Annotated in this window: 58 protein-coding genes and 1 other RNA gene (2 of these 59 running past the window's edge); 43 read left to right on the top strand and 16 right to left on the bottom strand. The window is 51.4% G+C overall.

The annotated features are described in order from the left end of the window. From ACFVVF_RS07955 to ACFVVF_RS07945, 3 genes are all read left to right on the top strand, one after another. Positions 1-826: the end of an ABC transporter ATP-binding protein gene (locus ACFVVF_RS07955; RefSeq protein ID WP_387806946.1), read on the top strand. It extends 1,082 nt beyond the left edge of the window; the window shows 826 of its 1,908 coding nt (coding positions 1,083-1,908); its start codon lies off the left edge, out of view; its stop codon occupies positions 824-826. A 341-nt stretch (positions 827-1,167) separates the two neighbouring features. Further along, positions 1,168-1,560 carry a phage holin family protein gene (locus tag ACFVVF_RS07950; protein ID WP_387806943.1) on the top strand — a complete coding sequence of 131 codons (393 nt, stop codon included), beginning with the start codon at positions 1,168-1,170 and terminating at the stop codon, positions 1,558-1,560. Between the two features lie 189 nt (positions 1,561-1,749). Continuing rightward, entirely contained in the window at positions 1,750-2,139 is a 390-nt protein-coding gene (locus ACFVVF_RS07945) for a cupredoxin domain-containing protein (protein ID WP_188887375.1), read from the top strand. A gap of 49 nt (positions 2,140-2,188) precedes the next feature. Here ACFVVF_RS07945 and ACFVVF_RS07940 read toward each other — a convergent pair whose 3' ends face one another. After that, positions 2,189-2,452, bottom strand: coding sequence for a hypothetical protein (locus ACFVVF_RS07940; protein WP_387806941.1), 264 nt, complete (start codon positions 2,450-2,452; stop codon positions 2,189-2,191). Between the two features lie 127 nt (positions 2,453-2,579). Between ACFVVF_RS07940 and ACFVVF_RS07935 the strand changes: the two genes are divergently transcribed. The 10 genes from ACFVVF_RS07935 to ACFVVF_RS07890 all read left to right on the top strand — a co-directional run bounded on the left by ACFVVF_RS07935 (position 2,580) and on the right by ACFVVF_RS07890 (position 8,959). Beyond that, on the top strand, positions 2,580-2,867 hold the full coding sequence (locus ACFVVF_RS07935; protein ID WP_387806939.1) for a Dabb family protein: 288 nt from the start codon (positions 2,580-2,582) through the stop codon (positions 2,865-2,867). Between the two features lie 157 nt (positions 2,868-3,024). Beyond that, positions 3,025-3,450 carry a DUF86 domain-containing protein gene (locus ACFVVF_RS07930; RefSeq protein WP_387806937.1) on the top strand — a complete coding sequence of 142 codons (426 nt, stop codon included), beginning with the start codon at positions 3,025-3,027 and terminating at the stop codon, positions 3,448-3,450. Between the two features lie 166 nt (positions 3,451-3,616). Then, positions 3,617-4,108 (top strand): DUF948 domain-containing protein, encoded by a 492-nt coding sequence (locus tag ACFVVF_RS07925; protein ID WP_387806935.1) that lies wholly within the window; start codon positions 3,617-3,619, stop codon positions 4,106-4,108. Between the two features lies 1 nt (position 4,109). After that, entirely contained in the window at positions 4,110-4,514 is a 405-nt protein-coding gene (locus ACFVVF_RS07920) for a YtxH domain-containing protein (RefSeq protein ID WP_387806933.1), read from the top strand. Between the two features lie 206 nt (positions 4,515-4,720). Beyond that, on the top strand, positions 4,721-5,530 hold the full coding sequence (racE, locus tag ACFVVF_RS07915; protein ID WP_387808912.1) for a glutamate racemase: 810 nt from the start codon (positions 4,721-4,723) through the stop codon (positions 5,528-5,530). A gap of 80 nt (positions 5,531-5,610) precedes the next feature. Further along, positions 5,611-6,513 (top strand): M14 family metallopeptidase, encoded by a 903-nt coding sequence (locus ACFVVF_RS07910; protein ID WP_387806931.1) that lies wholly within the window; start codon positions 5,611-5,613, stop codon positions 6,511-6,513. A 75-nt stretch (positions 6,514-6,588) separates the two neighbouring features. Continuing rightward, positions 6,589-6,825 (top strand): hypothetical protein, encoded by a 237-nt coding sequence (locus tag ACFVVF_RS07905; RefSeq protein WP_387806930.1) that lies wholly within the window; start codon positions 6,589-6,591, stop codon positions 6,823-6,825. Positions 6,826-6,866: 41 nt separating this feature from the next. Further along, a complete protein-coding gene (locus ACFVVF_RS07900) occupies positions 6,867-7,169 on the top strand; it encodes a heme biosynthesis protein HemY (protein ID WP_042162896.1) in 303 nt (100 codons plus the stop codon). Between the two features lie 70 nt (positions 7,170-7,239). Continuing rightward, positions 7,240-7,461 (top strand): YuzB family protein, encoded by a 222-nt coding sequence (locus tag ACFVVF_RS07895; RefSeq protein WP_042162895.1) that lies wholly within the window; start codon positions 7,240-7,242, stop codon positions 7,459-7,461. A gap of 82 nt (positions 7,462-7,543) precedes the next feature. Beyond that, positions 7,544-8,959, top strand: a complete 1,416-nt coding sequence (locus ACFVVF_RS07890; RefSeq protein ID WP_387806928.1) for a PDZ domain-containing protein — start codon at positions 7,544-7,546, stop codon at positions 8,957-8,959. 82 nt (positions 8,960-9,041) lie between these two features. On the opposite strand, the gene ACFVVF_RS07885 is transcribed toward ACFVVF_RS07890, so the two are convergent. Further along, a complete protein-coding gene (locus tag ACFVVF_RS07885) occupies positions 9,042-11,081 on the bottom strand; it encodes an LTA synthase family protein (protein WP_387806926.1) in 2,040 nt (679 codons plus the stop codon). 33 nt (positions 11,082-11,114) lie between these two features. Further along, positions 11,115-12,254, bottom strand: a complete 1,140-nt coding sequence (locus tag ACFVVF_RS07880) for a THUMP domain-containing class I SAM-dependent RNA methyltransferase (protein WP_387806925.1) — start codon at positions 12,252-12,254, stop codon at positions 11,115-11,117. A gap of 120 nt (positions 12,255-12,374) precedes the next feature. Between ACFVVF_RS07880 and ACFVVF_RS07875 the strand changes: the two genes are divergently transcribed. Continuing rightward, positions 12,375-13,007 carry an O-methyltransferase gene (locus ACFVVF_RS07875; protein ID WP_387808909.1) on the top strand — a complete coding sequence of 211 codons (633 nt, stop codon included), beginning with the start codon at positions 12,375-12,377 and terminating at the stop codon, positions 13,005-13,007. A 342-nt stretch (positions 13,008-13,349) separates the two neighbouring features. Next, positions 13,350-15,077, top strand: a complete 1,728-nt coding sequence (gene abc-f, locus ACFVVF_RS07870) for a ribosomal protection-like ABC-F family protein (protein ID WP_387806923.1) — start codon at positions 13,350-13,352, stop codon at positions 15,075-15,077. Between the two features lie 94 nt (positions 15,078-15,171). On the opposite strand, the gene ACFVVF_RS07865 is transcribed toward abc-f, so the two are convergent. Further along, positions 15,172-16,377: an MFS transporter gene (locus tag ACFVVF_RS07865; RefSeq protein ID WP_387806921.1), complete on the bottom strand. Its 1,206-nt coding sequence runs from the start codon at positions 16,375-16,377 to the stop codon at positions 15,172-15,174. Positions 16,378-16,642: 265 nt separating this feature from the next. Here ACFVVF_RS07865 and ACFVVF_RS07860 point away from each other — a divergent pair, with 265 nt between their 5' ends. The 5 genes from ACFVVF_RS07860 to ACFVVF_RS07840 all read left to right on the top strand — a co-directional run bounded on the left by ACFVVF_RS07860 (position 16,643) and on the right by ACFVVF_RS07840 (position 22,508). Next, on the top strand, positions 16,643-18,310 hold the full coding sequence (locus ACFVVF_RS07860) for a GspE/PulE family protein (RefSeq protein ID WP_387806919.1): 1,668 nt from the start codon (positions 16,643-16,645) through the stop codon (positions 18,308-18,310). A 38-nt stretch (positions 18,311-18,348) separates the two neighbouring features. Further along, positions 18,349-19,386: a type IV pilus twitching motility protein PilT gene (locus tag ACFVVF_RS07855; protein ID WP_387806918.1), complete on the top strand. Its 1,038-nt coding sequence runs from the start codon at positions 18,349-18,351 to the stop codon at positions 19,384-19,386. An 18-nt stretch (positions 19,387-19,404) separates the two neighbouring features. Next, positions 19,405-20,616, top strand: coding sequence for a type II secretion system F family protein (locus tag ACFVVF_RS07850; RefSeq protein ID WP_387806917.1), 1,212 nt, complete (start codon positions 19,405-19,407; stop codon positions 20,614-20,616). Positions 20,617-20,676: 60 nt separating this feature from the next. Next, positions 20,677-21,024 (top strand): prepilin-type N-terminal cleavage/methylation domain-containing protein, encoded by a 348-nt coding sequence (locus ACFVVF_RS07845; RefSeq protein ID WP_387806915.1) that lies wholly within the window; start codon positions 20,677-20,679, stop codon positions 21,022-21,024. Positions 21,025-21,734: 710 nt separating this feature from the next. Continuing rightward, positions 21,735-22,508, top strand: a complete 774-nt coding sequence (locus ACFVVF_RS07840) for a prepilin peptidase (RefSeq protein ID WP_387806913.1) — start codon at positions 21,735-21,737, stop codon at positions 22,506-22,508. Here ACFVVF_RS07840 and ACFVVF_RS07835 read toward each other — a convergent pair. Both ACFVVF_RS07835 and ACFVVF_RS07830 read right to left on the bottom strand, forming a co-directional pair. After that, positions 22,505-23,002 carry a hypothetical protein gene (locus tag ACFVVF_RS07835; RefSeq protein ID WP_387806911.1) on the bottom strand — a complete coding sequence of 166 codons (498 nt, stop codon included), beginning with the start codon at positions 23,000-23,002 and terminating at the stop codon, positions 22,505-22,507. The two genes, ACFVVF_RS07840 and ACFVVF_RS07835, sit on opposite strands and share 4 nt — an antisense overlap. 24 nt (positions 23,003-23,026) lie before the next feature. Then, positions 23,027-23,518 carry a type IV pilus modification PilV family protein gene (locus ACFVVF_RS07830; protein WP_387806910.1) on the bottom strand — a complete coding sequence of 164 codons (492 nt, stop codon included), beginning with the start codon at positions 23,516-23,518 and terminating at the stop codon, positions 23,027-23,029. Between the two features lie 71 nt (positions 23,519-23,589). Between ACFVVF_RS07830 and ACFVVF_RS07825 the strand changes: the two genes are divergently transcribed. From ACFVVF_RS07825 to ACFVVF_RS07780, 10 genes are all read left to right on the top strand, one after another. Beyond that, entirely contained in the window at positions 23,590-25,221 is a 1,632-nt protein-coding gene (locus ACFVVF_RS07825; RefSeq protein WP_387806908.1) for a hypothetical protein, read from the top strand. 22 nt (positions 25,222-25,243) lie between these two features. Next, complete coding sequence (gene pilM, locus ACFVVF_RS07820) at positions 25,244-26,344, top strand: type IV pilus biogenesis protein PilM (protein ID WP_387806906.1); 1,101 nt, start codon at positions 25,244-25,246, stop codon at positions 26,342-26,344. Next, positions 26,341-26,919 carry a hypothetical protein gene (locus ACFVVF_RS07815; RefSeq protein ID WP_387806904.1) on the top strand — a complete coding sequence of 193 codons (579 nt, stop codon included), beginning with the start codon at positions 26,341-26,343 and terminating at the stop codon, positions 26,917-26,919. The genes pilM and ACFVVF_RS07815 overlap by 4 nt, the downstream gene beginning before the upstream one ends. Beyond that, entirely contained in the window at positions 26,919-27,710 is a 792-nt protein-coding gene (locus ACFVVF_RS07810) for a hypothetical protein (RefSeq protein WP_387806902.1), read from the top strand. Before ACFVVF_RS07815 ends, ACFVVF_RS07810 begins: the two co-directional genes overlap by 1 nt. A gap of 203 nt (positions 27,711-27,913) precedes the next feature. Continuing rightward, on the top strand, positions 27,914-28,984 hold the full coding sequence (hemE, locus tag ACFVVF_RS07805; protein ID WP_387806900.1) for a uroporphyrinogen decarboxylase: 1,071 nt from the start codon (positions 27,914-27,916) through the stop codon (positions 28,982-28,984). Then, on the top strand, positions 28,977-29,930 hold the full coding sequence (gene hemH / locus ACFVVF_RS07800; RefSeq protein WP_387806899.1) for a ferrochelatase: 954 nt from the start codon (positions 28,977-28,979) through the stop codon (positions 29,928-29,930). The genes hemE and hemH overlap by 8 nt, the downstream gene beginning before the upstream one ends. Before the next feature lie 68 nt (positions 29,931-29,998). Continuing rightward, positions 29,999-31,465 (top strand): protoporphyrinogen oxidase, encoded by a 1,467-nt coding sequence (gene hemG, locus ACFVVF_RS07795; RefSeq protein ID WP_387806898.1) that lies wholly within the window; start codon positions 29,999-30,001, stop codon positions 31,463-31,465. Between the two features lie 66 nt (positions 31,466-31,531). Next, complete coding sequence (locus tag ACFVVF_RS07790; RefSeq protein ID WP_387806896.1) at positions 31,532-32,926, top strand: CapA family protein; 1,395 nt, start codon at positions 31,532-31,534, stop codon at positions 32,924-32,926. Positions 32,927-32,953: 27 nt separating this feature from the next. Continuing rightward, positions 32,954-33,712 carry a glycerophosphodiester phosphodiesterase gene (locus ACFVVF_RS07785; protein ID WP_387806894.1) on the top strand — a complete coding sequence of 253 codons (759 nt, stop codon included), beginning with the start codon at positions 32,954-32,956 and terminating at the stop codon, positions 33,710-33,712. A 330-nt stretch (positions 33,713-34,042) separates the two neighbouring features. Further along, positions 34,043-34,903: a DUF92 domain-containing protein gene (locus ACFVVF_RS07780; RefSeq protein WP_387806892.1), complete on the top strand. Its 861-nt coding sequence runs from the start codon at positions 34,043-34,045 to the stop codon at positions 34,901-34,903. A 595-nt stretch (positions 34,904-35,498) separates the two neighbouring features. On the opposite strand, the gene pepF is transcribed toward ACFVVF_RS07780, so the two are convergent. From pepF to ACFVVF_RS07765, 3 genes are all read right to left on the bottom strand, one after another. Beyond that, on the bottom strand, positions 35,499-37,289 hold the full coding sequence (gene pepF / locus ACFVVF_RS07775; protein ID WP_387808905.1) for an oligoendopeptidase F: 1,791 nt from the start codon (positions 37,287-37,289) through the stop codon (positions 35,499-35,501). 195 nt (positions 37,290-37,484) lie between these two features. Next, complete coding sequence (locus tag ACFVVF_RS07770) at positions 37,485-37,667, bottom strand: hypothetical protein (RefSeq protein WP_042162866.1); 183 nt, start codon at positions 37,665-37,667, stop codon at positions 37,485-37,487. A gap of 113 nt (positions 37,668-37,780) precedes the next feature. Continuing rightward, the gene (locus ACFVVF_RS07765; RefSeq protein WP_387806891.1) at positions 37,781-38,014 is read right to left on the bottom strand and encodes a hypothetical protein; all 234 of its coding nucleotides are present in this window, start codon (positions 38,012-38,014) and stop codon (positions 37,781-37,783) included. Between the two features lie 198 nt (positions 38,015-38,212). On the opposite strand from ACFVVF_RS07765, the gene ACFVVF_RS07760 reads away from it, so the two are divergent. After that, the gene (locus tag ACFVVF_RS07760; RefSeq protein ID WP_387806889.1) at positions 38,213-38,920 is read left to right on the top strand and encodes a class I SAM-dependent methyltransferase; all 708 of its coding nucleotides are present in this window, start codon (positions 38,213-38,215) and stop codon (positions 38,918-38,920) included. A gap of 751 nt (positions 38,921-39,671) precedes the next feature. On the opposite strand, the gene ACFVVF_RS07755 is transcribed toward ACFVVF_RS07760, so the two are convergent. Further along, complete coding sequence (locus ACFVVF_RS07755; protein WP_387806887.1) at positions 39,672-40,877, bottom strand: MFS transporter; 1,206 nt, start codon at positions 40,875-40,877, stop codon at positions 39,672-39,674. Positions 40,878-40,994: 117 nt separating this feature from the next. On the opposite strand from ACFVVF_RS07755, the gene ACFVVF_RS07750 reads away from it, so the two are divergent. The 6 genes from ACFVVF_RS07750 to ACFVVF_RS07725 all read left to right on the top strand — a co-directional run bounded on the left by ACFVVF_RS07750 (position 40,995) and on the right by ACFVVF_RS07725 (position 47,135). Further along, positions 40,995-41,315 (top strand): hypothetical protein, encoded by a 321-nt coding sequence (locus tag ACFVVF_RS07750; protein ID WP_387806885.1) that lies wholly within the window; start codon positions 40,995-40,997, stop codon positions 41,313-41,315. Between the two features lie 19 nt (positions 41,316-41,334). Further along, complete coding sequence (locus ACFVVF_RS07745; RefSeq protein ID WP_387806884.1) at positions 41,335-42,417, top strand: tetraprenyl-beta-curcumene synthase family protein; 1,083 nt, start codon at positions 41,335-41,337, stop codon at positions 42,415-42,417. Positions 42,418-42,449: 32 nt separating this feature from the next. Beyond that, on the top strand, positions 42,450-43,418 hold the full coding sequence (pfkA, locus tag ACFVVF_RS07740; RefSeq protein ID WP_387806882.1) for a 6-phosphofructokinase: 969 nt from the start codon (positions 42,450-42,452) through the stop codon (positions 43,416-43,418). A 149-nt stretch (positions 43,419-43,567) separates the two neighbouring features. Next, complete coding sequence (locus tag ACFVVF_RS07735; protein WP_387806880.1) at positions 43,568-45,331, top strand: ABC transporter ATP-binding protein; 1,764 nt, start codon at positions 43,568-43,570, stop codon at positions 45,329-45,331. A 26-nt stretch (positions 45,332-45,357) separates the two neighbouring features. Then, a complete protein-coding gene (locus ACFVVF_RS07730; protein ID WP_387806878.1) occupies positions 45,358-46,035 on the top strand; it encodes a response regulator transcription factor in 678 nt (225 codons plus the stop codon). Continuing rightward, a complete protein-coding gene (locus tag ACFVVF_RS07725) occupies positions 46,032-47,135 on the top strand; it encodes a sensor histidine kinase (RefSeq protein WP_387806876.1) in 1,104 nt (367 codons plus the stop codon). Before ACFVVF_RS07730 ends, ACFVVF_RS07725 begins: the two co-directional genes overlap by 4 nt. 62 nt (positions 47,136-47,197) lie before the next feature. Here ACFVVF_RS07725 and ACFVVF_RS07720 read toward each other — a convergent pair whose 3' ends face one another. The 3 genes from ACFVVF_RS07720 to ACFVVF_RS07710 form a co-directional block, all read right to left on the bottom strand. After that, positions 47,198-48,385, bottom strand: a complete 1,188-nt coding sequence (locus ACFVVF_RS07720) for a putative glycoside hydrolase (RefSeq protein WP_387806875.1) — start codon at positions 48,383-48,385, stop codon at positions 47,198-47,200. A gap of 199 nt (positions 48,386-48,584) precedes the next feature. After that, the gene (locus ACFVVF_RS07715; protein ID WP_081735189.1) at positions 48,585-48,773 is read right to left on the bottom strand and encodes a hypothetical protein; all 189 of its coding nucleotides are present in this window, start codon (positions 48,771-48,773) and stop codon (positions 48,585-48,587) included. Positions 48,774-48,934: 161 nt separating this feature from the next. Then, entirely contained in the window at positions 48,935-49,732 is a 798-nt protein-coding gene (locus ACFVVF_RS07710; RefSeq protein WP_387808902.1) for a YitT family protein, read from the bottom strand. Positions 49,733-49,970: 238 nt separating this feature from the next. On the opposite strand from ACFVVF_RS07710, the gene cshA reads away from it, so the two are divergent. The 4 genes from cshA (at position 49,971) to ACFVVF_RS07690 (ending at position 53,370) form a co-directional block, all read left to right on the top strand. Continuing rightward, the gene (gene cshA, locus ACFVVF_RS07705) at positions 49,971-51,566 is read left to right on the top strand and encodes a degradosome RNA helicase CshA (protein WP_387806873.1); all 1,596 of its coding nucleotides are present in this window, start codon (positions 49,971-49,973) and stop codon (positions 51,564-51,566) included. 331 nt (positions 51,567-51,897) lie between these two features. After that, a complete protein-coding gene (locus ACFVVF_RS07700; RefSeq protein ID WP_387806871.1) occupies positions 51,898-52,680 on the top strand; it encodes a YesL family protein in 783 nt (260 codons plus the stop codon). Between the two features lie 48 nt (positions 52,681-52,728). Then, positions 52,729-52,911: non-coding RNA, 6S RNA (gene ssrS / locus ACFVVF_RS07695), on the top strand. A gap of 60 nt (positions 52,912-52,971) precedes the next feature. Next, positions 52,972-53,370 carry a DUF1499 domain-containing protein gene (locus tag ACFVVF_RS07690; protein ID WP_387806869.1) on the top strand — a complete coding sequence of 133 codons (399 nt, stop codon included), beginning with the start codon at positions 52,972-52,974 and terminating at the stop codon, positions 53,368-53,370. A gap of 91 nt (positions 53,371-53,461) precedes the next feature. On the opposite strand, the gene tpx is transcribed toward ACFVVF_RS07690, so the two are convergent. After that, on the bottom strand, positions 53,462-53,980 hold the full coding sequence (gene tpx, locus ACFVVF_RS07685) for a thiol peroxidase (RefSeq protein ID WP_387806867.1): 519 nt from the start codon (positions 53,978-53,980) through the stop codon (positions 53,462-53,464). 96 nt (positions 53,981-54,076) lie between these two features. On the opposite strand from tpx, the gene ACFVVF_RS07680 reads away from it, so the two are divergent. Beyond that, positions 54,077-54,724, top strand: coding sequence for a rhomboid family intramembrane serine protease (locus ACFVVF_RS07680; RefSeq protein ID WP_387806866.1), 648 nt, complete (start codon positions 54,077-54,079; stop codon positions 54,722-54,724). 39 nt (positions 54,725-54,763) lie between these two features. Further along, the gene (gltC, locus tag ACFVVF_RS07675; RefSeq protein ID WP_387806864.1) at positions 54,764-55,669 is read left to right on the top strand and encodes a glutamate biosynthesis transcriptional regulator GltC; all 906 of its coding nucleotides are present in this window, start codon (positions 54,764-54,766) and stop codon (positions 55,667-55,669) included. A gap of 48 nt (positions 55,670-55,717) precedes the next feature. Here the strand turns inward: gltC and ACFVVF_RS07670 are convergent, their stop codons facing one another. Both ACFVVF_RS07670 and ACFVVF_RS07665 read right to left on the bottom strand, forming a co-directional pair. After that, complete coding sequence (locus ACFVVF_RS07670; protein WP_387806862.1) at positions 55,718-56,404, bottom strand: zinc metallopeptidase; 687 nt, start codon at positions 56,402-56,404, stop codon at positions 55,718-55,720. 49 nt (positions 56,405-56,453) lie between these two features. Beyond that, positions 56,454-56,590, bottom strand: the 3' end of a protein-coding gene (locus tag ACFVVF_RS07665) for a MerR family transcriptional regulator (protein WP_387806860.1). Its footprint extends 304 nt past the window's final position; only the last 137 of its 441 coding nucleotides appear in the window; the start codon falls outside the window, past its right edge; the stop codon is at positions 56,454-56,456.

Genomic DNA, 56,590 nt, shown 5'->3' with positions numbered 1-56,590 from the left:
ATTTGAGCTGCTGGACGAGGAAGAACAGGAACCGGAAGCAAGTGATGCCAAATCGATTGCCTCTCCGAGGGGAGCAGTACGCTTTGACAACGTGAAATTTGGCTACAGTGCGGATACCGTATTGATCGACCATATGAATATTGATGTCAAGCCTGGACAGACCGTGGCAATCGTAGGGCCGACAGGTGCAGGGAAAACGACACTGATTAACTTGCTGATGCGTTTCTATGAGCTGCATGAAGGCCGCATCACGATTGATGGCGTTCCGATTGACGACATGAGAAGAAGCGGACTGCGCAGGATGTTCGGCATGGTGCTTCAAGATACATGGCTGTTCAATGGTACGATCCGCGATAATATCGCTTATGGGCGAGAGGGCGCTACTGAGGATGAAGTCGTCAATGCGGCGCGGGCAGCGCATGCCGACCATTTCATTCGGACGCTCCCTGACGGTTATGAGACGGTCCTCAATGAGGAAGCATCGAACATTTCGCAAGGCCAGAAGCAATTGCTGACGATCGCAAGGGCTATACTGGCTGACCCGTCTATTCTTATTCTGGACGAGGCGACAAGCAGCGTCGATACGCGGACTGAAGTCTATATCCAGAAAGCGATGAATGATCTGATGAAAGGGAGAACGAGCTTCGTTATCGCTCACCGGCTGTCGACGATCCGCGATGCCGATCTCATCCTCGTTATGAACAAAGGCAGCATTATCGAGCAGGGAACTCACGAGGAACTGCTTGCTGCGGGCGGCTTTTACGCCGATCTGTACAATAGCCAATTCACAGGGAAAGCTTCGGTTTCGGAGCCGACCGCCGGTTAGAGTTGGATTCCATAACAGCCGTCGCCGCTTGCGATCAAGCGGCGACGGCTGTTTTAATTTGCATGAAACCCTGCGAGACTAAGGCGGGCTAATTGAAGATTAAGCCGATTGAATCTATGAGCAGAAGCTAGATTTTGCGATGCATGACCCGAACAAAGCCGTCGTTAACATAAGGCACTGCCGTTATTTTTCTAGTGATACCAAGGGATTCAGGATGGCATGGAGCGGTACGGCATCTCGTCCAATTCTATCAATGATGTGTAAGCGCATAGTACAGCCTGCAGTGCCCGCGCATAGAATATAGAGAATGATTTAACTTCAAGAGAGCGGGGTGGCGGGTATTGCTGTGGGTTAGAGTTTGTTCCATAAGCGCCGTGTTCGGCTCCATCATTACTTTTGCATTTGGGGGATGGGTGGAGTCACTGACGGTATTGGTTGTGGCAATGGGCATTGATTATATTTCCGGCATATTGGCATCTATTAAAGAGGGCAAGGGACTAAATAGTTTATTCGGCGCATGGGGATTGGCGAAAAAAGGACTGATGCTGCTCGTTATCTTACTGGCACATCGTGTTGATATATTGCTTGATCTGAATAATGCAACGATGGGGGCGGCGACTTATTTTTATATTGCCAATGAACTAATATCCATTACCGAAAATTATGGCCGGCTTGGTTTGCCGCTGCCGGACCGGGTCCGAAAAATCATTGAAGTGCTCAAGGACAAAAACTGACGGCAATTTTGCTCACTAAGGTGTAAGGGGGTTGCGCCAATATTTACAAGCATCCATCCGTAATGTTCATTTTATTGTCATAATCAAGAAAAAACTTTTCCCTAATCTCAAGTTTAAGGTTGAGAACTTCGGACGATCTTATGTAATATAAGAAGTAAACACTACGTTCGAAAAGGGGAGCACGGAGTAATGCATAAGTGGATCATGTTCGTACTATTATCAGCAGCTTCTTTATTGGCAGTTTATTTGCTGACATTCGGTCTGCCCGAGAAGCCTAAGGATGAGTCGGCAGAACTTCCAGAGGGTACCGTACTCGTAAAAGTGCAAGCAAACAGCGATTTCACGTTCGACCAAGAAGAGTACAAAGTTAAAGTCGGCGACAAGGTCATTCTCAAGCTTCAAAACAAAAGCGGCATTCACGGCTTGAAAATTGATGAGCTGAACGTTGATCTCGAAGGCCAAGAGCTGGAGACGAATCTTGAATTCGACAAACCAGGCGAGTACATCATGCACTGCTCGGTTCCTTGCGGCACGGGCCACTTGGAAATGAAAACGAAGCTAATCGTCGAAGCAGCTTAATGACAGTCAAAAAAGAGGAGCCGTACAGGGCTCCTCTTTTGCGCATTATTCAGACCTTGCTTCGCCTGCCGCTTCTTCCGCGTCCGCGGGCGATGAGCGTGTCGGCGATAAAGCCGAGCAGAGCCCAAGTCAGTATTGTCAGGACGTACATCAGCATGACGCTTACATCATGTACATCCACAAAGAGGTCGACGAACCACGCCGGAACGCTGAACATGAAAAAAACGAAATTATGCGGGTCATAGCCGGTTGAATTATATAAGCAAAGGGCAAGTCCGACCACCGTGGCGGCAAACGTAACGGGATAGCGCATATCGAATCGTCCTCTCTAGCCTTGTCTGATTAGTTTGTTGCTTGTTGCTTGAATATAGCTGCTTGGGTTATTATGTGACAAAAGGATGCATGTCATTCGATTACATACGCGGGGAGAGAAAGAACGAATGCTGACACATATCGTATTTTTCAAATTAAAGGACGGAAGCCCGGAGAGCGTGGAGACAACGGCTGCTGTTCTGCGCAATATGGAAGGTAAAATTGAAGAGCTGAAATACATCGAAGTCGGCATCGACGTCTTGCATTCGGAGCGCTCTTACGATATTGCCCTCATTACGAAATTCGAATCACTGGACGGTCTGAATGCTTATCAGGTACATCCTGTGCATCAAAAAGTAATTGAACATATGACGCAAGTTCGTGAGGCATCCGTCAGCGTCGACTTTGTAAGCTAAGGAAAGCTAAGGAAGGGTTGGCAGTCACTATGGGTGAAGACGCATATCAATTAATGACTTATTTGTTTGTCATCATTGTTAGTGCCGTTATAATGGCGGCTTGGCTGAAACGGAAAGCGAAATCCAAAAAGCAAGACTGAAAGCGGGAGAAGCCTCTATGTACTATGTGAATCGTGAACAAATTGGAGTCCGGCTGCAGGCGATTCCCGCCATATCGGAGGCGCTTCGTTCACTGGCTGATCAGTGGAACGGCTCCCTCATCGAGGGGCTGGCACAGGAACGTGCGCTCCATCTGGCAATCGAGACGATTACAGATGTCGGAAGCTATTTGATCGATGGCTTTATTATGCGTGACGCAAGCAGCTATGAGGATATTATCGAAATTATCGGCGAAGAGGGCGCCTTTCCGAAGGAGCTGCAAGAGCCGTTTATCGAGCTTGTGAAATTGCGGAAGCCGCTCGTTCAAGACTACTATGACTGGCAGCGCGCCGAGCTTCATCCGCAGTCGCGGGTAATTGCGGAGCAGCTGCTCGTCTTCAAAACATCGGTTGAACAATATATTGAACGGGAATTAATTGGATAAGTCCAAGAAAGAGTCGATTGGGAAGCTGCTGCTGCAGCTTTCGCGCAATCGGCTCTTTTTTGTGTCAAGACGAGCCCATGCTGCTTATACTGTCATTACGATATGGGCATTCGCCCGATCCGGATTGCCGAATGCAGCTTGCTAGGAGCGGAGGAGGAGCAGCCATATGGACGTAATGGAATGGAGCGCCGCGATTGCGGCAGCCGCTTTTGTTATATTGGCGGGGGGATTGCTGCTTGGCATTAAAGCGGCGCTGGACCGGCTCAAAGCTGTTCAAGCATCAGCGGAGACGATGATGGCCCAGATGCAGGTAACCGCAGCAAGGTTAACTGCGCTTGCAGATCCTGCTGAGAAAACGATCCTTACCGCACAACAGCAGCTGCAATCGGTGAACCGTCTTTTCGAAGCCGCCGGACAAATCGGGGAATCGATCGAGCATACGACATCCGCCGTAAACCGGGTATCGACAGCGCTGTCGCAGTCTGCGATCCGGCATGCGGAACGGGCAGCGGAGCAGCGCCAGCTCGGCGAGGCGTTCGAATGGGCGGAGCTTGGTATGGCAGCTTGGCAGCTATGGCAAACTAACCGCAAGCGCCATAACGAAACCGGGTCCGATCATCAGGGCGAAGAGCGTCATAAGAATGAAGGGAGCGAATAATATGTCAAATCGCAAACAAACGAAAGGTTTTCTTCTGGGAGCACTGGCAGGCAGCGTTGTAGGTTCCATAACGGCACTGCTGCTGGCACCGAAAGCAGGCAAAGAGCTGCGCCAGGACATTTCCGCCGGAGCGCATAAAGTGCAAGAGGCAACGGTGCGGGTAGCTGGTCAAGTCGGTGATACGACCGGACGCATTGCACGTCAACTGGGCGACCAAGCGGTACACCTTGCAGACAGAGCGAAGCATGCCGCAGCTGTTGCAACGGGCACGGCGAAACGCCGTGTTGAAGAAGCGATTGAGCCGGAAGCCATTCTTTCCGCTATTGATGCCGGCGACGCTGAAGAAATTGACGAGAATGAGCAGGATGCATCGGCTGAGGATAAGCATCTGATTACCGTTAATTAAGCTCCGAATTCCATAGCTGCAGAAGGCTGATTCCTTACAGGAGTCAGCCTTTTCTGCTATTTGCAAGCCATTTGACCGCCGCAGAAGCCGTTCTAAACGGGCTGGCAATAATAAGGTACGTTTTCACCCTTGAATTCATATGCTATTGAAGTCGCAGGTCATATAGCCACTATAAACAGATCATGTAGAAGGAAAGCGGTGTGTTTGTGCAGCAACCGATTGCGATACTTGACTCAGGTGTAGGCGGCTTAACTGTCGCTAAAGAGGTTATGCGCCAGCTGCCGCACGAGAAAATCGTCTATTTCGGAGATACCGCGAGGGCACCTTACGGACCTCGTTCTCCCGAAGAGATAACGCGCTTCACGCGTGAGATCGTGGACTATTTGAATCAGTTCCGTCCAAAAATGATTATAATAGCATGCAACACAAGTACAGCATTTGCACTGGAGGATATACGCCGCAGGGTCGGTGTTCCGGTCGTTGGCGTCATTAAGCCGGGAGCAAGAGCGGCAATCGGGCGGACGACATCCGGCTGCGTAGGCGTCATCGGGACCGAAGGGACAATTCGGAGCGGAGCCTACGAGCAAGCGCTGAAGGAATTGTCGCCGCATATTCAGGTGATTAGCAAAGCTTGCCCGTTATTTGTTCCTCTTGTGGAAAAGGGGCATTTCCGCTCCTCCGAAGCGTACAAAACGATACGGGAGTCGATCGGACATTTGCGCAATTCTGCAATGGACAGCTTAATACTAGGCTGTACGCATTATCCTTTCCTCTCGGAAATGATTGAAGAGGTAATGGGCCCTGACATTAGCTTGATCAGCTCGGCAGACGAGACAGCCCGCGAGGCGCGGGTTATTCTCCAAGAAAACGGAGAGCTGGCGAGCGGCTATCAAATACCGGTGCACCAGTTTCTGTGCAGCGGTGAACCGGCCTTGTTCAGAGAGATTGCCCAGCAGTGGCTGGGACAGCAGCTGGAACTGGCTCCAATTGTATGGCTGGAACTGCAAATCGGCTGATTTCATGTTCCATGGTATGGCAGCCATCTCCCTCGAATAGCATGTAGAGATACCAGCTAAGAGGAATGCGAGGTGGCGGATTGAACGAAATCCATCGGAATCCATCGAATTACGGCTATGACGAGTTCACCCAGGATTGCTTGCAGGTTATACGTAAGTATCCTTTTGTGGAAGGCTATGTGATTGGGCATACGGTGCTGGGGCGTCCGATTATTGCGTTAAAATGCGGAAACGGCGAGCGTCGTGTCCATATGAACGGCGGCTGTCATGCCAATGAATGGATGACGTCGGCGCTTCTTATGCGTTATGTCGAAGATTGGGCATCTGCCTGCAATGGAGATGACTGGCTGAGCGGCGAGAGCGCCTGCCGGCTATATAAAGAAGTCACGCTATGGGCGGTGCCAATGCTCAATCCGGACGGGGTGGAGCTGGCTGTGAGGGGAATCCGTCCCGATCATCCGTTCTACAATCAGTTATTGCAGTGGAATAATGGTTCAGATCAGTTCGACCAATGGAAAGCCAATGCCCGGGGTGTGGACCTTAACGACCAGTTCCCGGCCCATTGGGATGAAGAGTGCAGGCGCAGAGGCAGGTTTGGACCCGGTCCCCGCGATTATCCGGGTCCTTATCCTCTCAGCGAGCCGGAGGCTTTGGCGCTGGCCAACATGACCAATTCGCTGGAGTTCGATACGGTCATTGCACTTCACACGCAAGGTGAAGAAATTTATTGGAACTACCGCAATTACGAACCGGAACAATCGGAGAAGCTGGCGAATAGACTCGGTCGTGCCAGCGGCTATAAGCCGGTTAAGCTGAGCGGAAGCGATGCAGGATATAAGGATTGGTTCATTCAGCGGTACCGCCGCCCAGGCTTTACGGTAGAAGCGGGACTGGGAGCCAATCCGCTGCCTGCTTCACAGTTTGACTCGATATACCGGTCGCTGCAGCCTCTTCTGACCGAAGGGATGCGGCTTCACCGGTAAAGCGTTTGCGAAATTAGGGCATGCTTATGCTATAATGACGAGAAAGTACTTCGTTGGAAAAAAGAGGTGTGCCCTATGCGCAAATTGCTCTCACTGAGGTATTGGCGGAATACGTTTGTCCGCGTATACCGGCTGCTTCGCTCAAAGGATGTAGCGCTGCGGGACAAGCTGCTGTTCCTCATTCCTGTGCTCCTTTATTGGGTATTGCCGGATGTGCTTCCGTTTATGCCGATTGACGATATTGCCGTCACGATGTTGATTGCACAATGGTTTGCTCGTTACATGGAGAACAAGTATAATAGTAAAATATAAAGCTTGCCATGGGCATCTTTTCATAAAAAGGAGCGAGAGACATGAACTGCAAAATTACGCGCAATGCCGCAAAGATATTGAAACTTGAGCTGGACAAGCCTGAAAACGAAGGCAAAAAGCTTCGCGTGTACGTGACTCACGCGCATGGCGATCATGCGCATTACGGCCTTGCTGTCGACGAGCCGACAGATAAAGATATCGTTGTATCGACTGACAAAGATATCGACGTTATTTTGGAAAAGGACAATGACTTCCTCGACGGCGTTCGCATCGACTATTTCTATGTGCCGGAAGAAGGCTTCGCTGTAACGAATCCGTCCAAAGGAAATAACGGCGAACACTAATCATTTAAATAAATAAAAGCGGTGCGCCGGGTGCCCCGGCCATTCCGCTTGCCGGATTGGAAGATTATTGATGGCAAACGACATACGCGTATGCGATAAATGCAAGCATGTCCGGGTAAAGTCGATTGTGCCGAAGCTCCAGGAGCTGGCACCCGACGCCGAAATCCGGGTAGGCTGCAAATCCTATTGCGGGCCGTGCGCCCGCTATGCATTCATTTTTATTAATGGACGTTATGTGAAAGCGGCAGACGAAGATGAAGCAATCCAAAAAATTCGGCCTTATGTAAAGTAAACCGGAGACAGGAGACTCAACAGCGATGTTGAGTCTTTTTTGAATCAGTTTGCAGGCTATCCCCCGATCTGGAGGTTTATTGATGAATAATCGGCATTTCCGGTATTACTACGCTGGCATCATCTTTATGTTTGCTGTTATCGTATTTGTGGAGCTGATCTGGCTGCCAGCGCCTATACATACATCTTCCGGCCGGTTGTGGATTGAGATGATTGACAGCCTGCTCTATGGCCTCGCTATTATTCCGATTTTATGGGGAGCAGGAGCGGTGAGGGGCGTTATCAGCCTCTTGAAGACCCACTGGGGCGGGAAAAAACTGCTGCTGGCGTTGCGGTGCTTGACTGGGGCTGTGAACGCTGCCGCTACATGCTTCATAGCTGTGAATCCTGCAAAGCTCATAATGGTTATCGGACTGATTGCTGCTGCACTGCTGCTGGTATTTGCCGATTTGTTCTGGGGTGAAATTGCAGCTAACGGCTCTCGAGGATGGCGGCGCCTGCTGCCAGTGAAAGGCTGTATGACTCTTGCAATTACGGTTCTGCTGCTCGCAGCACTGGCCTATCCGACCAATTATCGCGTCACTTACCCGGCCATGACGATCGCAATGAACCGCTACGCCCATGCCGAAGGCGGAACGCCGCATGGAAGCGTAAGCGGGGTGCTCGTCTTTGACCGTCCTGCCGTTCCGGCAGACTGGCTGTATGCCAAATTGCTGCCGGAGTACACCTTTGAGCGCAAAAGCGAAAATGAGCCGCCTTTGGCAGAAGCCTATACGCAAGTGGTGGAAATGAAGACTGATGCGAACAGTGTTGCCAGCGCAATTGCGATGCAGAAGGTTGGGCTTGGTAAAGGAATGACGAGCGAAGGCGTACTTGTGATGGCATTAGCTAAAGATAGCATCGTTAGGGACATCCTGCAGCCCGGCGACATCGTTATCCGGCTGAACGGTAAGCCGGTAGCAACGATTGAGGAAATGACCGCATTTATGGCCGAACAGGTGAAGCCTGGCGACAAGGTGAAGGTCGGACTGCGCAGAAACGGAGAGGAGCTTGACGTCGAAGCGCCTACACGCCGGGCCGAGGCAACCGATACATTGCCGGAGCGAGCCGTATTTGGCGTCTCCGTCAGCAATGACTTGCATGCGGATATTCCGCGTTCTGTTCACTACAACAGCTATATCGCGCATCTGGGCGGCCCGTCGCATGGCGCGATGCTGACGCTCGCGCTAATCGATCAATTGACGTCTGGCGGCGTGACGAACGGCTGGCGCGTGGCCGGTACCGGTACGATCGAGGCTGACGGCTCTATCGGTCTTGTAGGCGGTGTCCCGCAGAAGGCTTATGCCGTCAGCCGGACGGATGCCGAAGTCTTTTTCGTTCCGGCAGAGCTCGAAGCGGATGCGAGATCGGGAGCGCCAAAGCTTCGAATCGTTCCGGTTCAGACCATTGACGATGTGCTGAATTGGCTTAAGCAGCATCCGCGTTCAAATACGCCTTAACGGGCATAATGCGCAAAAGCCCCGCTTTTCGGCAATCCCAATGGGATGGCATGAAAGGCGGGGCTTTATCGTTAGATGATAGTTAATTTCCTTCGGCTGCAGAGGCAACCTTGGCCTCAACGGCTTCTTTAAATACCGGAATTAGATCATGCGTAATAATCTGATCCGACATCGTTAGCTCAGAGGCCGCCTCTTCGGTATGAGCGAGGCATGGCGCTATAGCTCCAAGCTTGTTGTCGGCAATATTCCAGCACTTGCCGTTAGCTTCAATGCCGTCCGAGGATGGCATATAGTAGACGGTGCCGTCGGTGAATGCGCCGTTCCGCTGGACCACAAGCTTGCCTCCTTTGCCGCTTAAGGCTTGTTCCGTAAGAAGCGGCGTTCCGAGCAGCGTGTCGTTTGCGGTCGATATACCAAGCAGATGAAGCAAGGTAGGCGTGACGTCCAGCTGGCCGCCGACGTTTGTATGTGTGCCTGCATAGGCGCCATCCGGCAGATGAACGAGGAACGGAACCTGCTTCAAGATCATTTGCCGCTCCAGGTCATTGAGCGGCTTGCCTAGAAACGTCTCAAACAGCTCCCAATCCTTAATGGAATTATCATGGTCGCCATAGAGCGCGAAGATCGTATTTTTCCATAGCCCCTCAGCCTTTAGTTTCTCTACCAGCTCGCCGAGAGCAGCATCTACATAATGAACAGACTGCAGATAGTCGCCCATTATCGTGCCTTCAAGCTCGCCTAGTTTCAGCACCTGATGCTCTTGCGGCATTGTGAACGGATGATGGCTCGACAGCGTGATTAAGAAAGAGTAGAAGGGCAATTTCTGCTCTGTAATAACGTCGACAGACTGGCTGAAGAAGGAGGCGTCGCCAAGCGACCAGCCGATCGGTTCATTCAGCGTAAAATGCTTTTTACTGTAAAAGGTGTCGTAGCCCATACGAGGATACATCGTATTTCGGTTCCAGAAGCCGCCGTCATAGGCGTGAAACACCGCAGCGGAATAACCGTTGTCGCTTAACGTTTGCGGCATGCAGTTGAACGTATGGCCTGCATATTGGATAAAGACAGATCCGCTAACGAGCGGCTGCAGCGAGCAATTAGCCAGAAAATCCGCATCTGAGGTCCGGCCTTGCGACGTCTGATGATAAAACTGGCTGAAATAGGCGCTTTCCTTCATGAGCTTATTCAGGTTAGGCGTAATTTCTTCGCCGCCGATCGACTTGCCGATCATGAAATTTTGCAGCGCTTCAACCTGTACCAGCAGCACATTGCTGCCTTTATAAGCCCCGAAAGCAGGGTCAGCCTCCAGCAGCTTGCGGCTGTTGCCCCGGTCTGAAGCCCATTGCTGGATGCCAGCCGCAGCTTCAGCAGATACCTGCTCGCTATTCAGCCGTTCCTTCGCATAGCGGTATACGTCATAGCCGTGGAAGCCGACAACGCCCGTTACGTTATAGAGGGAGAGACTCCACCAGTTGTTGACGAACAGTCCTTGCGCCCATGTTTTTTTGGCGATATTAATGTTGCCTATGGACATAGAAGCGCCTAGAAAGAAGATAGCGAGGCCGAGCACGATTTGCATGGCAGCAAAAGGCCAGCGTCTCCGTCTAGTATCTTTTTCATAGGAATCTCCAAAACGATCCTGAAGATCCGCTCGTCCATGCCGAAGTGTATACCAGGCGAACGGAATGAGCAGCAGCCAATCTGCAAGCAGCCAGAAATCACGGGCTTCCAGCAGCGTCCAGATGCTTTCGCCAAGCGAGTCGACTTGGCTTGCCTGCATGAGGACCGGCACTGAGATCAGATCCTGAAAGTAACGGTAATAAATAATGTCAGCGTACATGATGAAAGAAAGCAGCATGCTGATGGCAATTAAGGCGATAATCCGGCCGCGGGTTGGCAGCCATACCGTCCAGAAGCAAGCCAGCGCCAGCGTTCCAATTGCAACTACAGTATCAAAGCCGTTCATAGCCATGTTGGGCACGGCAATAATGGCATCAAACAGATAGACCTTAGCCATCATGCCGATGAAGAACAGCAGCAAGTCCAGCGCCTTCAGGCGCTTAAATGACTCCAGCGTCAGCCGCATTCCGCGCCTGATGGCGTTCTGTTTCGTATAAAGCATAACGTTGAGAGATCCTTTCCCGTACAGCTTCCGTTACTTGCGGGGAGGAAGCGGCCCGAAGAACTGATAGAAATCCGTCTGAATACGGCCGTTAAACAGCTTGCGCTTCTTATCGGCAGGACGGGTGAAATAATGCTCAATTTCCTTAGTTGGCGTTATGGCAAAAAACGACCAGGTTGGCATATGAAGCGACGAAAGGCCAAATTGGCGGATCGCCTTCTCGGCTTCCTTATCGTCGCCGAGCCGCTCGCCGTAAGGCGGATTTGTAATGATGACGCCGTAGTCGCCTTGCGGCTTGATTTTCGCAACAGGCAGCACTTCGAGCTTGATTTCTTTGCCGAAGCCGGCTTTCTTCACAGCCGCTTCCGCTATTTCGATCGCATGCGGATCGATGTCGGAGCCGGCGATTTGCAGCGGTATATCATCTTTTACCGCATCGAATGCTTCTTCTCTCGCTTTGTCCCACAGCTCGTCCGGCACTAGCGGCCAGCCCTCGCTGTTGAAGCTGCGGCGAAGTCCCGGGGCAATATTCCAGCCGATCATTGCGGCTTCGATCAGAATGGTGCCGGAGCCGCAGAACGGGTCATATAGCGGACGCTCAGGCTGCCAGCGGCTCAGCTGAACAAGCGAGGCGGCCATCGTCTCACGGAGCGGAGCTTCCGTCGATACTTTGCGGTAGCCGCGCTGATGCAAGCCAGCGCCTGTCGTATCGAGCGTCAGCATCGCCTGATCGTTCATCAGCGTCACTTCGATGACGTATTTGACGCCATCATCCTCATGAAACCATTCTGTTCCGTAGCGCATTTTCATTTTTTCGACGACGGCTTTTTTTACGATGCTTTGACAGGCGGGAACGCTTGTCAGCTGGGATTTCTGCGAGCGTCCGTTTACCGGAAATTCGCCGTCCTCCGGTATCCATTCCGGCCAGTCGAGCGCTTTCGTTCCTTCGAACAGCTCCTCAAACGTTGTTGCCCGGAACTCGCCCATATTGACGAGAATCCGTCCAGCGGAGCGGAGCCACAGATTTGTACGGCAAATATCGATCGGCTCCCCGGTGAAACGGACGCGCCCGTTCTCCACCTGCAGGTCATTGTAGCCGAGCTCCTTCAGCTCGCGCGCGACGACGGATTCCAGTCCCATCGGTGCGGTCGCAATCAGGTTAATTGTAGTCATAAAAGTTCATTCTCCCCTTAATCGTTGAAAACAAAGTTGTTTCCTCACGGACAAAATCATACAATCAAGTATAGGGCAAAGCAGGATGCTTTTACAAATTGTAAAATTGGAAAGAGGTGCATAAAAGTGACAGATGAACAATATGTAGACGGGTTATACGGCGAAGACGCCGATCTGGCGCGGACGAAAAAAGGGATAGCGGAGAAGGGGATGCCGGATATTTCGATCTCCGACGGCTACGGACGGCTGCTGACGATGCTTGTTCAATTGGCTGGGGCCAAAAATGTGCTGGAAATCGGCGCGCTTGGCGGCTATAGCGGCATTTGCCTCGCTAGAGGGCTTGGCGAAGGCGGGCTGCTCACTTCGCTGGAGCTGAAAGCGGAATATGCGGAGGTTGCTTTGACGCATATGAAGGAAGCGGGCTTTGGCGATGCAGTTGAATATGTCATCGGCGATGCGAAGGAAAGTCTGGCACAGCTGAAGGAAGAAGGACGGCGGTTCGATTTTTTCTTCATTGATGCGGATAAAGACGGTTATCCTGTTTATTTGGATTACGCCATTCAGCTTGCTAATCCCGGTGCGGTTATCGTTGGCGACAACGTGCTGCTGCGCGGCCGGACAATTAATCCGGAGAAGGGCGGCCCGGCTGTTCTGTCAGTACGTGCATTCAATGAACGGATCGCATCGGATGAGCGCTTGACCAGTACGGTGCTTCCCGGGTACGACGGCCTGGCAATCGCCATTGTAAGATAGACGCCTGCTGTTGGCAGGTTAACGTTTGACGATTATGCCGTTCGTACATATAATGGAAGAGCAATGACTAATCGATTACGAGAGAGGAAACGGTGTCCGAGGATAATGGAGAACTAATCTTATGTATTCAGAGAGCTATTAATCGAAACATAGCAGTTGTTTCTTTTTCTGAAGATAGGATTATTGCGCCCATTTTTCCGGATAGGCTTCCCCTATATCGAAGGCTCATTGTACGATGCGGCCAGCGTTTGTTTGCTGTCTGCCGTTCGTTAATGGTGTTCTAATGGCGTCCATAATCCTCTTCAGAGCGAATGTATTTAATTCGGCTGAGGAGGTTTTTTTATGACTTTAATGATGATGGAACAAATAAAACTAACGATAGGCGACCGGCTGCTGGGGGTGCTGGAAGGCAGCTGGCAGCTGGAACGGCGCGACAGAGTCGGTATCGTAGGGCGGAACGGAGCAGGCAAGTCCACGCTGCTCGCCGTATTGGCCGGACGGCTGGAGCCGGAGGAAGGCACGGTAAGGCGGTTCGGAACGATTGCGGAGATGAGGCAGGCGTCCGGGGCAAAAGGCGAGTTGACGGACAGTCACCCTTTAGCCGGATGTGACGATGCGGCTGAAGGCAGGACGGCCTTAGGGGATGAAGCGTCGGAGAAGCGCTGGAGAACGATAGGCAGGGAAGAAGCGGAAAGCCATGGCAGCGGAGGGGAGCGTACGCGACAGGAAATCGCGCAGCTGTTCGCAAGCGGCGCCGAGGTGCTGATCGCTGACGAGCCGACAAGCCATCTGGATGAGGAGGGCGTAAGGCAGCTGGGCGAAGCGTTTGCCGCCTATGACGGTGCCGTGCTCTTCGTGTCCCATGACCGTCAGCTGATGGATGAGATTTGTACGCATATTATGGAGCTTGATGAAGAGCTGATTACCGTCTATTCGGGCAATTATTCCGGCTACCGCAAGGAAAAGGAAGCGGCCCGGCAGCGCCGGCATTTCGAATACGAGCAGTATGCGAGGGAAAAGGGACGGCTGGAGCAGGCTATTATTGCGGTCAGACAGCAATCCACTTCAATGAAAAACAAGCCTGCCCGCATGAGCTACAAGGAAGCGAATTTGGGGAAGGCACGGGCTGGCACGAGCAAATCCAAAGTAGATTCGAAGGCGAAGGCGCTTGAGAGCCGTCTGGAGAGGCTGGAAGTGAAGCATAAGCCGCGTGAGACGGAGCTTCCGCTGTTCGATACGGCCATTCAAGAGCTATGCCGCAGCAAGCATGTGCTAAGGCTGGAAAAATTAAGCGTCCGGTTAGCAGACCGCTCTCTATTCGAAGAGCTCTCCGTTGCGATACGGACGGGGATGCGGATTGCTTTGACCGGACCGAACGGAGCGGGGAAAACGACGCTGCTTCGTCTCATTCACGAGCAAGGGGACGGCATCGTAAGGGCGCCTGGCTGCCGAATCGGTTATTTTCGCCAGGACTTATCCTTGCTGGACGAGTCGAAGACCGTGCTGGACAACGTGCTGTCCACTGCTATATATCCCGATGTGCATGTACGGACTGTCCTTGCTCGTACTTTGTTCAAGGGGCATGACGTGCTGAAGGGGGCTGGGCAGCTTAGCGGCGGCGAACGGGTGAAAGCAGCGCTGGCAAAGCTGTTCCTTGGACCTTACAATACGCTTCTGATCGATGAGCCGACGAATTATTTGGATGTGTTTGCGCGTGAGCAGCTGGAGGCGGCACTGCAGCAATATCCGGGCACCGTCCTGTTTGCCGCGCATGATCGAAGGCTCGTTCAAGCGGTTGCTACGCACCGGTTAACGTTGAACGGCAGCGGGGAGTGGCGTTTTGAAGAGTGTAGTGCGGAGAGCGGGGACCTGCAGCAGGGAAAGAAAGCTGCAAAGCAAGCAGTATCCCATGAGGAGTCAGAGCGAACGGAACAGCTGATGCGGATTGAACGCGAGCTGGCTGAGACGATCGGCCGGTTGTCGATGCCTATCCGCTCGGAAGCAGAGGCAGCCGGATTGGACCGGAGATTCCATGAGCTGGTCGAAGAGAAGCGCAAATGGACCACATAGCAGTAACGGATAGTAAACAGGTATAGAAAAGACCGGTATTTCCGCAACAGCTTAAGGAGCTGCGGAGATGCCGGTCTTTTTTTCGCGCCTGTGTTCAGGCTTTGGCTTTTCTTTTGCCAAGAAGCGATTTCCTTACCCATAAGGAATTGGCGATCATCAGCGAAGCGGACATGAAGAAGATGCCTTTAATGCCGATAAGGCCGGACAGCGCTCCACCCACAATTGGACCTACCATATTGCCTAGTCCAAGCATGCTGCTGTTGAAGCTGTAAGCCCGCGATTCCATACCGTCTGGGGTAAACTTGCGGATCAGCACATTGACTGTAGGCGCAAGGCCGCCTAAGAAGACGCCAAGCATAAATCTGGACAGCAGCAGCTGCCAGACCGAGCCTGCCAGTGCCATCGGAATGAACGATACCGCCGCGCCGATCAGAGAGAAAGCGAGAATGCGTTCGGGGCCGATCCGATCACTTAATCTGCCAAGAAGCGGTGAAGCGATCATATTGGACATGCCGGTTACCGACCCGACAAATCCTGCCCAGAAGGCGAGGTTGGCCGTCGTTCCGTGCAGCTCCTGCACATAAAGCGGCATAAGCGTCATGGGGCTGAGCATCGCGAACTGAATCATGAAGGTGACGGCGTAAAGCGACGTGATCTGCGGAATTTTCCGCAGCTTGCGCAGTCCTTCCGCTACGGACACCATAGTGCGGGAGGCGGCAAGCGATTTATCGAACGGCTCTTTGACGACGATCCAGGCCAGCAGCGAGGCGGCGAACAGCAGGCTGCCCGTAATGTAGAAGATGGGCCGGAAGCCGACAGCGTCGGCGAGTAGTCCTCCGATAAACGGTCCCATAATCGTGCCGGCGATGCCGCCGGATTGCAGCGTGCCCATTGCGAAGCCTGTCCGTTCCTTGGGCGTCGTTGCCGATACCAGCGCGACAGATGCCGGGTTGAAGCCCGATATGGTGCCGTTCAGCATCCGAAGCAGCAGCAAATGAAGCGGTGTCGTCGCAAAGCCCATTAACGTCATGACGATCGCCATGCCAAAGCCGGAGCGGAGCAGCATCATTTTGCGGCCGTAACGGTCCGCCAGCTTGCCCCATATGGGCTGGAATATAAACGAGGTAACGAAGTTGCCTGCGAAAATGAACCCGGCCCACAGCGCAATTTCATGCGGATCGGATAAGCCGAGATCAAATTGCAGATAAAGCGACAAGAAAGGAATGATCATCGTCATTCCGGCGTTGACGAGAAATTGGCCGAACCATAGGACGATCAGATTTTTTTTCCACTGTTTCATAAAGAGTAGTATAGCATATTGCCGCTTCTATCATAAATCTGGGATGTAAGCTGGGAGGCGGAAGAAGCGGAAGTGAGACTTTTGGATGTAAACGTTTTAATTCTTTAGAACTATTTAAATTATAAATTTTTGTAAATATAAATAGAAATATCAATTTTTAATAGGACAAAAGTCATTGACGAAACGACGTTAAATTGATTTAATAGAATCAGTTTCACGTTGGTTAATTCTAGCAAAAAGATACTAATAGACAGGGTGGGGCGCGATGTCCGGCACACGCAAGCGAATCGGAGATTTGCTATTGGAATCCGGCGTCATCACTGAGCAGCAATTGCATGAGGCGCTGGAGCAGCAGAGAGATACAAAGTCCCGGCTCGGTGACGTACTGATCAGCATGGGCATCATTACACAGCAGCAATTCATCGAAGCTCTGGAGTTTCAGTTAGGCATACCCCATGTGCAGTTATACCGGCAGAAGATCGATCCCAAAATCATTCAGCTTATGACGCAAAAGCTGGCAGACCAGCACTGCGTCCTTCCTCTCCGCATGGACGGCAACAGACTAGTTATCGCTATGGCGGATCCTCTGGACTACTTCGCGATCGATGAGATCCGGATCGCAACCGGATTAAGGGTAGAACCGGTTATCGCTGCACGAGAAGAGCTGGTTCGGGCCATCAATCGTTATTATGGCCTTTCCGAAACAATCGAACAGATCAGTCAAAACCTGCAATTAAAGGATTTAGACGATGAGCGGGCCATTCAGGACGAGAATTCGCCCGTCGTCAAAACCGTCAATCAAATTATCGTCCAAGCTGTCCATCTGGGAGCAAGCGATATTCACTTAGATCCGCAGGACGGCAACTTCCGCATCCGATACCGGGTAGACGGCGTCATGCGGACGGAACGCAACCTGCCGACCAACATGCACGGCGTCATCATTGCCCGGATTAAAATTATGGCCAATCTGAACGTAGCTGAACGGCGGCTGCCGCAGGACGGCCGGGTTGAGCTGGATATCGATTTCCGTAAGGTTGATATGCGGGTATCTACGCTGCCTACTGTGCATGGCGAGAAAGTCGTTATCCGGGTACTCGATTTGAGTGCCTCGCAGGCCGATATTTCCAAGCTGTCGCTATCGGAGCACAACTATCGCTTGTTCAAGGGAGCGATTGAATCCGCCAACGGTGTTGTGTTAATTACCGGACCTACAGGCAGCGGCAAATCGACTGCGCTTTATTCCGCCTTGGGGCATTTGAACCGGGAGGACGTCAACATCATCACGATTGAGGACCCTGTGGAATACCAGCTGGAGGGTGTCAATCAGGTTCAGGTCAATCCGGTAACCGGCTTGACGTTCGCCCGCGGCCTGCGCGCGATATTGCGGCAGGACCCGAATATCGTCATGATCGGGGAAATTCGCGATTCCGAGACGGCCGAAATTTCTGTGCGGGCCGCCATGACGGGCCATCTTGTACTTAGCACGCTGCATACGAATAACGCGGTTAATGCAATTACACGGCTGGTCGATATGGGAGTGGAGCCGTTTCTCGTATCGTCCTCTCTTACCTGCATCGTCGCCCAGCGTCTTGTCCGGCGCATTTGTCCGCATTGCTCCCATAGCTACGAGCCTTCCGCAGAGGAGCGGGCGGTTCTGACGAAAGTCCGTTTTGAAGCAGCAAGGCTGTTCAAAGGCGAGGGATGCGGGGAATGCGGATTAAGCGGATATAAAGGCCGAATGGCTATTCAAGAGATACTGCCTGTTGATGACCGGCTTCGTTCGATGATTTTGGCCAAGCGCTCCGATCATGAATATTACGAGCATGCTTTAAGCAATGGGATGGTTCCGATTATGGAGGACGGCTTGCGCAAGGCATCAGAAGGCCATACGACGCTGACCGAAGTTTTTCGCGTGCTGGGTAAGGCTGATTAAGCGTCTAAGCGTCGCCGCAGGCGGGAAGGAAATTGCGTATGACGATCATTGATATTTTGCGTTCTGCACAGGAACGGCAAGCATCAGATATTCACATCACGGTTAACTCGCCGGTCGTATTAAGGGTTCACGGCCGGCTGCTCCCTTACAATGATCAGGTGCTGAAGCCTTCGGACACGGAGGGACTAGCTAAGCAACTTTTGTCTGAAGAGCAATATGAAGCTTTTGTTAAGCAGGGCGATTTGGATTTCTCTTACGGCATTCCGGGCGTAGCGAGATTCCGGATTAATGCTTATAAGCAGCGCGGCAGCGTCGGGCTGGCGATTCGCATCGTGCCTAGCCGGATTCCTTCGATGGAGGAGCTGTGCTTACCCGGAATTATTGGGCAGTTTGCACTGAAGCCGCAAGGGCTGCTGCTGGTAACAGGGCCGACAGGCAGCGGCAAATCGACGACGCTAGCGTCGATTATCGATTTTTTGAACCGCAAGCAAAGCGCTCATATCATAACGCTGGAAGACCCCATCGAGTTCATCCATGATCATAAGCGGTCGATGGTCAATCAGCGCGAGATCGGGCTGGACACGCCTTCCTTTTCCCACGGCTTGCGGGCGGCGCTCCGGCAGGATCCCGACATCGTGCTCGTCGGAGAGATGCGTGATTTAGAGACGATTAGTACAGCTATCAGCGCGGCTGAGACGGGGCATCTGGTGTTCGCCACGCTGCATACAGCCGACGGGCCGCAAACGATAGACCGTATTATCGACGTATTCCCTCCCGGCATGCAGGCGCAAATCCGCATTCAGCTGGCATCGGTGCTCATTGGGGTCGTCTCGCAGCGTCTGCTGCCCCGCAGGGACGGCAGCGGCTTGACAGGAGCTTTCGAGGTTCTTGTCAATACGCCTGCTGTCGCCAACCTGATCCGGTCGGAGAAGGTGTATCAGATCCGTTCGGTCATGCAAACGTCCAGGCAGCTGGGAATGCAGACGCTGGAGCTTGCGCTGCGAGAGCTGGTGCAGCGCGGGGTGGTAACGCTGGAGGATGCGAAGGAAGCGGTTATCGGCTTTGGAGAGTTATAGGGCTGGAGGTGATGAGGCATGCCGAAATTCCGTTATAAGGCTGTAACGGCTCAAGGCAAACGGTCAAACGGAATGCTCGAAGCGGTTACGATCCAACGGGCAAGAGAAGCGTTAAGCGAGAAGGGACTTTGGGTTACCGATCTGATCGATACGAACGACAGCGTGCTGTATCGCGATATTTCGCTGGGCGGACCACGCGTCGGAACAGAGCATTTCACCGTCTTCTGCCGCCAGCTTGCAACGATGTACCGCGCAGGCGTTAGTCTGGTTGAGGCGATTCAGATCCTAAGCGAGCAGACCTCCAGCAAAACGTTCGCCAAGCTGCTTGGCGAAATTGCTGACGATATGCGGGACGGAGCGCAGTTATCGGATTCAACGGCCAAGCATCCGACCGTCTTTTCCCCGATATTCATCCATATGGTGCATGCGGGAGAAGTAGCCGGTAATTTGGATGTCATGCTGGAGCGGCTCGCCGTCTTTTTCGAAAAAGAACGCAATACGAAGGAAAAGGTCAAATCGGCGATGGTGTATCCGGCCATCATGCTCGTGCTGATGATTGTCGTCGTTATTTTCCTCATGCTGTTCGTCATCCCGCAATATGCCGTCAGCTTCGAGGGAATGGGCATTGAGCTTCCGCTTCCTACAAGGATCGTTATGGCGGTCAGCGAGTTTATGCAAAACTTCTGGTATATCGTACTGGCAGCTATGATTCTTCCTTTTGCACTGGTGAAAATCATCCGGCGCTCCCAGCAGGGCCGCGAACGGCTCGATCTGCTCAAGCTGAAGCTTCCGGTATTCGGTAAGCTGTGGCATAAGCAGGCGCTGGCCCGCTTTGCCCGGACGTTCAGCTCGCTGGTGACGGCGGCCGTGCCGCTCATGCAGGGGCTGACTATCGTCTCGCATGTTGTCGGAAATGAAGCAATCAGCAAAGTGATCGGCGAGATTCGCGAGAAGGTGCTGGGCGGCGAAGCGATGTCGGAGCCGCTGAAGCAGTCGAAGCTGTTCCCGCCGATGGTGACGCAGATGCTGGCGATCGGCGAGCGCTCCGGCGCTGTCGACGACATGCTGGAGAAGGTAGCGGATTTCTACGAGGCCGATGTCGATCAGATGGCGGAGCGGCTTAAATCGCTGCTGGAGCCCATCATGATCATCATACTGACGGCGATCGTCGGCGTCATCGTGCTGGCGGTTATGACGCCATCATTCAAAATGATGCAAAGCTATTTATAAACTGCGGTTTTAATGCTCTACCAAATAAATAATAGGGTCAAAAACGGGAGGAGATTTAATATGTTGATGGCATTGAAAAGAAATGAAAAAGGTTTGACGCTGATCGAGCTTCTAGCGGTATTGGTTATTGTGGGGATTATCGCAGCGATCGCGATTCCGGCGATTGGCGGCACGATTGCGAAGTCGAAGGAGAAGGCTGATGAGGCAACTGAAGCCATGATAACAGATGCGGCATTACGTTATGTAATTGATCTTAATGTTAGTCAAACACAAAGTGGTGTACTTATATCAAAGCTTATAGCAGATGGTTATTTGAATGCAGCTCCGAAATGGAATGACACTTCTAAAACTAAAACTAAATTTGACGCATCGTTTAATGCAAACAAGTGGGATATTAAATTGGAATAGTAGTAATGACACTGTGAAAAGGCAACCTTGGTTGTCTTTTTAAAGTGTCCAGAGGCTGTCGGATTTCTCAATGGCCTTTCTACCCCTGACGGACCGACTGTAGTTCGAATACGATTAGTAGCACGAAGATACTAGATTGGCTTTTATGGACTAGCCCCATGATGCTTAACAAAGATCAAAATGCAAAAGTGCAGGCTGATGAACGCAAAAAGGCCGAAAATCGCGTTTAAAATGTAAAAGTACATTTGAAATCGCCGGATTTTACTCTTTGAGGCTGTTTTAAGCTAATCAAAATGCACATTTGCATTTCGAGGCGATAAATCGGCAGAAAAGCGGCTTACAAACTGCAGATTTGCATTTTGATTTGTTAACAGCGGCGCAGGGCTCAGCAAACTTGACCCGGAAGCAGAAAAGTGATTCAGAAAGAACTAAATCCTCGCCGCAAAGCTATCCTAACTAGCTTTCCGTTCAACAAATGTTACTTGGAGTTCATAGTGTGAATGCGGGCGAGGAGTGAAATGCGTGGTGCTAGGTGTGAGTGATGAGCTAGGCGATCAGAGCAGAGTACTTTCTGCAATATTGATCTGCTAGCGGATACCGGCATCGCATGTTCTGTTAAATCGATAAACAAAGCTCCTGAGATCCTCTCAGGCAGCTAGAAAGGCAGCCCCCGGTTGCCTTTCTTATCCTTATTCAAGGGCGGGGTGGGAATGACAGCTTGGGCAGTTCTAATTGTATCGTTAGCGGGCTTGCTGCTGGGCGGGCTATTGAATGCGGTAGCCATTCATTGGGATAAACGGCTGCCATCGGTTTATCCGCCGTCGTATTGTGCGCATGGCAAGCATCGGCCGCGAGCCTATGCTGTCATCCAACTGCTGCCCTTTCTTGCTTCAGCAGGGAGATGCCGGTCATGCAGCAGACCGCTGGAGTGGCGTTATGCCGCAGGAGAAGCTGCAACGGCACTATTTTTCGCTATAGCTGCCTTTAAACTGGGGTCACAGCCGGAACTGATAGCAGCGCTATGGCTCATTGCAATTCTCTCTATCATTACGCAAACGGATTTAACCGACAAGATTATTCCAAATAAAGTGGTGGCGGCCGGAGTGCTTGGAGCGATTGTTATTCGCTTGTTCATTCATCCGCTCCCGATGTGGAATTACGGAATTGCAGCTATTGCCGGAAGCGGAGCTCTGCTCGCAATAGCTTTGTTAGGCAGTTGGGTGTTGAAGAAAGAGACGATGGGTGGAGGCGACATTAAGCTTTACGCATTTATCGGCCTAGTGCTGGGTGTCAAGCTGACGCTGCTTAGTCTATTTCTCGCCAGCTTATTTGGATTAATCGGAGGATTACTGCTGATTGCAGCAGGAGGCCATACGCGGGGAAAAACGCTGCCGTTTGGACCTTACATCGCACTCGGCGCTATAGCGGCTTACTTGTGGGGAGACGGTATGGCGAATTGGTATTTAGCACTGCTGTCGTTTTAGCCGCTTTTGACTAGATTGACGATTGAGGAGGTGCGATGAATTTGGTTGTTGGGCAGCGACATTGCCAGCTCGACCTCGACTGAGGGGCCGGCCAATTTCATCGTAAAATCTTGAACATGCTCGGAAAGGGTAACCGAAGTCGAATTGGCTGCAAGAACGCCGTTGTCATTTTTCAGCCGGTAGGTTACGGATAAGGCGCTCGTGGAAGGCTCGAATCGATAATATACATATTGGCCGCCGGAGCCGCTGAACTGAAGCGTCCGCTCGTCAGGCTTAGTTGCGATAAAGCCGCCGCGCCGTGCCGAAGCAGCTAAGTTGTTCATAATGGTACGGGATTCTTTCATAACCGACTCCCGCTTCTGAATTTGCGAGACGCCCAGGTTTGTCTGATTCAGCAGAAAAATCAGCCCGCTAAGGATGACAACGGTAAGAACTAGGGTGGCTGTAACTTCAACAAGCGTTAAGCCCTTTTCATTTCGTACCACTCGTACCATTGGGATCGCCTCCGGTTATCAATTTTAAGAATAAGGGATGTAGGCATCCAGGGTGAATTCACGAAGCGTTGTCAATTCAGTGCAGGTGACACGCACATGGCGGATGAAATCACCGGTGTTATACGTCGCGGTATGGGGTACACCCTCGTGAGTGCCATTTTTTATTTCCACTTGACCAAGCGAATGGCCAACGCTTTGAATTTGGATTTTATACTTTCGCTCCTGCTCGCTGCTGTTTGGATAGTAGATAACAGGCAAGGTTGCAGAGGAACTGTTACGCAGCGTCGAGAGCGAGACGGCTTGTCCATACAGCACTGTGCTGGATTGACTGTTCAGCTTGCCTTTAATCTCCTCGATTACATTTCGCGAGAGCTGAACGGACTGATCGAGCTTTTCATTGCTTTTGGAATGGGAAGCGCCCTGCTGCAAAATAAATGCGATGCCAAGGACGGCAATGCCAAGAACGACGATAGAACCCAGTACCTCGATCAGTGACAAACCTTTCTCGTTACGCATTTGGCACCTCCAATTATTATAAGTATTCGCATATCTTTACTTTAGAATAATATGGCCGGGAGGGAAAGGCAATGGTTAATTATTTGCGCTCCGAGCGCGGGGGAACGCTCCTGATGGCATTCGGTTTCATCGTCGTAATGGCTCTAATCATTACGCCTTTGGCCGCAAGTACGAGTACCGGACTGCTGCAGGTCAAGACGAACGGCAATACAGAGGTTTCGTTTAACCGGGCAGAGTCGGCGATGATGGTATTTGACCGAATGTACGGCATACTGAAAGCCAACAACACGAATCCATACTACCCCTACAGCGGCGAGGATATCCTGAAGCTGGTGGACAGCATGCAGGGCATGAAGTCAGAGCTCGGTATCGACAATATCGTATTAATCGAGGAAGCCGGCGTGCCGACATCCGTTGTTTTTTACGCGCATAACGGAGAAGGGAATCAGAAGAGAAGCAGCAAGGTGAGCTATAGTCTGACCGTACCCGAGCCGGTGCCGATTCCGACGGTTGTGCCAACCCCTGCTCCGACGCCGACCCCTGTTCCCACTGTGGCACCGACGCCAACGCCGTCTCCAAGTCCAACGGCTCCGGCCATCGGCGGCGAACGGAAAGTCATTATGAACAATACGACCTTTAACAATTTGTTTTGTGAATGTGCGCCGAATCCGGTAGTCGTGCCAACGAATCAGAAAAAATTCATTGAGAATAACTACCCGGGCGGAGGCGCTTTTGAGGATGAGTTTGGCGCCTACGCGGACTATTATCTGAAGGAGATTTTCAAGTCCAAGACGGAAGCGAAGCTGGCGGCTGCACAAGTCATTGGCAACACAGTGACGGAAAGAGCGAATCTGGTGAAAACCGCTTCTGCGACGATCGGCCCTTATGCAGGTCACGTTGAGCTGCAGCAAGCGGACAGAAACCGCCCGATGATCATATCGCCGAAGGACGGCTACGCAGTCAAATCTGCCGGAAATTTAAGTCTGTGGCGGCACAATGACAGCATGACGCTAGACGGAAAGACGAATGTCGGCGGCAATCTGGAAGTGCAGGAAGTGTCGGGCAAGGTTGTTTTCAAAGGCGACGTTTATGTCAGAGGCAACGCCATCGTCGGTACGGGCGGCAATAGCAAGGAAATCGTGGTGGAAGGCGATCTCGTCATCAATGGAGATTTTGAGATTAGAAACTCGATCGGGAAGTTTACCGTTCTTGGTGATCTGATCGTGGGAGGCAAGCTGACAGCTGCGAACACTGTATCTGATTCCTGGACAGTGAAGGGCTCCATGCTCGTCAAAGGCAATATTTCCTTCGGAAGCTCCTTGTCCAAATTCGAGATTATGCAAAATTTCATTGCGAAAGGCAGCGTAGATTTCACGAATAAAGTAGAGGAGTTAATCGTTGGCGGTTCCATTGCGATTCAAGGAAGCTTTATTAATCAATCCGGGCTTAGCTCCGTTACAGTAGGCAAGGATTTCATCGTTCGCGGGGATTTCGTCATGAAAAACAATATTAAGCCTGGCGGAGTTAGCATGAACGGTTATTTTATCGTATTTGGCAATGCGACCTTCAAGGAAATATCTAATTCTAAAGGATCTGGCGGCATTCCAGTCAGTAAAATGAAAGGTTTCATGGTTGGCGGAAATACCGCATTCGAGGATTATATGAAATGGCAAAACTTCGACAATGTAATCTGCATTCTGTAAGAAGGGTTAGGAGGGTAACCGGTTGATAGCATCGCTGCTGCGCAAGTTAAATAAAGGCCATCACTCCGTGGGCATTGAAATAACCGATGAGGCAATCAAGCTTTGCGAGATCAGGGAGAAAAGAGACCGCAGCTTGCGTATCGTCAATTATGCTGCGGCCCCGCTGCCGGCGGGAGCTGTCAAGGATGGCCGCATCATCGAGATGGAGACGATGCAAAGCACGTTGAAGGAATTGCTTGCGGTTAACAAAATCGGAGCGAAACATGTCCATTTCGCTATTCCGAGTCCAACGACGATGGTTCGGCTGCTTCAATTGCCTGATATTCCCCATCATGAGCTGAAAAAGCTGGTTCAGTATGAAATGAAGCATAATGTGCATCTTGCCTTTGAGCAGCCGCATTATGATTTTGTGAGGCTGGGTACAAGCCGGAATACAGCGGACAAAACGGCTAGTCCTGTCCCTTCGGCAGAGCTCGAGACAGCTGCTGCTGCGACTACGGCTGAGCCGGCAAGCAGCCAGTCGCTGGCAGATGTGCTTGTGGCGGCGGCTCCGCTTCAAGTGCTGGAGACCTATAATGAGCTGTTCATCAAATTAAAGCTGATTCCGGACAGCTTCGAGATTAAAGCTTTTGCAATGATCCGGCTATTGGAAAAAACGAAAACGATGCTGAACGGCCTGCATCTGATCGTCGATGTGAACCGGACAAGCTCGGAGCTTACGATCATCGAGGATGGCGTGTTCAGAATGACCCGGACGGCTGAAATTTCATTCAAATCGATAACGGAAGGAGCCGAGGGAGAGAGCCGAGAGTGGCTGTCCGCCTTCGCCTCGCCGGAGCAAACCTTCGACAATGCGGTGGAGGATCTTGCCTCGGAGCTGGAGCGGCTCATGAATTTTTACTTTTATACGCTGACGGCGAGTGACCGGCATTTCCAATCTATTATCGTAACAGGAGATATCGAGGGAATGGATAAGCTGCTTGAAGGTCTGCGTTCGAACCTGAGACAGCCGGTCGTAGAGCCCAATTGGAGCGGGTTAAATGTGACGGACGCGGCGGACGGCTGGAGCTATTCAGATTATGCTGTGCCGCTAGGCCTCGCTTTAAGGGGGAAAGAAGGATGAGATCGATCAACCTGCTGCCGCCTAAGGCGCCCCGGATCAAAGGGAGTCCGCTGCTTCTATCACTTCTTGTTCTGTTAGCCGTCGTAACTGTCGCCGGGCAATGGTATTACGGCATGACATGGAAGGATGAAGCGAAGCGTTTCACCTCCATCGTCACGGAAAGCCGAAGCGAGATTGCAAGACTGCAAAGTGCCGGCATGTCCCGGGCCAAAGCAGAACAGTACCAGCAAGCTTCTGCAGCTATAGCGAAACTGGAAGAGGAGCGGCCGGAATGGCTGCCTTACCTGTCTCCTGTAGTCGGTTATTTGCCAGATAAAGCGAAGGCGAATTATATCGGTATTTCCGAGGACGGCAAGCTGATTCAAGCGGAGCTTGTGTTCTCGGTATACCAGGAAAGCATGAATTACCTTAAAAAGCTGGAGGAAGCGCCCGCTCTGCGCACAACTACAGTTAGCGCATACCGGAAGGAAAGCGAAAAGACGAGCGGCGGTCCGGATAATGAGTCGAGCCAATTCCCTTACAAAATGGTTGTCGAGGTTCAATTGAATCCGGCCGTGAAGGAGGCTGGACGATAATGGAGCTGCAAATGAAGACAGCCCCTGCAAAGCCTGCTGCAGGAAAAAGAGGCCTAGATGCAACAGTGATCCTGGTCATCGTTATTGTCGCAGTCAATATCGTGGCAGCTTTGCTCTTCCTGCTGCCGTCATGGCTGGAGCTGCGGAATGGAAAGGCCGAAGCTGCGCTCCAGCAGCAGAACGTGCTGACGGCGCAGGCGCAGTTCACGACAGATGTAATTTCCGAGGAAGCAATCCGGCAGCTCGCGAACAAGGCTCCCTTTTATCCGAAAGACTCCGGGATTTTGCTGACTGCTGTTAAATTGGCCGAGGCATCTAAAGCACCGCTCGTCGATTTCTCGCAAGAGACCGCTTTGAGCAATTCGCAGTCAGACAGTTTATTAGTTGATCCGGCAGCAGCTACAACCACAGCGAATGAAGGCGCAAGTGCCGCTGCCGGAAGCCAGGTCATAAGCCAGACGATTCACATCACGGTCGCCGGACATATGGAAAACGTGCTGCAATATATTCGCAACGCCCAACGCGAAGAGCGTCTTATTGCGATTGAGCAATGGAGCATCAAGCTGTTGAAGGAAGCGGATCTTACCGATGATTTGAAGAATAATTCCTATATCAATCCGTCTTTGCCGGTGTATGCGCTCGATATGAAGCTTGCCTTCTATTCTCTTCCTGCCTATGCCAAGGAGCTGGGCGGGGCGGTTAATACAGCTTCCGAAGCGAAAACGGATGAGATGGAAGCTTTGAAATCCAAGTATGGAAAGCTGTCTTGGGATACAGCTGCAAATAACTAGAAGTCCAGAATAGGCTCGCATCTCTTGACAGGAGAGCGGGCTTTTTTTCATCAAACAAAATCATTTGTTCATCTATTCTTCATGATAAGGCAGAGCCGATTGTCATACTATTGTCATAGGAAAGTAAACGCTAACGGTTGTTAGGGCTAACGAAAACGGGCATAATGGAACATAACGAATAATTAAAGAAATGAGGAACGGGAATGAGCTATAATGACCGTTTCATTCGGGCATGCCGGAAGGAAACTTTGGACCGTGTGCCGGTCTGGTACATGCGTCAAGCAGGACGTTATGATCCTGAATACCGTAAAATCAAAGAGAAGTATACGCTGCTAGAAATATGCAAGCAGCCGGAGCTTGCAGCGGAAGTTACGATGATGCCGGTTCGCAAGCTGGGTGTAGACGCGGCTATTCTATATTCCGATATTATGAATCCGGTCGCATCGATTGGCATCGATTTCGATATCGTAGCCAACATCGGCCCGGTTATCGCGAATCCGATTCGCAGCGCAGCCGACGTTGAGAGATTGAAGCCGATTGATGTGGAAGGCGATCTCGGCCATGTGCTGGAGACGATCCGGATTCTGGACCGGGAGCTGGAAGTGCCGCTCATTACGTTTGCCGGAGCACCTTTCACAATTGCAAGCTATTTAATTGAAGGACGTCCTTCTAAAAACTATTTGCGCACGAAAGCGCTAATGTACAGCGAGCCAAAAGTATGGCATCAGCTGATGGACAAGCTGGGCGACATGGTTATCGCCTATTTGCGCGCCCATATGGCTAACGGCGGCAAAGCATTTCAGCTGTTCGACAGCTGGGTAGGCGCTTTGACACCTGCTGATTTCCGGAAGTACGTGCTGCCGACGATCGAGCGGATCTTCGCGGAGCTGTCCGATTTGCCGCAGCCGAAAATTTATTTCCCTGGCGTAAGCTCCGGGGAGCTGCTGCCGGAATTAAGCGCAGTGAAGGCCGATGTAATCGGGCTGGATTGGCGCGTATCGATTCCAGAGGGACGCCGCAGGCTGAACGGCAGTTTTGCCGTACAGGGCAATCTGGATCCGACGGTGCTGACGGCGCCGATGTCAACGATTGAGGCTCATGCCGCAGCAATTATCGATCAAGGCCTCCAGCAGCCGGGCTTTATTTTCAATCTGGGCCACGGGCTGTTCCCGGAAGCGTCGCTGGAGAAGCTGACTGAACTGACCACATTTATTCATACGTATTCGGAACAAAAAATCGCTGCACGAAATGGAAAGGAAACGAGCCATGTCTGAGATGACTGCAAATCACGGTAAGATCGGCGTACTTGTTATGTCCTACGGAACGCCGCAAAGCTTGGATGATGTTGAGGCGTACTACACGCATATCCGCCGCGGCCACCCGCCAACTGAGGAGCAGCTGGCTGATCTGAAGGGCCGTTATGAGGCGATTGTCGGCGGCGTATTCCCGCTGCGTGAGAATACGAACGGGCAAGTAGCCGGACTGCAGGATAAGCTGGAGCAGCTTGCTCCGGGACGCTACGTTTGCTACCAAGGACTGAAGCATGCAAGCCCTTATATCGAAGATGGCGTTACGCAGATGGCAGAGGACGGAGTAAAGCAGGCGGTTGGTATCGTGCTTGCGCCGCATTTTTCCACAATGAGTGTAGGGTCTTACATAAAAAGAGCGCAGGAGCAAGCTGACGCCAGCGGAATTGCGATGTCGTTCGTTGAATCCTATCATTTGCACCCGAAGCTCTTGCAGGCGCTGACGGAGCGGGTAACGGACGGATTGAATCGGCTGGAGGCAAGCTCTGGCGGAGCAAAACCGGTCAAAGTGCTGTTCAGCGCGCACAGCTTGCCGGAACGCATTCGCGAGCTTGGCGATCCCTATGAGAAGCAGCTGCTGGAGACTTCTGCAGCGATAGCGTCGAAAGCCGGCATCGCAGAGGGCGATTGGCAGTTTACATGGCAAAGCGCCGGCCGCACTAGAGAGCCATGGCTGGGGCCGGACATTTTGGAAACGTTGGACGTTCTGGCTAAAGAAGACGGCATTAAAGCGGTACTGGTTGCGCCTGTCGGCTTTGTATCCGATCATTTGGAAGTATTGTTCGATCTCGACATTGAAGCGAAAGCAGCTGCGGGCGAGCTTGGTGTAGCGCTGGAGCGGATTGCAATGCTGAACCGGGATCCGTTATATATGGAGACGCTTGCTGAATCGGTAATCGAAGCCAGGGCGTAGCCTCTGAGGCTAGTCACTTCTGGCTAACGAACAACATACAAGAACGAGTATAGAGAGGAAGTACGGCTATGCGGAGAATCGGAGAGGCTGAGCACATTGTCATTATTGGCGGGGGCATCAGCGGACTGAGCTCCGCTTTTTATTTGCAGCGGGAAGCGGAGCGGCAGGGGAAGCCACTGCGTCTGACGATTGTCGACGGAGCGAATTCTCTTGGCGGGAAAATCAATACGCTGCAGCGTGACGGCTTTGTCATTGAGAGAGGACCTGATTCCTTCCTGTCGCGGAAGCTGCCAACGATCGAGCTGGCGATGGATCTTGGCATGGAGGATGAATTAACAGCGCAAAACCAAAGCGGCAAAACCGCTTTTATAATGAAAGAAGGCAAGCTTCACCCGATGCCGAAAGGGCTAGTGCTGGGCATTCCAACTGATATTGAGGCTTTTATGGCAAGCGGCTTGGTGTCGGAGGAAGGCAAACACCGCGCTTTGAAGGATTTGGAAATGCCGGGTGAGGCGCCGGAAGGCGATGAGTCGCTGGGCGGCTTTCTGTCGCGGCGGCTTGGGCAGGAAATCGTTCAGCATGTGACGGAGCCGCTGCTTGCCGGCATTTATGCAGGCAATTTGAGCAAGCTCAGCATTCAAGCGACCTTCCCGCAATTTGCCGAAGCGGAGCGTCAGCACGGCAGCTTGATTCGCGGCACGCAGCATCAGCAGCAGAACAAAGGCAAAGGTGCACAGCCTGCTTGGCCGGAAGGCTTATCGGAGGAGCTCAAGGGGAGCGCCTTTTTAAGCTTTAAGAAGGGATTATCCTCTTTGGTAGATGCCTTGGACAAGGCACTTGCAGGGGCTGAGCGCAGATTAGGAGAGACAGTGACGGCTCTCGTGAAAAAGGACAGGAAAGACGAGAAGTCAGAGGAAGCCCGCTATGAAATCGTGCTCGCATCGGGTGAACGGATCGCTGCAGACGGGGTTATTATTACGACGCAAGGCTTTAACGCAGCGTCACTTTTGGAGCCGCATGTCAATGCAGCTGCTCTGCATGCAGTCGATTACGTCACGGTAGCCAATGTCGTAATGGCGTTTGATAAAGCGACCTTTGGCATTGACTTTGCAGGGTCGGGCTTTCTTGTACCGCGATCCGAAGGGCTGCGTATTACAGCTTGCACTTGGACTTCTACAAAGTGGCTCCATACGAGCCCGGATGATAAGGTGCTGCTTCGCTGCTATGTCGGCCGTTCCGGCGATGAGGAAGCGGCCAAGCTGCCGGATGACGAGCTGAAGCAAGCGGTGCTTGAAGATATAGAGAAGTCGATGGGCATTACAGCGAAGCCGATTTTTACGGAAATTACCCGTTTGCCCCGCTCGATGCCGCAATATCCGGTGGGTCATTTGGGCAACATTGCCGGGCTAAGAGAATCGATGGCGAAGGAATTGCCGGGCGTATACGTGACGGGAGCCGCCTTCGGAGGAGTAGGGCTGCCTGATTGTATTCGTCAGGGAAAAGAAGCTGCTTTTTCTGCGCTGTCCGCACTATGATTATTTAGCAATCCAACAGGAACCTTGTTATAATGGAAAAGACTTTCTTTAAAAAGGAGCCATTCCATGTACATATCACGTTCCGAATCCCATCAGCATGAAAAGCGCAAACGCAAGAAAAAGCGCCGGCGGCTGCTTGCGGTTAATTTAATGCTCCTTGGAGCAATTATCGTGTTAGTTGGCGTCGGGCTTTCGCTGAAAAATGCCGGTTCTATTGGCGATTTGCTGAGCTTTGGCGGCAACGGCACCGAAATTAAATCCTCTGACGGCGGAGCAGCTGTTGTCGATAAAGGCAGCAAAGGCGAGGGCAATTCCGTGCAGGAGGAGAATGAAGCACCCGGCAAGGACGGGGAAGCTGCCGAAGGGAAGCCGCAGGATGAAGATGAAGGTTCTGCTGGCGGCGAGTCTGAAGGCGAGGCTCCTGATAAAAATGAGCCGGGATCGGCTGGAAGCAGCGATAACGGCAGCAAAGGCAATAATGGCAGCAGCAATGGCGGAGAAAGCGGCAGCAACAGCGGCGAAAAGATCAGATTGGCATTTGTCGGAGATATCTTGCTGGCTTCCTCGGTCGAAGATCAGCTGAAGCGATACGGCTATGATTTTCCTTATGCGAAATCACTGCTTTATTTGAGTGAGCCGGACATTACGGCAGGCAATCTCGAGTATCCAGTCACCGAAGGAGGAACCCCTGCTGACGATAAGGAATTTGTATTCAAGGGTTCTCCGCTCGCGCTTCCGGCACTCCGTGATGCAGGCTTTGATGTCGTTAATCTGGCGAACAATCATACGCTGGACCATGGAATAAAGGGACTTTTTGATACAATGTCGCATCTGGACGAAGCGGGTATCTCCCATATTGGTGCAGGCAAAGATGACACTGAGGCTTTTACACCTGTCATTAAAGAATCACGCGGCATCAAAATTGCATATATTGGGCTGAGCCGTGTCGTACCGAAGACGTCCTGGAAAGCGGATAAAAATACGCCGGGCGTTGCCGAAACCTACGATACAACAAGGGCAAAAGCTGCAATAGCAAAAGCGAAGGAACAGGCTGATCTGGTGGTCGTGATGGTTCACTGGGGAAAAGAACGTATGGATACGCCGGAACAATACCAGCGGAATTTCGCCCGTGAATATATTGATTCCGGTGCGGACCTCGTGATCGGGAGCCATCCTCATGTACTGCAAGGATTTGAAAAATATAAAGGCAAATGGATAGCGTATAGCTTGGGCAATTTTATTTTTAGCGTGTATCCAAAAGGAAAATCCGGAGAGACGGGCGTGCTTGACGCGACGTGTACGGCAAAAGGGGATTGCGATCTGCAGTTCCATCCGATGTATGCGGATCAAGCGCAGCCGAAGCCGATGGAAGAGAATCAAGCGCAGGCGCTTATTGATCGTTTGACTTCCATTTCGTTCAAGGTGAAGCTGCGCAAGGACGGTACGCTTGTCTCCGAGTGACCGGTGCCGAAAGGGTGATCGAGGAGAATGAACAACCCGTGCGCAGCGCACAGGGGCTGGTCAGGCAGGGCGCCAGAGAACACGATGGCCTCCATACAGATGGCGCTGAGCGAGCCGGATATCGAGTGGATTGAAATTGATGTGCAGCTGTCCAAGGATCATATTCCGGTCGTCATCCACGATTATAAGCTTCGCAGAACGACGAACGGAAAAGGGCAAATACGCGACTGGACGGCTGCGGAGTTGGCGAAACTGGATGCTGGAGGCTGGTTCTCCCCGCTGTATCGCAACGAGCGGATTCCTACGCTGGAAGCGGTGCTGCAAGCTGTATCCGTATCAGGCAAATGCCGGTTGAATATCGAGCTGAAAACGGACGGCATCCGTTATCCTTATATTGAGGAGCAGGTTTTGAAGCTGGTAAGAGATTACCGGATGGAGGATAGCGTCGTCATTACGTCCTTCCATTTCGGTACCCTGCACCGGATGCATCAGCTGTCGGAAGGCGACCTGCGCACCGGCTTTATTTTGGACGGATGGCGGGATTCGCTGCCAGAGGAGCTGAAGCAGATCGGCTCGGATTTTTTATCGATCGATTATGGCCGGCTTACAAAAGACAGGGTCAACCGTTTGCAAGCGGCAGGCATACAGATTATGGCGTGGACGATTAACGACGAGCGCAGCATCCGCAAGATCGCCATGCTGGACCCCGGCATCATTATTTGCACAAATCATCCGGACCGCTGGCGGAATGCGATGTTGTCGATTGATGATGGGGCTCGGCGTTAAGGATGTAGGTGAGTGCGGATGCAAGAAGTGAAATTAGATGCAAGCAGTGTCGGATGATGCTGGTCGCACCTTTACCTGACTTTTTCATGATTGATGAAAAGAGAACGGGCTGCGTTCTTGTATATCCGACTAAATTTCGAAACGACAGCACCTAACAAAGTTTGGATTATGAAATGACGTATATTCTTTCCGTGAAATGTACCAAATGAAACTAAATACGCTGTAAGTTTAAAGATTATTGCTAGTATAAGTACGAGTATAGAATGTGAACTTATATGTTTTTGAGTTGTTTTTGTTTATTGGGATAATGGAGCTAAAGGGGCGGGAAAGATGGTTGGATGGATCGAAGAATGGTGGCTCAGGGCGTTGGCCGGATTAATAGGCAGCGGCTTGATTGCCCTTGCAGCCTATCGATTCCGCTCGTTGTCGGGCTCTGGGGCCTTGTCGGCAGTTGTGATGGGGACAGGCTTCGTTACATTGGGAGAGCCGGTATGGTTCGGCTGTCTGATCGCTTTTTTCGTCACTTCGACGCTATGGTCGAAGTGGAAAAAGCGTCACCGCGCCAAGGTGAAGGCAGAAGCTAATTATGAGAAAACCGGCCGCCGCGATGCCGGCCAGGTATGGGCTAACGGCGGCGTTGGCCTGCTGCTCTGCGCAGCAGATGCATGGCTGCCGTCGCCGGGCTGGCTTTACGCCTATATCGGCGTGATGGCCGCCGTTAATGCGGATACATGGGCGACCGAGATCGGCGCCCTGAGCAAGTCCGCGCCGCGCTCGATCATGAGCGGCAAGGCAGTGCCAGCGGGCACGAGCGGCGCGGTAACGCTGCTCGGCTCCGCAGCAGCGCTTGCAGGCGCCGCCCTGATCGGCGGCGTCGCGGCAGCGCTGCTGGCGCTCCAGCAGCAGCACGTTGGCCCTGCTGCGGGCGCATGGGGCGGCGCGGCGGCGCTAGTCGCAGCCGCCGCGGCCGCCGGCCTGGCCGGCTGCTTCGCGGACTCGCTGCTGGGCGCGACCGGCCAGGCCATGTACCGCTGCCGGGTATGCGGCAGCGATACCGAGCGCGGCGTCCATTGCGGCGCCGCCGCCGAGCGAGTGCGCGGCTTCGCTTGGCTGAACAACGACAGGGTAAACCTTCTGTCGTCGCTGCTCGCCGGTGCGATCGGTTGGGCGCTAGGCATGCTGCTGCTCTAGCGTTTAAAAGGCCCAGTCAGGATTAATGGAAATCCTGACTGGGCCTTTTTGCGTCTGTGTCGCCTGCTTTCACATTATTTAAGACCTTGCCAGGGTTTTAACCGCTCAGAGTGTATCATCCTCTCTTGAGTTAAGACCCTCGCAGAGTCTTAACCTACCCAAACTGGCAACAAAAGCACCAGAAAATCAGCTGTTTTACTTGTATAAGACCCTACAAGGGTCTTAACCGCTCAAAAAGTGTCGTTCTCTCATGAATTAAGACCCTCGCAGGGTCTTAACCTACCCAAACTGGCAACAAAAGCGCCAGTAGATAGGCTGTTTTACTTGCATAAGACCCTGCCAAGGTCTTAACCGCTCAGAGTGTGTCATCCTCTAATGAGTTAAGACCCTCGCAGGGTCTTAATCTACCCAAACTGGCATGAAAAGCGCCAGTAGATTGGCTGTTTTACTTGCATAAGACCCTGCGGGGGTCTTAACCGCTCAAAATATGTCATCCTCTCATGAGTTAAGACCCTCGCAGGGTCTTACCAGGCCTCCCGCACAAAAAAAGCGTCGGAGCAGGAAATTATCCTGTTCCGACGCCTGTTCACTTGCGTTATTTCGTCAATTGCTCCATTTGCTCAATCAAGCTTTCGAACACGCTCATCGCCTGCTCGATCGGCTCAGGCGAGGACATGTCTACGCCGGCCTTCTTGAGAATGTTGATCGAGAAGTCGCTGCCGCCGCTTTTCAGGAAGCCGAGGTAACGATCCACTGCCGGAGCGCCCTCCTCCAAAATTTGCTTGGAGAAGCTTGTTGCAGCTGAGAAGCCTGTCGCGTATTTGTACACGTAGAAGCTGGTGTAGAAATGCGGGATACGCGCCCATTCCATCTCGATATCTTTGTCCACGACCATATCCTTGCCGTAATACAGCACGTTCAGATCGTAGTAGATTTTGCTCAGCTCTTGCGGCGTAAGCGACTCGCCTTGCTCCGTCCGTTCATGCACGATTTTTTCGAACTCGCCGAACATCGTCTGACGGAACACCGTCGTCCGGAATTGATCGGCATAGTACGTCAACAGGTACATTTTCTCCTTCGGATCAGTCGACCTGCTCAGCAGGTAATCCATCAGCAGCGCTTCATTCAGCGTAGAAGCAACCTCAGCCAAGAAAATGGTATACTGCGCATCGCGGTAATTCTGGTTCGTATCGGAATAGTACGAGTGGAGGGCGTGGCCCATCTCATGCGTCAGCGTAAACATGCTGTTCAAGTTGTCCTTATGATTCAGCAGCACGTAAGGGTGCGTGCCGAAAGCTCCCCAGCTGTAAGCGCCGCTGCGTTTGCCTTCGTTCTCATACACGTCGATCCAGCCGTTGTCGAAGCCGTCCTGCAGAACAGCCAAATAGTCTTCGCCCAGCGGTTTCAAGCTTTCTTTGACCGTTGCTTTTGCTTCATCGAACGTGATATCCATATCGAATTCGTCCACGAGCGGGGCGAACAGGTCATACATATGAAGCTCGTCAACGCCCAGCAGTTTTTTACGAAGATTCATATAGCGGTGCATAAGCGGCAAATGCTTATGAATCGTATCGATCAAATTCGTATAAACCGTTTGCGGAATGTTGTCGCCATAGAGCGACATCTCCAATGCTGACGGGTATTTGCGGGCACGCGCGTAAAAAATATTTTTCGTAATGTTGGCGTTCAGCGTCGTCGCGAGCGTGTTTTTTAGCTTGCCGTATGTATCGTACATCGCTGTAAACGCGTTTTGCCGTACCTCACGATTTTTACTCTCCAGAAATTGAATATAACGGCCTTGCGTCAGCTCGATTTCTTCGCCCTTTTCGTTTTTCACCTTCGGGAACTTCAAGTCGGCATTGTTGAGAATGCTGAAAATCGTACCAGGAGCCGAGCTCACGTTGCCGACCTGAGCCATCAGCGCTTCTTCGCTTTTGGACAGTACATGTGCTTTCTGGCGGCGCATTTCTTCCAGTGTGTGGCGGTAGATCGCCAGCTCGGGATCAGCGATAAACGCATCAAGCTGCTCGTCGGATAACGACAACACTTCCGGTGTTACAAAAGACAGCGCTTCGCCAGTCTCAACGCTAATTTTTTTGGATTTGTCGGATAGCGCCTGGTAGGCGGGCTCCGCCGTGTCCTCATGATGCTTCATATTCGCATATACATAAAGCCGTTCTACATGAAGGGAAAGCTGATCTTCAAGCTCGAAGCAGGCTTTAAGCTGCTTGGCATCGGCAAGCTTGCCTTCGAAAGCGCCTGCTTTTTTGATTAAGCTTTTCGCTTCGGCATACTCTTTGTCCCATGCTGCCTGATCCTTAAACAAGTCTTCCAGCTTCCAGCGGTTTTCCACTGCGGTTTCGGAACGTTTCGGTACGTGATTCATCGAACTCCTCCTCGGAACGGATATCGTAGAGCGGTATGCATGCCCTTCATTTGCAGCATGCGTTGCGGGCTGAGCGGCAAGCTCTGCCGCTGCGGAGCCCGGCGTCAAACTTAACGCCAATAGGACGGGAAGCCATTTCATCGTGCGGTCACCTCTAGAACACAGTTTGTCCTAGTATGTCCGGCACGCCCCCTATTACTCCTGTCCCATCGTAAATAAGCTATAGACGACTAGAAAGAATGAAAAAGCGATAAATGCGATCGAAATGAGCGCCAAGCTGCGTCTGAATTGAGGGGCGATCGACTCGCGCTTCATAAAGACAACGGCGCCCAGCACAAATGATGCGATGACAAAAATAATCGTTGCTGAAAAATCCATCGGCGGCGTATACCTCCTGTATTGTCGTATGCGGACCGTTGTATCGTTATGTTCGCCGCAAACCCTTTTATTTCCTCCCTGCAGGGAAGGGGCCGCAGTGAAACATGGACTGCCTATACCGATTTAAAAGCGGCAATAATTGCTTCGCGCTCTTCTTCGCGGCCCTCATAGCTTGCCGGCTTGAAACGATTTTCTGCCCAGTGGAGCATTTCCGGACGGCTGACGAACGTATGGCATTCCTCGCCCCATTGATCGGAAATTTCCCGTACGATCAGCGTCTTGCCTTGAACCTCGACAGTCAGCATATTGTATTTATCGGTTTTGTATATTTCGTGTTTTTTGAACATCTGTATGCCCACCTTTCTATCCGCCTCCTGCTTGAAAAAACGGATTGTTCTCATCATAGCCAAAAAGGAGGGTGGAAATCAATAAGCATCGGTAGTAATATAGGTATAATCTGCTAAATAGCAGTAAAATTTCCGGCAAGGAGAGCTTTGCTGGGAAAAGATGAGTCGAGAAGAGCTGAGATGAGGAGAGTGTTAGGTATGAATCAGCATTACGAACAAATTGGCGTGGCGATGACTTGCCGCGGCTATGACGAGTACGTCCGCATGTTTGATTTGAACGAAGAGGACCTGCAAGCAGGTAAAGTGCTGGATGTGGCGTCAGGAGGTTCTTCCTTTACGGCAGAAGCCCGAAGAAGGGGAATCGAAGCATTCGCAGTGGATCCGCGATACCAGCAGCCCGATGCTGAACAATGGATCGCAGAAGCATTGGAAGAGATCGGCGTTTCTACAGCCAAGCTTGCTAAGCTGGATTCATCATTCGATTGGAGCTATTATGGAAGTCTTGAACGCCACCGTGCGGGAAGGGAATCTTCACTGGAGCTGTTCGCCAATCATTTGAGAAGCAATGAGGGAAAAAACTGCTATTTCGGCGGGGCACTGCCACAGCTGCCGTTCGCGAGCAGCACATTTTCGCTTGTTACTTGCAGTCATTTCTTATTTCTATATGCCGAGCAATTCGGCTTCGAATTTCATAAGCAAGCGATATTGGAATTAATGCGCGTGTGCAAGCCGGGCGGACAGGTTCGGATTTACCCGCTTCTGTCGCTCAAGTGGGACCGGTTTGAAGCATTAAATGAGCTAATAACAGCTATAGAGGGGGCTGGCGGCAAGGCTGACCGGCTGCCTTCACAATTGCCGTTTATACCCGGCTCCACTGAATTTTTACGGATTACGATATTGGAATAGAGAATAATAGCTGTACCAGCAAAGAGCTTCCGATAATCGGAAGCTCTTTGCTGTATATTAGGATATCTTCGCCAACTCTTTCTACCGATAGATAGAGAGGGCAGATGCGAGGCGTATTTAAGCGAGCTCATGTATGCCAGGCATGATGCTCAACGGTCCATAACGATTATCTGACAACCCAGTGAGTAAAGTGCTATCAAGCAGCTGCAACTGGTCAATTAAGTAATAAGCAGGCAGCATCCGAGGAACCTGCTTGGTCCCCTGCCATCCCTCAAAATGTAAAAGTACATGCTGATTCGCTGAAAATGCTCACTTTTCCGCTTCAAAATGCAAAAGTGCATTTTGTTTAGCCGAATTGGCCGGATTTGGGTCATTTCGACCCATTCGACATGTACTTTTACATTTTGATCGGCATTTCAGGCCACATAAGCAGATTTAAAATGCACTTTTGCATTTTGTTCCAAACAGAAGTAAATCTGTGTGCAGCAGGTCGGCCAGAAGTGAGCCGTTTAGGAGCTAGAATGTGTTTCTATCTAAGAAAATAGCAACTGTTTTAACTACTGCAGTTACTTCAAAACCCGTGCCTCACAGTTTGATGACAATGGCCAGCCGGCGCACGTAACTGCCCGTTGTATGACGGCCGCAAAATTCCTGCCCGCGTCAGCCTGCCTCACAACAAACACAAAAGCCCCTGACCGCCGCCTTCCAAAGGCAGCGTCCAGGGGCTCTTTCGTTTAAGTAACTCTCATCACTAAGCTGTTGAGCTCCGCGTATAGTAATACTGCCCTAGAAAGCCCAGCGCGGCCAACACGGCGAGCAGGGAGGCGGTGTGGAAGAAAGAGCTGCGCCCGAACTGCTCGAAGATGTAACCGCCCGCCGTCCCGCTTATAAACCCGGCCAAGCCGGTCCAGACGACGGCGTATACCGCCTGCCCCGAGGAGCGGAATTCGTCGGGAATGAGCTGGGATATATAGCGCAGCGCGGTAGAGAAGTAGATGCCAAACGTGATGCTGTGCATCAGTTGGGTAGCCACAACCCAGCGCGGATCGTCCAGCTCGCCGAGCATCCACATGCGAACGGCGTACATGATGCTGGCAATGGCAAGCAGCGGAAGCTCCTTGAAGCGGTGTCCATACTTGCCGAGCAGGAACAGAATCGGTATTTCACTCGCGGCCGACATCAGCCAGGCCAGTCCAACCAGCGAATCGCTTGCTCCCAGCTGGCGCAGCGTGATGGCGAGAAAGCCCTCGTACATCCGGTGCGAGATCGATACGAGCAGCAGGACGAAGAAGAAAACCACGACCTGCGGCTTGCGCATGAGCTGAAAAAAGCCGGAAAACTCGATTTTTCGCGAGCTGGTCCGATAATCCCGAATGAAGAACGAGAGGATGATCGTAATCGTAATGGTTGCCAGACCAATTGGCAGCGTCCATTCGGAGCCGACCGCTTTCAGCAGCAGCCCGAAGGCGTACGCTGAAGAGGCGAAGCCAAGCGAGCCGAAAATCCGGATCAACGCATAGGGCGTTCCCGTATATTGGCTGGAAAGCAAGACCAGACTGTCGCTAAGCGGGTTGATCGGCGTCTGGAAAAAATAAAAGGCCGTCATCACCAGGCAAATGACAGCGAAATGCTCCACCGGGAAAAGCAGCGAAAGCATGGCGAGCTGTCCAAATAGCAGCAAGGTAAGCAGCTTTTTGATCGTTTGAAATCTATCGCTGGCCCAGCCAAGCAGCACATTGGCGAAGATTGATATGAATGGTCCTGTTGCGTAAATAATGCCAATTTGATGCTCGGAGAAGCCCCGGTCCATAAAGTATAAAGGGATATAAGAGACCAGCAGCGCTTGTGTGGAATAGGCTGCGAAGCTGAAGCCGCGAAGCGCAGTCGTCTCCCGTCTTGCAGAGGAGCTTCGCTTGGAATTTGAATTGCTCGTATCGCTAGATTCTGCTTGGTCCATCGGTACCCTTCACTCCATATCTGTCTCGTAATTCCGTGTTATGATTTTATTTAGTATAGCATGAACTGCTGGATTATTGTTTGGTGAAATGGTACATTTATGTTTGGAGGTTTTATCGTGGGGAAGTATCGGTTTCAGTGGAATGAACGGCTGCGCATCCCGCTCCCTGTGATGGAACAGGATTGGGAGCTGTACGATGGCGCCGAACAGGCTGATATAGTAGAGCGATGGGAGCTTATACGCGGAACGATTCCGGATCGGATCATGGAGCTGGAGAGAGTCATCCGCGTCAAGCAAAACGAATTGTTCGAAGAGGACAGCTTTCCGGAGTCCTGCCGAATTAACTCGGACATCGCCGAATTGGCCAGCCGGATCAATGATTTGCAGATCTGGTACCGGGTCAGTCAGGAACTGGAGACGCCTCTGTCTCCGTCATGATCAACGAGGAGGGCACATCATGCTTATTACGACACTATCAGGCAGCCAGGTGCCTCAAAGCCCTTTGAAGCTGATGTATCGCGTCTATAAGTACATACTGCCTGAGGTTGAGAACGAGCTGAGCAAGCTGCGGGCCATGGCGGAACGGATACCCGATGGAGAACTCCGTACGCAGGCGCTCGACAGCTTGGCGGGCAAGAAGTTTCATTGCCAGGGAGGAGCCGTGTACGCTTGCGCCAATCTGGAGCAGCGGCACATTCTGATCCCGCTTATCGTGGCGCTGCAGACGATCAGCGATTATCTGGACAATCTGTGCGATCGCAGCACCTCGCTTGATCCGGATGATTTTCGCCTGCTGCATCAGTCGATGCTGGATGCGGTAGATCCTGCGGCCGAGCCGAAGGATTACTACGCCTTGCGCAAGGAAAAGGACGACGGCGGCTATTTGCGGCATCTTGTCCTTGTCTGTCAGCGGAACGTCGCGCTGCTCCCGTCCTACGGCAGCGTACAGCGTGTTGTAAGCGAGCTGGTTGGTCTTTATAGCGACCTGCAGGTGTACAAGCATATTCGCAAAGACTTGAGGGAAACGGAATTGCTGGCTTGGTGGCATGAGCATGAAAGTCGTTATCCGCATTTGCGCTGGAATGAATTTGCCGCTGCTACGGGCTCCACGCTAGGCATGTTCATGCTGTTTCTGGCGGCGAGCGGAGACGGGCTTTCCGCCTCTGATGCCGATTCCATTCGGCGCATTTATTTCCCGCATGTCTGCAGTCTTCATATCCTGCTCGATTATTTGATCGATCAGGAGGAGGACAAGGCCGGAGGCGATTTGAATTTCTGCAATTACTACGAGAGCAGCAGCTTGCTTGTCGATCGCATCGGATGGATCGCAAGCAAGGCCCGTGAGGATGTGCAGCAGCTTCCGGCTCCGAGATTTCATCGTCTCGTCATCGAAGGCTTGCTGGCGCTGTATTTGTCGGACCCGAAAGTGAAGACGCAGTCCGATGTGATGCGCGTAACCCGCAAGCTGATGAAGAACAGCCCGCTTACCCGCTTGTTTTTTTTGATCAACAGCATTTGGATTCGAAAACAACAGGCTTAGATATAATTATTATCGTTTTGGAGGAATGTATCATGTCAGCAGTAAAATCGATTGCAGTATTAACGAGTGGCGGCGATTCCCAAGGAATGAACGCCGCAGTCCGCGCAGTTGTGCGGAGCGCTCTTTTCAACGGAATTGAAGTTTACGGCGTTCAACGCGGTTATCAGGGCCTGATCAACGACGACCTGCGTCCAATGGATCTTCGCAGTGTAGGTGACATCATTCAGCGCGGTGGTACGATTTTGCAAACGGCCCGCTGCAAAGAGTTCACGACGGCAGAAGGCCAGCAGCGCGGCGCAGAGGTGCTTCGCAACCGCGGAATCGACGGTCTGGTCGTAATCGGCGGCGACGGCTCCTATCAAGGCGCGAACAAGCTGAGCAAGCTTGGCATCAAGACGATGGGCTTGCCGGGAACGATCGATAATGACATTCCATTTACCGATTTCACGATCGGTTTCGATACTGCTGTAAGTATCGTAGTAGATGCAATTAACAAAATCCGCGATACGATGTCTTCGCACGAACGTTCCTCGGTCGTAGAGGTTATGGGACGCCATTGCGGCGATATCGCTCTGTACGCCGGTCTTGCAAGCGGCGCGGAGACGATCATCGTTCCGGAAGTTCCTTATGATTCGAAAGAAGTGTCGGAAAGAATGAAGGCAAACTTCGACAAAGGCAAACGCCACAGCATCGTTGTCGTTGCAGAAGGCGCAGGCAAAGGCGAGACGGTAGCCAGCGAGATACTGGACGGCTGCGGCCTGGAGCCTCGTGTTACGGTACTTGGCCATATCCAGCGCGGCGGCGCTCCGACAGCAGCAGACCGTATCCTTGCAAGCCGGCTGGGCGATTTCGCCGTTCATCAATTGATGGCGGGCGATTCCGGCAAAGCTTGCGGCATCGTACGCGGCGATCTGATTACGACGGACATCGATACAGTTGTTAATTCGAAAAAACCGTTCAACATGGAAATGTATGAACTGGCGCTTCGTCTCTCCCAATAAAACGATAATGGAATGCTAGAACGCCGGAGCCGGATGCTCCGGCGTTTTTTATTGTCGCTTTTTGCCCGAATTAAAGTTTTGTTTATATCCAGTTTATAATAGAGAGGTACTCTTCTGTTCAGAGACAGAGATAAGGAGTGGAGAAACCTATGGAATCTGGAATGAAAACCGATAAAAAGAAGCCGGGGAGCTGGAAGCCGTTTCTGCGAATGATCTGGGAGACGAAGCCTTCGAAATGGATGCTGGGCGTTGCGCTGGCCCTTAGCATCGTGTCCACCTTGGTTGGGCTGGTCGTTCCCCTATTTACGAAAAATGTAGTCGACAGCTTTACGCTAACAAGTATAAGCACGGGTCAGATTGTCATTCTAGGTGCAGCCTTTCTGGGGCAAGCGGCTGCTGCCGGTGTATCAATCTATCTGCTAAGCCGGATTGGACAGACGGTAGTCGCGAAGCTGCGGGACCGGCTGTGGAAGAAGCTGCTCACGCTGGCGATTCCTTATTATGACAAGCATCGTACAGGCGATACAATCAGCCGCGTCACTAATGATACTGCCATTGTCAAAGGACTTATTACGGAGCATATGACCGGATTTTTTAACGGCATTATTTCGATTATCGGTGCGATCGTTATTATGGTGCTGCTCGACTGGAAAATGACGCTGATCATGCTGCTGGCTGTGCCGCTCGTATTAGCTGTGATGCTGCCAATCGGACGTATGATTATGAAGCTCTCGAAGTCACTTCAGGATGAGACCGCAACCTTCACCTCTAATTTGAACCAGGCGTTGTCGGAAATCCGGCTCGTTAAAGCGTCCAATGCGGAGCCGCTGGAGTATGAACGAGGAAAAGGCTCCATTATGAAGCTGCTTCAAATGGGGATCCGGGAAGGCAAGCTGATGGCCTTTATATCGCCGCTTATCGGACTGGTTATGATGGGGATGCTGGTACTGATTATCGGTTACGGCGGTATGCGGGTATCTGCCGGAGAATTGACAGCCGGGGATCTCGTGGCGTTCATTCTCTATCTGATTCAAATTGTGATGCCGATCAACCAAATTTCTTCTTTCGTCACGCAAATGAATAAAGCGGTAGGGGCTACAGAGCGAATCATCGAGACGCTGGATTCTGAAGAGGAGCCTATCCATCACGGAGATCCGCTTGTAAATTCGCGGCAGCCGATTGCAATCGAGAAGGTGTCGTTTGCTTACGGTGATAATGATGCTGTATTGAACGATATTAATTTTACGCTGCAGCCGGGCAAAGTAACAGCGATCGTCGGCCCAAGCGGCGGCGGCAAGACTACGATGTTCTCGCTGCTGGAGCGATTTTACGAGCCGCAGCAGGGTGCCATTAAGATTGGCGGTAAAAGCATTTATGACCTGTCGCTTGATTCTTGGAGAAGCCATATCGGCTATGTATCGCAGGAGAGTCCATTAATTGCCGGTACGATTCGGGATAATCTGACCTACGGATCGAGCCGGGAAATCTCGGATGCGGAAATTTTTCATGCAGCCCGGATGGCATATGCCGATATCTTTATTGAAGAGCTGCCGGAGAAGTATGAGACCGAAGTTGGCGAACGGGGCATTAAGCTGTCAGGCGGCCAGCGCCAGCGGATTGCGATTGCCAGAGCGCTGCTGCGTGATCCCAGCATTCTGATGCTGGACGAAGCGACCTCAAGCCTAGACAGCAAATCCGAAGTTGTCGTTCAGCAGGCGCTTGACAATTTAATGGATGGACGCACAACGCTTGTTATTGCCCACCGTCTGTCGACAGTTGTGGATGCCGATCAGATTCTGTTTGTAGAAAAGGGCACCATTACAGGAAGAGGCACGCATGAGGAGCTGCTGCATTCCCATGAGCTGTATAGAGAATTCGCGAATCAGCAGCTGCGCATTCTGGAGCAGGTGTAACTGCTGGCAAAGGAGAGTGGAGAGCGATGGTCAGAATCGCGGTTGTAGACGACGATGATCATATTCGTCAGTTAGTGAAGCATTTTTTGCAGGCGGAGGGATTTGTTGTATCGGAAGCTGCTAACGGAGTAGAAGCGCTGGAGCTGCTGGAGTCGGTCAATGCGGATCTGATCATTATCGACGTGATGATGCCCGAGATGGACGGCTGGGAGCTGTGCAGGCAGCTCAGCGTCCATTACAGCGATATGCCAAGGCTGATGCTGACGGCCAAAGGGGAGACGTCCCAGAAGCTGAAAGGCTTTGATCTGGGAGCGGATGATTATTTGGTGAAGCCCTTCGAACCGCTGGAATTGATCGCCCGCGTCAAAGCTTTGCTTAAGCGTTACCGGATCGCCTCGTCACAGACCGTTCAGGCAGGTGCATTGACACTCAACCGCGCCTCCCATATGGTAACTGTGAATGGCGAGTCGTTCACGCTGCCCATGAAAGAGTTTGAGCTGCTGTTCAAGCTTGCGAGCTACTCCGGGCAATCGTTCTCCAGAGGCCAATTGATCGAATCGATCTGGGGCTATGACTTTGAAGGAAATGAACGGACGCTGGACGTGCACATTAACCGACTGCGCGAGCGATTCCAGGAATCGGAGCATGGCTTCCGTATCGTCACCATACGGGGGCTAGGCTACCGGCTGGAGGCGGCAGAATGAGGTGGAAGCGGCTAAGGGATAAACTAAGGGACAAACGCTGGTGGCAGGTCTTAAAAGCCGTTATGGCCGTGCTGACGATGTTTAGCGCTATCGTAGGCAGCTGGACCCTCGTCTATTTCGGCAGCCACTTTATATATGAATGGACGAATTGGCGGCCGTCGCAATATGTGGCGCAAATGATCAATTTGCTGCTGGGCCTCATTTTATTGTTCGGGCTGACCCAAATCATTGCGATTTTTGTCCGGTCCCGTCATGTGGAAATAAGCCAGTCGCTGACGGAGGCGATGCGAAGAATCGCCAAAGGTGATTTCAAGGTGAGGCTCGAGATCGGCAATCAGGATCGCGGACCGTTTCAAAACATTATGCGGGAAATCAATCATATGGCCGTCGAGCTGGATGAGATGGAGCAGATGCGGCAGGGTTTCATTTCCGATGTCTCGCATGAAATCCAATCGCCGCTTACCTCAATCAGCGGGTTTGCCCGCGCCTTGCAAAGCGGGACGCTGACGCAGGAGACACGGAATGACTATTTGCGCATCATCGAGAGCGAAAGCGACCGGCTGTCGAAGCTGAGCGACAATCTGTTGAAGCTGACTTCGCTGGAATCAGATAAGCATCCGTTCGAGCCGAAGCGTTACCGGCTGGACCGGCAATTAGGCACGCTTATTTTGGCTTGCGAGCCGCAATGGGGGCAGAAATCGATTGAAATGAATGTCGATCTGGACGAAACGTTCGTAACGGCAGATGAAGACTTGCTCAGCCAAGTCTGGATCAACTTGATCAGCAACAGCATAAAGTTCACGCCGGAGGGCGGAATCATTGACATCAGGCTCCGTCAGTCGGAAGGAGAGACTGCCGTATTCGAGATTCACGATACGGGCATCGGCATCCATTCGGATAATCTGGAGCTGATCTTCCAGCGCTTCTATAAGGCGGATAAGTCGCGGAACTATAAAGCAGGAGGAAGCGGGCTGGGACTGTCGCTTGTGAAGAAGATCGTCGATTTGCACAGCGGCGGCATCCAGGTCAAGAGCGAAGTCGGCAAGGGAACGGTGTTTATCGTGACGCTGCCGCCAGTCAAGATGCAAGGGAGCATATAAATGTTGGGTATAAAAGAAACCGCCGGTGCATTTCATTATGCAGCCAGGCGGTTTCTTTGTTTTTATTTGTAGTCGACGCCAGGCGAATATTTATTGCCGGCATTCCAAAGCAAATACTCTTTGACTCCGGAGTCTTCCAGCGCCTTGATCTGCGCCTCGACTTCCGTTTTTCCGTATTTCACATAATGGCCTTTGCCAAGCCAGCTTGCAGTGAAATCTTGAATCCAAGGCCGGATAATCGGCTTTTCCTTGCCGATGGGATCTAGTTTCTTATGCGTATCGACCATCGCACCCTTAATTGTTGCATAAGGGCTCTTGTCAGGGTCTGTTTGCTTGAACCAGCCCGTGCTGTAATGGCTCGGATAGATCATCGGCGAGATGACGTGAACGTCATTCGAGATTTTGACAAAATCCTGACCGATACCTTCAGCGGCTGGAACAGAGGCCGCATAGCCGAAAATATCGACCGATACACGTACGCCAAGCGGCTCGAGCTGCTCACGCGCATATTTGACGAACCCGGCCACGACATTTACGCGGCTGTCCTCGGATTTGTCGAATTGGAGAGACTCGGCTTTTTTCTCAAAGCCCTCCGGGAAGCGGACGTAATCGAACTGGATTTCCTTAAAGCCCAGCCGGGCGGCTTCCTTGGCAATATCGACATTGTATTTCCATACTTCCTCGCGGTACGGATTGACGAAGCTTTCGCCTCGCCCGTTTTTCCATATGGTGCCGTCGCTATGAAGGAAGCTTAGCTCCGGCTGCTTGCGCGCCAGTGCCGTATCCTTGAACACTACAATCCGGGCGATCGGATAAATGTGATGCTGCTTCAGCGAATCCATCAGGGCGCCGATGTCTTTAATATATTTTTGCGGTGTTCCTTTTTCCAGCAGCTCTGGCGTTTGCGTAGGATAAGTTATGTACCCGTTATCGTCTTTGATGTCAATAACCATCGTGTTTAAGTCCGTATCGTCGACCAGCTTGAGCAGAGATTCCATTCTGGCCCCTCCAGCGCTGTGGGCGGTGACATAAATGCCCTTGACGACGGGCGCATCCGGCTGAGGATCTTGTTTCTTGCCGCCGGCCGGCAGAACAGGCGTTACGTTTCCGGCAAAGGCGGTTTCGACGATAGTTTGTCCGGCTGCGGCGTTGAGCATGGAAGCTGCAACATGGCCCGCGGCGGCATTTTCTTCCCCGGTGCCTGTCATGAGACTATACATTAACATCATTGTAGAAAAAAAGATGTCCATTACGTTCTCTCCCCGCTAGCTATTCTTCCCAGATTATAAAGCAGAAACGTTCTTATGACACTTATTTTTTTAGAATGGCTCCATTTTTAAGCTGACCAATTGTTTCTAATTTTGCGATGTCCGTTGAGCCGGAACAAAAAAGCCCGCTGATAGGAATCAGCAGGCTCACTTTTATGCCAAATCGTAATTACCCGTACTGTCATTGAAGCCAAGCATCTCTTTGATGCTCGCAAATGCTGTGCTGCACGATCTCCATCGCATCCGCCGGCTCTAGAACAGCAAGTCCGTCCCTCAGCACGATGTTGATTGCCAGTTCGCGCTTTGTCAGGAAGGAACTGAGCTCGGGCGCAAGTTTTTCCACAATCTGCGACAATGTGACGGTTTCCATATCCACCTGAGCATCACCCTTTCATGATAGTTTAAGGGCAAATCATATGGCAAGAAACTTAAACGAACGGGATAACCACATTATAACAGCATCGCATATAAAAACATAGGGATATGTATATGAATCCATATCTGTCCATATGCGCTCCGCTCTAATGACCGCTATTCCTTCGGTTTGGAAAAATCTCCGACTACGCCTACGGTCTCCACGATGTTGACGAAAGCTTTCGGGTCGATTGAGACAATCGTCTTCCGCAACTCCTCTAACTCATAGCGTGTCCTGACGGTCATCAGCATATCCCGTTCGGTATCTGAATACGCGCCGCGTGTCTTAATGATCGTAATTCCTCTCGGATGGGCGAGGAGCCTGCGAATCAGCTCTTCGGTTTTGTTCGTAACGATGAACGCCGTCACCTTGATGTGGCGGACATGGATAATATCGACGAGTTTTCCTGCGGTATAGATGGCGAGAAGCGAGTATAGGGCTGAGTTCCAATCCTTGGTGAAAAGAACAAGAGCAGCAATAACAACGCCGTTGAGCGTAAAGATGATCATGCCGATCGGCAGGTCACGCCTCCGCGTTACGATGGAGGCGATAATGTCGAAGCCGCCGGAAGAGCCGCCGTAACGGAGTGTCATGCCGGTTCCGAAGCCTACCAGGATGCCGCCGAATACGGCGCCCAGCACGACATCGTCAGCGATGGGGGAGGCAGGGATAATCTGCATGAACATCGTGGAAATAATAACGGTGAGGAGACTCCATATTATAAATCTGCGCCCGACGACGAACCATCCCCATACCAGCACAGGGAGATTGAGCAGCAGATAAAGCCAGCCGATATTGCCTCCAGTAATGTAACCGATCATCATTGCAACGCCGGATAATCCGCCGCTTAGCAATTGATGGGGGATAAGGAATAGATTAAAGCCTGCGGCGATAAGCAGCGATCCAACAACCATCGCGAAAGCAGCGAAAATATTAATACGAATATTTTTTTTCACAGCAACCTACTCCTTGAAAATGGCTTATGCGGATGATTTTAAGCTGAAAACGGGCTTAAATGCCGCATGGCAAACATGACATCAATTTTCGGTTAGTATGGCTTTTTTCAGTTAACTGGTATTCGTATCGATATTTATGCTATAATGATTCAGATATTTTTAAGTAGGCTGCAGATAAAAAGGAGTATGAGAAAGTTTGAAAACATTTGCTGAATTTGGCCTGGAACCGAAAGTGTTGCAGGCAATTACAGAGCTTGGGTTTGAGGAATCCACTCCGATCCAAGACAAGTCCATTCCAATCGCAATGACAGGTAGCGATATGATCGGTCAAGCACAGACCGGTACAGGGAAAACAGCTGCATTCGGAATTCCGTTGATTAACAAAATTCCAACTAGCGAAGAACGAATCGTCGCATTAATTATGACGCCGACCCGTGAGCTCGCTATCCAAGTAGCTGAGGAAATCGGGAAGCTGACTCGATACAAAGGTCTTCGTTCCTTGCCAATTTATGGAGGTCAAGAAATCGGCCGCCAAATCCGCGCATTGAAAAAGAAACCGCAAATCATTATCGGAACGCCAGGACGTTTGCTGGATCATATCAACCGCAAAACGATCCGTCTTGAAGACGTAAGAACCGTCGTGCTTGATGAAGCGGACGAAATGCTGGATATGGGCTTCATGGAAGATATTCAATCCATTCTGAAGCTTGTACCGGAAGACCGCCAAACGATGCTGTTCTCGGCTACTATGCCTCCGAACATTCAAAAGCTGGCTCAGCAGTTCCTGAAAAACCCTGAGCATGTATCGGTTATTCCGAAGCAAGTAACGGCTCCGCTGATCGATCAAGGCTACATTGAAGTGCATGAGCGCCAGAAATTCGAAGCGCTTAGCCGTTTGCTCGACATGGAATCCCCAGAGCTGGCTATCATCTTCGGACGTACGAAGCGCCGGGTAGACGAACTGAGCGAAGGCTTGCAAAAACGCGGCTATTCCGCTGACGGCTTGCATGGCGACTTGTCGCAGAACCAGCGCGATAACGTCATGCGCAAATTCCGCGACGGCAGCATTGATGTTCTCGTGGCAACGGACGTTGCAGCACGCGGTCTCGACGTATCGGGCGTAACGCATGTTATCAACTTCGACTTGCCGCAAGATCCTGAAAGCTATGTTCACCGGATCGGCCGTACGGGCCGGGCAGGCAAAGAAGGTACTGCATGGTCGTTCGTAACGCCTCGCGAAACCGATCACCTGCACTTTATCGAGAAAGTAACGCGCCAGCGCATCAACCGCAAACCGCTTCCTAGCCTTGCGGAAGCGATTGAAGGCAAACAACGCGTTACTGCTGAGCGTATTCTGGAGACAGTCAGCAATGATGAGAGCTCGGAATACAAAGGCATTGCGATTCAATTGCTGGATCAATATGACTCCGTTCATCTGCTTGCAGCGGCAATTAAGCTGCTGACAGGCGAGAAGAAGGATGTTAACGTTGAACTGACACCTGAAGAGCCGCTTCGCGCGAAAAAACGCAAGCCGGACATTCGCTCGAACGGACGCCGTTATTCTGGCGGCAGCTCGTTCAACGGCGGCAGCGGCAATCGCGGCGGCAACGGTGGCGGGGGCTACCGTGGACGCGACGATCGTCGTTCCAGCGGCGGCGGCTATCGCGGCAACAGCAGCAATTCAGGCGGCTATGGCAACCGTGACAACGGCAACCGGAACCGCAGCAGTGAAGGACGCAGCGGCGAATCCCGCCGTCCGAAAAGCTCTTCCGAAGACTATGTAAATAACTGAGACAGGCCTTGCTCCAATAAACCAGGGAAGTCCGTTATGCCTTGCGGGCATCCCGACTTCTCTGGTTTTTCTTTTTAGGACGAGGAACTATGGCAGTCAGTCGTTAGAACTGTACGATCTTATAACGATGACCAGAAGTCTGAAATTTATAAAGATGACTCCCGTCGAAGTCCAAACGACCGCCGTAACCAACGTTGCTCATGCAGCAACCTCCTTTAATGAACGATGTACGGGTGATTACTCTATATCGTATGCCAGTGGGTCATAGCCGTTTAGACGATGGCCTGCCGTTCAAAAAGAATTAGAATCTACAATCGTGGAGGCAGATGGAATGGAACCAAGAGGCTTGATGGGCGGGTTTTACAAAATTTCCGAGTGGATTATGCGGCTGGCTGTAATTAATGTATTGTGGATTGCTTGCTCCATTCCTTTTGTGTTCTTCGCATGGGGCGGCTTGATGATGGGCCCGGCGAATGCAGATGATCAAGCCATTATGAACCAGTTGTACACAGCTTTGGTGTTTATGGGCATCGTAGCTCCGTTTACGCTGTTTCCCGCAACCGCTGCCATGTTCTCCGTTGCAAGGAAATGGGTGATGGGCGAGACGGATGTACCGCTTTTCAAAACATATTTCCGCAGCTACAAAGAAAACTATTTCCAAAGCATGATTGGCGGCATTGCGTATACGCTGCTGTTCGGCATTATGATCGTCGATTTTATCGTCTATCAGAAACAATTGAATTTGATGTCGTATATCTTTATCGCGCTGCTGCTGCTTCTTGTAGTGTCGCTGTTCAACTTCTTCTCCATGCTCGCCCATTATCATATGAAAACGTTTCAATTGCTTAAAAATGCCGTTTTGATTACGATTGGCAAACCGATTCGGTCGTTCTCCACGGCTATTATGGCTGGCGTCGTTCTTTACATGAGTACGCGCTTCACTTTCCTGATTCCATTCTTCATGGGCAGCATCATCGCTTATCTGTCGTTCTGGAACTTTCACTTGATCTATCAGAAGCTGCAGGAGCAGGCTGAGAAAGCAAAGCAATCGCAAGAGGAAGAAAACGAGTTTGTGGAGCTTGCAGACGAGGGGCAAAACCCGACCAATAAATAGCATGCTCAGAAAGTTTACAATTAGGGCCGTAACGTCTATAATAAGTAGTACATCCTGCGATGTTCGTTTCGGCTTTTCATTGTTTTGAACCAATGGCTGTTTTACGGGATTCCTAAATTGGAGCGCCGCTGATATGCCCTCGAAAGGGGACATCAAAATCGCTTCTGCGGAGACCCACCTGCGAGAGCGGGTTCAGAAACATGTAAGTCGGACGGCATAGGCGGGTTTTTTCTGCTTATTCAGGCGTTTATATATAGGGTGCTACATAGATGCTGGAAGGGGAGATTGTTGTTGTTGAAGCGGACCTTAATCGGGTTGCTGCGGAGTCATGAGCAGACCGGCGACAAAGCTAAAGATCCGCTGCTGAAGTCGCATTTCTACAAGCTTTCCAAGGATAAGGCTTGGGAGGAAGTTGTATCAACGTTGAAGAAGATGCAAGGCTATAAAGTTTTGCACGAGGTTCAGTCGGTCGGGGAGATCGTCGTTGAGAAAAAAACGGCATTCGGCAGAACGATGGATATTACGGTATCCGTAATTAGTGTCAATCCAGTTAATTCCGCTGTAGACGTCTATTCTGCGTCACGCGGCTCTATGGGAGATTTGGGCTCCAATTATCGCGTCATTCTTGATATTTTTCGTGTGCTGGACAAGAAGCTGGCTGCTTATAAAGTTAGTAGCGGCAGCAAATAAATAGATTAAAAAAGCGAGGAAGGGGTTTCCCTTCACTCGCTTTGTTTGTGCGTATAGCCGTTTTAGGCTATGTATGGCTTGTCGGTTTCGTTTAAACGAGCGCTTTTGCAGCATGAATTGCTGCTTCGTAATTTGGATGCTCCGTCATTTCGGGGAGATACTCTACGTAAGTGATCGTATCGTTAGCATCGATGACGAAGATGGAGCGCTGGTCCAGGCCAAGCTCTTGGATATATACGCCGTAAGCTTCGCCGAAGCTGCGGTGCTTGTAATCGGACAGCAGAGCTACTTTATCAACACCTGCTGCGCCGCACCAGCGGGATTGCGCGAACGGAAGGTCAACGCTAACCGTAAGAATGACAACATTGTCGCCGAGATTAGCAGCTTCTTCGTTGAAGCGACGAGTTTGAGCGTCGCATACACCAGTGTCGATGGATGGTACTACGCTTACGAGCTTTACTTTGCCGGCGAAGTCCTTCAAGGAAACCTCTTCAACCAATGATTTGTTCAGAACGAAATCAGGAGCTTTGTCCCCAGCTTTCAGTTCCGGACCGATTAATGTAATTGGGTTGCCTTTGAATGTGGCAGCACCAGTACGAGTTTGTGACATATAACAACATCCTCCTCATTTTTGAATGGTCGATACCAAATTTATTATAATCGTAATGAATCTGCATTGTCCAATAATTGAGAGGTGACAGACAACATGATCTTTATGCGCTATGAAAGCTTTCGAGGTTATTTGCGGATGTACCCGGTAACGGCATGCATCATTGCCCTGAATATCGTTTATTTTATTATCGTCGAATTAAGCGGAATTGCGACTGACGATTATAATTATCATTTGTATAAATACGGGTCCTTTTATACAGATACAAGCATCGACCCATTTGGTTTAAAAGAGCCCTGGCGGTACGTAACCTCGATGTTTATGCATTCAGGTTTTATGCATTTGCTGTTTAATATGTTTTCTCTTCTCGTATTTGCGCCACCTTTGGAGCACTTGTTACGTAAAGTAAGGTATGGCGTTTTTTATCTGCTTTGCGGCATACTAGCCAACGCATTTACTGCTTTAATGGCCGTGCTTCTTGGGGATAACGGTGTTCATGCAGTAGGCGCTTCAGGCGCTATTTACGGCGTTTACGGCGCGTTTCTGTATATTGCGCTGTTCCGTAAGGCTTGGCTCGATGAGGGCTCCAGGAAGACGGTATACACCATTCTGATCTTCGGCTTGATCTATTCGGTCATCACCCCGCAAATCAGCTTATGGGGACATGTCGGAGGCGGATTAGCCGGGTTCCTGCTGTACAGCAGCTTTGACCGGGCGATGGTGCGAAGAAAGAGGATAAGATAGCAGGCTAGAAAATGGAAGAGCTTAAGATAAGGAGAAGATATGGAACTTCGTCAGCTTTACTACTTCGTCAAAGTAGCCAAAAAAGAACATGTGACCCAAGCGGCTGAGGAGCTGCATGTGGCGCAGTCGGCGGTCAGCCGGCAAATTCACCAGCTGGAGGAGGAGCTTGGCGTTAAGCTGTTTCTCCAGAAGGGGCGGAATTTGCAGCTGACTCCGGTCGGCCAGCTCTTCCTGAAGCGGGCGGAGGTCATTCTGACCGATCTGGAGAGGGCGGTCGTTGAAATTCACGAATTTCTTGACCCGGAGAAGGGAGAGATCCGGCTGGGGTTTCCCCACAGCCTTGGCATCTCGCTTATTCCGCAGGTTGTTGCGGCATTCCGCAAGCTTCACCCGAATGTTAAATTTAGGTTCAAGCAAGGGATGTACCCGACTCTCATTCGCGATATGGTGAAAGGCGAGATTGATCTTGCCTTCATATCGCCCTTCCCGGATGAGCATGAGCATGTTTGCGGGGAAGTACTGCTGACGGAGGAGCTTTATGCCATTCTTCCTCCAAATCACCGGTTGGCGAAGGAAGAATCGATTGAGCTTAACCAGCTGAAGGACGACATCTTCGTTTTGTTCAGTGAAGGCTACTCCCTTCGTCCGATCGTATGGGAGGCATGCCAGGAGGCTGGATTTGTCCCTAAAATCGGTTTCGAAGGCGAGGAGACGGAGACGATAAGAGGACTCGTTGCGGCCGGCATGGGCGTAAGTCTGCTGCCTGAGATGGCGCTACATCATACCGGATTGCTGGAGCCGGCGAAAGTCCGCATCCGCAATCCGCTCGTTACCCGAAATATTGGCATTATCCATCGTTCCGGTGAGAAGCTTCCGCTTGTAGCAAAAGTATTCCACGGCTTCTTGGTTCGTTATTTTCATGATCTGCTGAAAAAACAGCAATAAAAAAAGGTATCCCCAAGCGGGATACCTTTTTTTATTGCTGCTTTTCGATTATTCGTCCCGGGAAGAAGTGAAGATCATAACGTACTTGATGAGCTCGAGCAGCGAGATTAATGCAGCTGCTACATAAGTTAAGGCGGCTGCGTTCAATACTTTAGCAACTCCGCGTTCTTCCTCATTGGCGATAAAGCCTTCAGCGACCATCAGGTCACGGGCACGGCTGCTGGCATTGAACTCGACTGGCAGCGTGATGAGCTGAAAGGCTACGGCTACGGAGAAGAAGATAATGCCAAGGCCAATCAAGCCGGTAAGGCTGAACAAGAAGCCGGCAATCAGCAGGAATGGCGCAGCGCCGGAAGCGATATTTACGATCGGGAAGATGCGGTGGCGAAGCACGAGCATCGGATAATGTTCTTTGTGCTGGATTGCATGTCCAACCTCGTGACAGGCAACAGACAATGCAGAGATCGAGTTTTCGTAATAGACTGGCTCCGACAGACGGACAACCCGGTTAATAGGGTCGTAGTGGTCAGTCAAGCGGCCGCGTACCGGTTCGATTGGGATATCATGCAGGCCATTGTTGTCGAGCATCCTTCTCGCGGCCTGATAGCCCGTTAGACCGCTCATAGCGGGAACCTCGGCCCATTTGTTGAAAGTACCCTTAACGCGGAACTGAGCCCATATAGAGACCGCAAAGGCGATTAGAATCAGAAAGTCCATAGGATGAAAAAATAACATGGTGTACCTCCATTCATAATATCTGGTTTTTAATACAGGTTCGCTTCTTCTACATAAAGTTCCCTTTATTGATCAGAAGCATAAGCGCTTCGATGCATGCGGCTGTCTGCGGCATCAGGCGCGTGTACAGCTTGTTCGCCTGCCTAGGCTTCATTTGCTTCAGTACAGGCTCAAGCTCCTTCACTT

Source organism: Paenibacillus sp. NPDC058174 (genome assembly GCF_042883865.1).
Classification (GTDB): Bacteria; Bacillota; Bacilli; order Paenibacillales; family Paenibacillaceae; genus Pristimantibacillus.
This window is presented reverse-complemented; position numbering and strand designations above follow the sequence as displayed.

Coding starts and splice junctions, on each gene's coding strand:
- ACFVVF_RS07945 (WP_188887375.1), top strand. CDS start 1,750: ATGCATAAGTGGATCATGTTCGTACTATTATCAGCAGCTTCTTTATTG.
- ACFVVF_RS07940 (WP_387806941.1), bottom strand. CDS start 2,452: ATGCGCTATCCCGTTACGTTTGCCGCCACGGTGGTCGGACTTGCCCTT.
- ACFVVF_RS07935 (WP_387806939.1), top strand. CDS start 2,580: ATGCTGACACATATCGTATTTTTCAAATTAAAGGACGGAAGCCCGGAG.
- ACFVVF_RS07930 (WP_387806937.1), top strand. CDS start 3,025: ATGTACTATGTGAATCGTGAACAAATTGGAGTCCGGCTGCAGGCGATT.
- ACFVVF_RS07925 (WP_387806935.1), top strand. CDS start 3,617: ATGGACGTAATGGAATGGAGCGCCGCGATTGCGGCAGCCGCTTTTGTT.
- ACFVVF_RS07920 (WP_387806933.1), top strand. CDS start 4,110: ATGTCAAATCGCAAACAAACGAAAGGTTTTCTTCTGGGAGCACTGGCA.
- ACFVVF_RS07905 (WP_387806930.1), top strand. CDS start 6,589: ATGCGCAAATTGCTCTCACTGAGGTATTGGCGGAATACGTTTGTCCGC.
- ACFVVF_RS07900 (WP_042162896.1), top strand. CDS start 6,867: ATGAACTGCAAAATTACGCGCAATGCCGCAAAGATATTGAAACTTGAG.
- ACFVVF_RS07895 (WP_042162895.1), top strand. CDS start 7,240: ATGGCAAACGACATACGCGTATGCGATAAATGCAAGCATGTCCGGGTA.
- ACFVVF_RS07890 (WP_387806928.1), top strand. CDS start 7,544: ATGAATAATCGGCATTTCCGGTATTACTACGCTGGCATCATCTTTATG.
- ACFVVF_RS07885 (WP_387806926.1), bottom strand. CDS start 11,081: ATGCTTTATACGAAACAGAACGCCATCAGGCGCGGAATGCGGCTGACG.
- ACFVVF_RS07880 (WP_387806925.1), bottom strand. CDS start 12,254: ATGACTACAATTAACCTGATTGCGACCGCACCGATGGGACTGGAATCC.
- abc-f (WP_387806923.1), top strand. CDS start 13,350: ATGACTTTAATGATGATGGAACAAATAAAACTAACGATAGGCGACCGG.
- ACFVVF_RS07865 (WP_387806921.1), bottom strand. CDS start 16,377: ATGAAACAGTGGAAAAAAAATCTGATCGTCCTATGGTTCGGCCAATTT.
- ACFVVF_RS07860 (WP_387806919.1), top strand. CDS start 16,643: ATGTCCGGCACACGCAAGCGAATCGGAGATTTGCTATTGGAATCCGGC.
- ACFVVF_RS07855 (WP_387806918.1), top strand. CDS start 18,349: ATGACGATCATTGATATTTTGCGTTCTGCACAGGAACGGCAAGCATCA.
- ACFVVF_RS07850 (WP_387806917.1), top strand. CDS start 19,405: ATGCCGAAATTCCGTTATAAGGCTGTAACGGCTCAAGGCAAACGGTCA.
- ACFVVF_RS07845 (WP_387806915.1), top strand. CDS start 20,677: ATGTTGATGGCATTGAAAAGAAATGAAAAAGGTTTGACGCTGATCGAG.
- ACFVVF_RS07840 (WP_387806913.1), top strand. CDS start 21,735: ATGACAGCTTGGGCAGTTCTAATTGTATCGTTAGCGGGCTTGCTGCTG.
- ACFVVF_RS07835 (WP_387806911.1), bottom strand. CDS start 23,002: ATGGTACGAGTGGTACGAAATGAAAAGGGCTTAACGCTTGTTGAAGTT.
- ACFVVF_RS07830 (WP_387806910.1), bottom strand. CDS start 23,518: ATGCGTAACGAGAAAGGTTTGTCACTGATCGAGGTACTGGGTTCTATC.
- ACFVVF_RS07825 (WP_387806908.1), top strand. CDS start 23,590: ATGGTTAATTATTTGCGCTCCGAGCGCGGGGGAACGCTCCTGATGGCA.
- ACFVVF_RS07815 (WP_387806904.1), top strand. CDS start 26,341: ATGAGATCGATCAACCTGCTGCCGCCTAAGGCGCCCCGGATCAAAGGG.
- ACFVVF_RS07810 (WP_387806902.1), top strand. CDS start 26,919: ATGGAGCTGCAAATGAAGACAGCCCCTGCAAAGCCTGCTGCAGGAAAA.
- hemE (WP_387806900.1), top strand. CDS start 27,914: ATGAGCTATAATGACCGTTTCATTCGGGCATGCCGGAAGGAAACTTTG.
- hemH (WP_387806899.1), top strand. CDS start 28,977: ATGTCTGAGATGACTGCAAATCACGGTAAGATCGGCGTACTTGTTATG.
- hemG (WP_387806898.1), top strand. CDS start 29,999: ATGCGGAGAATCGGAGAGGCTGAGCACATTGTCATTATTGGCGGGGGC.
- ACFVVF_RS07790 (WP_387806896.1), top strand. CDS start 31,532: ATGTACATATCACGTTCCGAATCCCATCAGCATGAAAAGCGCAAACGC.
- ACFVVF_RS07785 (WP_387806894.1), top strand. CDS start 32,954: ATGAACAACCCGTGCGCAGCGCACAGGGGCTGGTCAGGCAGGGCGCCA.
- ACFVVF_RS07780 (WP_387806892.1), top strand. CDS start 34,043: ATGGTTGGATGGATCGAAGAATGGTGGCTCAGGGCGTTGGCCGGATTA.
- pepF (WP_387808905.1), bottom strand. CDS start 37,289: ATGAATCACGTACCGAAACGTTCCGAAACCGCAGTGGAAAACCGCTGG.
- ACFVVF_RS07770 (WP_042162866.1), bottom strand. CDS start 37,667: ATGGATTTTTCAGCAACGATTATTTTTGTCATCGCATCATTTGTGCTG.
- ACFVVF_RS07765 (WP_387806891.1), bottom strand. CDS start 38,014: ATGTTCAAAAAACACGAAATATACAAAACCGATAAATACAATATGCTG.
- ACFVVF_RS07760 (WP_387806889.1), top strand. CDS start 38,213: ATGAATCAGCATTACGAACAAATTGGCGTGGCGATGACTTGCCGCGGC.
- ACFVVF_RS07755 (WP_387806887.1), bottom strand. CDS start 40,877: ATGGACCAAGCAGAATCTAGCGATACGAGCAATTCAAATTCCAAGCGA.
- ACFVVF_RS07745 (WP_387806884.1), top strand. CDS start 41,335: ATGCTTATTACGACACTATCAGGCAGCCAGGTGCCTCAAAGCCCTTTG.
- pfkA (WP_387806882.1), top strand. CDS start 42,450: ATGTCAGCAGTAAAATCGATTGCAGTATTAACGAGTGGCGGCGATTCC.
- ACFVVF_RS07735 (WP_387806880.1), top strand. CDS start 43,568: ATGGAATCTGGAATGAAAACCGATAAAAAGAAGCCGGGGAGCTGGAAG.
- ACFVVF_RS07730 (WP_387806878.1), top strand. CDS start 45,358: ATGGTCAGAATCGCGGTTGTAGACGACGATGATCATATTCGTCAGTTA.
- ACFVVF_RS07725 (WP_387806876.1), top strand. CDS start 46,032: ATGAGGTGGAAGCGGCTAAGGGATAAACTAAGGGACAAACGCTGGTGG.
- ACFVVF_RS07720 (WP_387806875.1), bottom strand. CDS start 48,385: ATGGACATCTTTTTTTCTACAATGATGTTAATGTATAGTCTCATGACA.
- ACFVVF_RS07715 (WP_081735189.1), bottom strand. CDS start 48,773: ATGGAAACCGTCACATTGTCGCAGATTGTGGAAAAACTTGCGCCCGAG.
- ACFVVF_RS07710 (WP_387808902.1), bottom strand. CDS start 49,732: ATGGTTGTTGGATCGCTGCTTATCGCCGCAGGCTTTAATCTATTCCTT.
- ACFVVF_RS07700 (WP_387806871.1), top strand. CDS start 51,898: ATGGAACCAAGAGGCTTGATGGGCGGGTTTTACAAAATTTCCGAGTGG.
- tpx (WP_387806867.1), bottom strand. CDS start 53,980: ATGTCACAAACTCGTACTGGTGCTGCCACATTCAAAGGCAACCCAATT.
- ACFVVF_RS07680 (WP_387806866.1), top strand. CDS start 54,077: ATGATCTTTATGCGCTATGAAAGCTTTCGAGGTTATTTGCGGATGTAC.
- gltC (WP_387806864.1), top strand. CDS start 54,764: ATGGAACTTCGTCAGCTTTACTACTTCGTCAAAGTAGCCAAAAAAGAA.
- ACFVVF_RS07670 (WP_387806862.1), bottom strand. CDS start 56,404: ATGTTATTTTTTCATCCTATGGACTTTCTGATTCTAATCGCCTTTGCG.